Genomic DNA, 56,563 nt, shown 5'->3' with positions numbered 1-56,563 from the left:
GCCGTGCCGAGGAAGGCCACGCTGCCCCGGGTCCGCGCGGCAAGCCGGCTGACCAGCAGCAACGGCCAGGGGTACGCCCGCAGCGCGAGCACCGCCGCCGCCACCGCGAGCAGCACCGGCACCGACACGAGCAGTGGGTCCACCTCGCCGAGGGTGAGGCCACGTCGGCGCAGCAGCACCGCGGCGAGCCCGGCCAGCAGCAGCAGGGAGACCTCGACGGTGAGCCGACGAGCCGAGGGGCGCACCCGGATCAGGTCACTGCGGGCCGCCCCACCGACCGGTACGGCCAGCGTCGCCAACGGCAGTGCCAGCGTGACCAGCACCGTCGCCGCGATGGCGTACGGCGTGGTCGGGTCCGGCGCGCCGGGCAACAGCGTGCCCAGCCACCAGCCCAGCGCGGCGGCGACCGGCACCACCAGCAGCGATTCGGCGAGGCTGCGCCGGGCACCGGCGGTGGCCGCGCCACCACGGGCGCGCAGCAGCGCGAACTCCGAGCGGCGCCGTCGGGTGGCGAGGCTGGCCGCGAGCACGATGAGCCCGGCCAGAGTGGCCAGCACCCCGGCGGCGATCACCGCCAGCAGGGTCCGGGCGGCATCGACCTGGGCGGCGAACGCGCGCAACGGGACGTCGACGCCCTGGGTCAACGTGAGGTCCTGCGGCCGGGTGCGCTGCATCGTCTGCAGACCGTCGATCATCTGGTCCAGCTCGCGGGCGTCGATCCGGTTGGCGCCCAGGCGGTATCGCCAGGTGGACTGGATCGGCCAGCCCGCCGCGGCCCGCTTGTTGAGGGCCGACTGGGCGACCACGCCGACGACGGTGAGCGGCTGGCCGTCCCCGAGCGGTTCGGTGATCCGCAACAGCGGCGGCAGACCGTCCCAGATGCCGTTCTCGCGGTCGGCGGGGCGGAACAGCCCGGACACCACCATCGGGGCGGCATCGGACAGCCTGCCCTTGTCGTCGGCGTTGCCGATCCGCAGGGCGCTGCCGGTACGCAGGTTGAGCTTGCCGGCCACCTCGACGTCGAGCGCCACCTCGATCGGTCGCTCGGGGACGTACGTCTCGCTCGGCCACGCCCCCTCGACGAGGGTGCTCTCGCGCTGGATGTCGGGCGTGGACCGCAGGCCCAGGTCGACCAGCAGGTTGCGGGCCGCGAGATCCGGTCCGACCACGCGGGCCGGCGCTGTTTCCACGGCGTACCACCGTTCGGCCACCGCTGACCGCACCTGCGGCGGCATGTCCGCGGCCAGGCTGTCGAACCGCTGGGCGGCACCGCCCATCGCCGTGTTCTTGGAGCTGGCGGCATCCACGGGGGTGGCATAGGAGATGTCCCGGCGGGCGGGTGCCTCACTGCTCAGCTGCGCCCGCAGGCCCTGTGCGGCGAGCCGGTTGACCAACCGGGGCACCCCACTGATGAGCAGCGTGACCACCAGGGTCAGCACCGCCAGGAGCAGAAACTGCCCGCCGTACGCCCGGACCCGCCGGACGGCAGCGCCGACGCTCATCGTTCTCCCCCGATTCGCAGCTGCACCGCCGCCACCCGCTGACGGATGCCGATGGCGATGAACGCGCTGAAGGCGAGCGCCGCCAGCAGCAGGCCGACCGCGGTGAGGCCGATCGGCACCCACGGCAGCGCGAACGTCGCCGGGGGGATCGGCCGGCCGGCGGCCGGGGTGAGGATGACCAGTGGGGCCATGGTGGCGCCGACGCCGGCACCGAGTAACAACCCCACCCCCACGCCGATGCCGGCGAGGAACGTCTGTTCGGCCAACAGCGCCCGGGCCAGCAGTCGAGGCGTGGCGCCGAGGGTGTGCAGCACCGCGAACTCGCCGAGACGGTGTCGCGCGGTGGCCCACACGTCCACCATCAGGCCGACGAGGGCGAGCAGCACCGCGCCGAGCGCGGCGGCGAGCATCCCGGTACGCGAACCCTGCCAGTACGGGTCCCCGGCGGCCGACTCGTACACCGCTTCCCGGTTGAGCACGGTGACGCCCGGCAGCTCGCCGGCCGCCCGGGAGGCGGCCGTCGCGTCGTCGGCGCCGATCCACCACTCCGGTACGGGCCGCACCGCGCCACTGCCCCGGACCAGCGTGTCGACCGCCGCGGGCAGGTCCAGCAGCACGCCTTCCCCGGTGGTGCTCGGCACGGCATTCAGCTCGCCGACCAGCTGCACCGGCAGCGTCGCCCCGGAGAGCGTCAGGGCGACGGTGTCGCCGACGCGCAGGCTCAGTGCGTCGCGGACCCCGGGGGTCATGAGCACCGCCACGGGCTTGCTCTCCCCGCCCGGCACGATCGTGAACCGGGTGGGTGGCTGGTACAGGAACTGCCCGCCGGGGATCACGTCCACCGGGTGGACCGCGGCGAACCCGGTGGGTGTGGTCTGCACCGGCGTGGGCTTCTCGCCGGGGGCCGTCATCGTCCAGTCACCGCTGAGCCCGGCGGGCCCGGTGGTGCCGTCGGCGTTGACCACCGTCAACCCGTCCAGCTGGAGTCGGTAGGCGTTGCCGGCAGCCAGCCCACCGTCGGCTTCGAACCCGGTCAGCCGCAGCCGCGCCCCGCGCACGTCGGGCAGCTCGACGGTGAACCGGGTGGCTCGACCGTCGCTGGCGGAGTTGGCGGCCGGCAGCCGCAGGGCGAGCCCGTCGGAGCTGGTGACCAACAGCGTCACCGCGACCTGAACGGGCCGGCTCGCGTTGCTCACCGGGGTACGGACCGTTCCGGTGATCGCGCGGGCGTCGGCGGGCAACTCGACGCCTGCGAAGGCTCCCCGTACCCTGACCATCCGCTCGTACTGCGCCGACGCGGGTCCGTCGCTCAGGCGGTCGGCGAGACGGACGACGCCGGCGGCGCTGGCCGCGTCGAGACCGATCACGGTCGCCTGCAGGTCCTCCCGGCCGACCCGGATCTCGTCCCGCCACGCCGGCAGCACCCGACTGACGCTCGGCAGCGCGGCGAGCTGACCAGCCCGGGTGGGCGGGGCGGTCCCGGTCCGTTCGGTGACCCGCAGGTCGGCGCCGACCGTGTGACCGGCCTGCTCGACCTGGGACCGCTCCCCGGTGCTGATCAGGGACCAGGCCAGGGTGCTGCCACCGACGGCGAGGGCCAGCAGCAGCACCGGGCCGGCGTGCGGACGCCGACCGGCCTGCCACATGCCGAACATGGTTGCCGTCCAGGGCCGTCGGTCGACGAACCGCTCGGCGAACCGGGTGAGCGGCGGGAGCACACGCAGCGCCAGCACGGCACCGGCCAGCACCCCGAGCGTCGGGGCGGCGACCAGCAGTGGGTCGAGCCCGAGTCGACCGCCGGACCCGGCCAGCGGGGAGGCGTACCGGCGTAGCTGCACCCAGGCGAGCACGGCGAGCGCCACGAGGACCAGGTCGACGCTGGCACGTTGGACGCTCGCCGCCCGGTTCGGTCGGGAGCGGGCGGCCATGTCGGCCACGTACGTGCCGGCGCTGCGCAGCGTCGGGAGGACCATGGCGACGAGGCAACCGGCCGCGGTGGCCGCCGCCGCCGCCCAGACCAGGGTGGTGTTGCCGCCGGCGGTGGAGAGGTCGGCCGAACCGCCGGGTCGGACGAACCGCAGCGCCTCGCCGGCGATCAGCGGACCGAGCACGGCGGCCGGGGCGACCACCAGGGTCGCCTCGCGAGCGGCCAGGCCGGCCAGTTGCCGACGGGCGGCGCCGCGGGCTCTCAGCAGCGCGGTCTGCGAACGGCGGTCCTCGTGCAGGAGTGCGGCGACCAGCACCAGCGCGTACCCACCGAGCACCAGGATCAGCAGCAGCGGGGTGGCCAGCGAGGAACGACCCACCAGGTCGGCGCGGGCGATCCGGTCCAGCAGCGTCTCCATCTTGGTCGCCGTCTGCCCGGAGCTGCCGAGCTGAGCGGCCTCGGGCACGGCCGAGGTCGCCTCGGTGAGGGCTTTGCGCACGGCGGGCAGATCCGCGGTGTCGACGCCCGCGAGGTCCGGCTCGGCCAGCCAGGACGCCGACACCGAGCCCGGCGAGGTGGCGACGAAGTCGGCCGGGTCGAGCGTGAACGGCCCGTACGAGGTGCCGGAACCGGCGCTGCCCGCCCCCACTCCGGGGGCCAGAAGCCAGTACGCGTCGGTCGGGTCGCGGGGCCGCCAGGTGCCGGCGAGGACCAGCTCACCGCGTCGTTCGGTGGCCCGGTCACGCACCGGGATGCGGTCGCCGACACTGAGGCCGAGCGTGCCGGCGACCCGCTCCGGCAGGCTCACCTGGACGGGGCTCGCCCCGGGGCTGGGCCAGGCTCCGCTGGTCAACTCCGCGTGGGCGGCGAGGTCGTCGAGCGTGGCCAGGTTCGCGAAGACCGGTTCGCCGTCCGGACGGGAGACCTGCCCGAGGTCGCCGGTCAGCTCCCGGCCGGTGCCGTAGCGGGCGGCGGCGACGCTGACCGGGGCACCGGCGAGCCCGTTGGCGAACTCGGCTCGGACCGCCCTGTCCCGGGTGGCGAACTCGGCCGCGTCACGCCCACCCGAGCCACTGACCAACAGGCCGCGCTCTTCGGCCGGCGAGGCGGCGACCAGGGCCCGCTGCCCGGCGTCCACCGCCCGGCGGTTGTAGTCGGACAGCCCGGTAACCAACGCGACGGCGACGAGGGCGGCGATCACCGCAGCAACCAGCAGCCCCCGCGCCTCGCGGGCCCGCCTCCACACCAGCTTCATCCGACGCCCTCCCCTGGCCCTGATGGGCCGACGACCATCAAGACAGGCCACCCACCGGGAAAGGTTCGCGCCCGTTACATGATCGTTATTACGGAAAGGGTCAGCTCAGGCCGGCCCGTGCGCCTGGACGGTCAGCTGCCGCCCCGTACGTTGCGGATGCCGAACGCCACCGCGCCGAGCACGAGGACGACGCCGAGGAGTTGGAGGCCCGGCGAGTCGTCGGCCTCCCCGTGCACGATGCCGGCGACACCGAGCGCGATGCCGAGGATGGCGACGACGGTCAGGACGTACTTCACGAAGTTTCCTCCTCAACCCACTCGAGCAGGTCTCCGGGCTGGCATTCGAGCACCCGGCACATCGCTTCCAGGGTGCTGAAGCGGACGGCCTTGGCGCGGCCGTTCTTCAGCACCGCCACATTGGCCGGCGTGAGCCCGACGCGTTCGGCGAACTCGCCGACGCTCATCTTGCGCTTGGCCAACTCGACGTCGATGCGGACGACGATGGGCATCAGATCACCGCTTCCATGTCGGTCCGCAGCGTGGTCGCCTGCCGCAGCAGGGCACGCATCACCACCATGAGGAGCCCGAGCACGCTCACGCCCACCGTCAGCAGGAACAGCAGGAGTGGCACTCCTGGGTCGTCCGCGTTGAAGCCGACGTAGAGGAAGACGCCCACGAGCACCACCCATCCCGCGCCGATGGCCCACACGATCAGGTCGACCCACTTCAGGGACGCCTCGGTGAAGATGCGGTCGTTCTTGACCAGGCTGAGCAACTTCCACGTCGCGACGATGACGACCTGGACGCAGAGCACCCAGAACACCGTCACGGCGGTCGCCGGCCAGCGCAGGTAGGCGTCCTCCGGCGACTCCTGGGCCATGTACGCGAACTGCCCGGGCAGCGAGAGGGTCTGGAACACGACCAGGACCCCGAACAGCACCACGAGAAAGACTCTGAGAGCGGCTACCGCTCGATGCTCCGTAACCATGCATCGAGTTTCGCTCGTTACCTATCGAAAGTCAATCGGTACAGCTTCACAGTCGACAACCGTGGATGCTGGTCGGCTCGTTCGCGGGCGACCTCACGCTGGAGCTGAGCCTTCACCACACGAGCTGATCAACCGAATGACCATTGACCCATTGACCGGTACGCACGGGCACCGTCTCGGCGACCGTGTTGTCGGGCATGGCGTGTTGTCGGGCATGGCGTGCAGGATCGGTCGCACGTTGAGCGGCGGAGGTGTACCGCATCTCAGTTGTCGGCTCGGCCAGACGCCTACGTTCGTCGGTGGTAGTGGTTGCGACGCGGGAGCCGGTCGGGGTCGAGCCAGGCCGGGGGCACGAACTCTGGCTGGCCGTCGTCGCCGAGCCGGACGACCCAGTCGGTCTGGTGCAGATGTCGGTGGTGGTGCCCGCAGAGCAGGACGGCGTTGTCCAGGCTGGTCGGGCCGCCGTCGGCCCAGTGTCGGATGTGGTGGGCGTCGCACCAGCGGGGTGGTCGGTCGCAGCCGGGGAAGGCGCAGCCGCCGTCGCGGAGCACGAGGGCGCGGCGCAGCGGGCCGGTGACGAGGCGGCGTTGTCGGCCGACGTCGAGGACCTGACCGGCGCCGCCGAGCACGGCGGGCAGGATCGCGGCGTCGCAGGCGAGCCGGCGCACCGTGCCGGGCGTGAGCCGCAGACCGAGGTCGAGAACGCCGGCGGAAAACTGCCGGGTCAGCCCCTCGTAGCTGGTGGTGACGACGACCTGAGCGGCATCACCGCCACTCTCGGGCAGCTCACCGGTGCGCAGAGCGAGGCGGCACACGTCGGCGAGGGCGTCGTGGCGGCGCTGCCCGGCGCAGCGGGTGTCGTCGGGCCCGGCGGGTGCGCTGAGGGGGTCGATGGCAGCGCGCAGCAGCGCGGCGGTTTCCGTGTCGAGGGTGCCGGTGAGCCGCAGGCGACCATCGGTCTGCTCGGAGAGGGTGAGGTGCCGGTCGCGGGTCGCCCGGGCGGCTTCGGCGTCGAGCGCGGCGCGGGCGGCGGCGTCGGCGAGGTCAGGCGCGACGTGGTCGAGGATGCGGGTGCCGAGTTTGCGCAGCAGGGTGGGGTCGAACTGCCCGGCCCACTCGACCAGCACACCGACGGCCTTGTCGGCGCCCTCCGGCCCCGCAACCGTCTGCACGGTGGCGACGGTGTCGGCGATGACCCGGACCTGCTCCACGTTGACCGCCCCGGCCGCCAGAGCATCCCGCACGCTTGTCGGGGCCGCGTCGACGCAGGCCGCGAGATCGACCAACCGGCGGGCCGCGGGAACGGTCAACCGCAGTCGCTCGCGCAACCAGACCGCGGTGCTGGAGGCGCCCTGCGCGACCGCGGTGCCCCGACCGTCCACCTCACGCACCAACGCCAGCTTGACGGCGCCGAGACGTTGCTCCAAGCGGTGCGCGGCGTCGAGGGCCGCGATCAGCTCAGGCTCGGAGAGAGGCCAGGCGGCCGCGTCGGCGCAGGTCGCCACCGCACTCTCCGCCCGCGCCAACTCATCGATCACACCCAAACTCTAGAACAGGTGTACGACAATCTCGGCCGCGCGAGAAGCCTCGGGCCAAACCGCCCGGAGGCCTTCTCTCAGCCGTCGGCCAACTCCGGGCTATGCGCCCGGATCCGCCGGTCAGGCCTCGTCGTCGGGGGTGCGCTTGGCGCGGCTGGGCTGCACCCGCTTGGGTTCACCGGGCATCTTCGGGTGGTCCGGCGGGTACGGCAAGTCGCCCTGACCGGCAGCGGCGTCGCGGTCGGCCCACTCCAACAGCGGGGTGATGTCCCACGGTGCGTCGTCGATGCCGGCGTGCGGGTCGCCGCGCTCGGCGAGCCGGGCCGGGACGGTGCGCAGGTCGAAGTCGTCCGGGTCGACGTCGGGCAGCTCGTCCCAGGTGACGGGGGTCGAGACGGTGGCCCGCGCGTTGGCCCGCAGCGAGTACGCGCAGGCGATCGTCCGGTCGCGGGCCATCTGGTTGAAGTCGACGAAGACGCGGCTGCCGCGTTCCTCCTTCCACCAGGCGGTGGTGACCAGGTCGGGGTGGCGGCGTTCCACCTCCCGGGCGAGCGCGATGGTGGCCCGGCGCACCTCGGTGAACGTCCAACGGGGTTGGATGCGCAGATAGACGTGCACGCCTCGGCCGCCGGAGGTCTTCGGCCAGCCGGCCACACCCAGCTCGTCGAGGAGCGCGCGGACCTCCCCGGCGGCCCGGGCCGCGTCGGCGAAGTCGGTGCCGGGCTGTGGGTCCAGGTCGATGCGCAGCTCGTCGGGTCGGTCGGCGTCGGCGGCACGCACGGGCCAGGGGTGGAACACGATGGTGCCCATCTGCGCCGCCCAGGCCACGTGTGCCAGGTCGACCGGGCACAGCTCCGACGCGCTCCGGCCGCTGGGGAAGGTGATCTGCGCGGTCGTCACCCAGGGGGGCACGCCTCGGGTGGGCACCCGCTTCTGGAAGAACGCCTCACCCTCGACGCCCTCGGGGAAGCGTTGCAGCGTGGTGGGCCGGTCCCGCAGGGCGCGCATGATCCCGTCGCCGACGGCGAGGTAGTAGTGGAAGACGTCCGCCTTGGTGAACCCCCGCTCAGGGAAGATCACCCGGTCCGGACTGCTCAGCCGTACGCTGTGCCCGGCCACCTCGACCTCGGTGACCGCCGCCTTGGTGCCAGCCATCCCGCGACCTTATGCCACGACCCCGACGTTCGACGTACGGTTGACGGGTGAGTCTTGACGACAACGAGCTGCCCCGCACCGACGACGAGTGGCGGGTCCGACTGACCCCCGAGGAGTTCCACGTCCTCCGGGAGGCCGGCACCGAGCGACCATGGACCGGCGAGTACGTGGACACCAAGACCCAGGGGGTCTACCACTGCCGCGCCTGCGGGCTGGAGCTCTTCTCCAGCGACACGAAGTTCGACTCGCACTGCGGCTGGCCGAGCTTCGACGACGCCATCCCGGGCCGGGTGAAGGAAATCGAGGACCGCACCCTCGGCATGGCGCGTACGGAGATCCGCTGCGCCCGCTGCGACAGTCACCTCGGGCACGTCTTCCACGGCGAGGGCTTCACCCCGAAGGACACCCGGCACTGCGTCAACTCGGTCTCCATCAAGCTGGAACCCCGCTGACGCAGACGCCCAGGACGTGACCGCGCTCAGGGCGTACCCCTGAGCAGCTCGACCTCGGCGGTCCGGGACTGCTCGATGCGCCGGGCCAGGTCGCGGACCTGATCGTTGCGGCCGACGTCGACCTGGGCTCGGGCCAGGTCGGCTGCCGACCGCTGGTGGTCGGCGAGCACCTCGCGCAGCACCCGGTCGACGTCCGCGTCCGGCGCGGTCCGCAGCCGGTCGAGCGCGGCGTCGTCGCCGTGGCCTTCGTGGTGGTGGGCGGCCGCGCTGGCCCCGGGCCCGGTCGTGGGCAACCAGCCGCGCATCGCGGCCAGCTCGTCGGCCTCGGTCGCCTCGATGGCGGCGGCCAGGGTGCGCAGCGCGTCGTCGCGCAGCCGGCCGGAGGCCAACCGGACGATCTGCAGGGTGCGTTCGCTGTGCCCGACCATCGTGCTGAGGAACACCACGTCGATCCCGCTCATCGTGGCGGCGTCGATCGCGGACCCGGCCGGGGCGGCGCCCGCGGCTCCGGCACCCACGGACCCGGCAGCCGCCGAGCCGGCCGGGGACGCGGGCGCCGGTTGTGGCCTGGCCGACGGGTTCGACGTGGGCGACCCGGCGCAGCCGCCGGTGAGCAGCAGAGCGGCGACCAGGGACGCCAGACGGGTACGGCGAGGCATGCCGGGTGCTCCGTTCACGCGAGGGCGGCGAACACGGGTGCGGCCACCGGCCGCACCCGTGCGGTCAGACCTGTTGCCAGAGCGCCGGTACGTTCGGCGGCTCCCAGCCGGGGATCGCGGTGTGCGCCTGCCGGCAGCGGTACGTCGCTCCGCCGTAGGTGACCTGGTCGCCGACCTGGTACGCCCGGCCCGTCGTCCAACTGCCGCCCGGCGCGGGCGGAGTGGTCGGCGTGGCGGTCGGGGTGGGCCGTGGGGTGGGTGAGGTGGTGGGGGTCGGGTTCGACCCGCCGCCGCCGATCTGCACGTCGATGCAGGAGTAGAAGGCGTTCGCCGTGTCGGAGATGTTCCACACCGCGAGGATCTTCTGCCGGCCGGAGAAGCCGCCGAGGTTGACGTTGTGCGAGACGGTGGCGCCCGGCTGCTGGTTGTTGCCGTTGACCACGCCGACGCGGGTGTTGCCGATCCAGTACTCCCAGTTGCTGGTGGAGTGCCGGGCGGTGTTCACCCAGGTGAAGGTCAGCGAGCTGCCCACCGAGGTGGCCGGCCAGCCCCGGCTGTCGTCGTTGAGGACGGCGAACTGGGAGATTCCGGCGTTGCAGCTGCGCAGGCCCTTGGGCCCCTCGACGCTCTGCGGCTCGTACTTGATCTGCCCGCAGTCGGGCACCCGGCCCTGCGCGCAGAGCGCCTGCCGGCTGGGCGGGGCGGAGACGTAGCCGTGCGCCTGCGCGGGGGCGGCGACGGTGAGGGTGGCGGCGACAGCACCCGCCGCCACCAGCGGAATGGTCATTCTTCGACGCATCGGGGCAGCTCCTTCTCCAGGTACGGTGGGTGCCCCTCAAGGTAATTTAAACATTGTTAACAGTAAAGACTCCCATCGATAAATCCATCGATGGCGGCAGTTTTGCATCAGAGCCGGAGCAGGCTGCCCCGGTCGTCGACCTGGTCGGCCGACTCGTCGTCCAGCCAGACGCCGCCGGTGGCCAGGTAGCGGAACCGGTACTCCCCGGGCGGAAGCTTCACGGTCACCGTCCGGGTGCCGTCGCGGCGGGTCACCAGCTCGTGCCGGCCCGGCTGCCAACCGTTGAAGCAGCCGACGACGCTCACCGGGCCGGGCGGGGCGTCCCGGGGGAGGCAGAAGGTGACCCGGGTCTGGTTGCCGAAGAGCTTGTTGCGCTTGATCACTGCGATCCTCCGGGGGTTGCGGCGGTTCACCCCCCATAACGGACAACACGCCGACGCCGACACGCCGCCAGAACCGCCGGACATCGACATTTCGCCACCCGAGCCGCCGGACGAGAGCAGTCTGTAGACACATGTCGTGATATGGGAGGTTTTCCGTGGCAACGTGCGAGGTCTGCGGCAACGACTACTGGATGGCGTTCGAGGTGCGCACCGTCAGCGGTGACGTGCACACCTTCGACTCGTTCGAGTGCGCGATCCACCGGATGGCACCGATCTGCGAGCACTGCCAGATCAAAATCGTCGGCCACGGTGTCGAGGTCAACGGCCGCTTCTTCTGCTGCGGCCACTGCGCCCGCGCCGTCGAGGGCGAGGTGGGCGCGGAGATCCGCGACGCCGTCGGCGCACGCCCGGCCTGACCGCGCCAGCCGGACCGAACCCGGCCCGGCCGCGATCCTGCGGTACGGTCGTCGCGCCGTGTCCACCTCCCGTACCGCGCAACCGGCCGCCCCGGCGCCGGCGGTCGAGCAGACCCGCACCGGCCTGATCCAGATCACCATCACCGGCGTGCTCTGGGGCACCACCGGCGTGGCGGTGCAACTCCTGCACGACAGCACCGGGCTCAGCCCGGTCAGCATCGGCTTCCACCGCCTCGCGATCGCCGCGCTCGTGCTGCTGGCGTGCACCGCCGGTCGGCTCGGCACGATCCTGGCCACCCTGCGCGCGGCACCCGTACCGCTGCTGCTCACCGGCGTCGGCCTCGGCCTCTACCAGGCGCTCTACTTCGCGGCCGTGGCCTGGGCCGGCGTCAGCGTGGCCACCGTCGTCAGCCTGGGCCTGGCCCCGGTGCTCGCCGCCGCCTGGGAGTCGGCGCGTGCCCGACGGATCCCCGGCCCGCTGCGCCTCGCCACGCTGGTCGCGGCCGTGGTCGGTCTCGCCCTGATCACCGGGGCGACGGCGGACCCCACCGCCGCGGCGCCCGCGCCACTGCTCGGCCTCCTCGCGGCGGCCGGCTCCGGCCTCGGGTACGCGGTCACCACCCTGATCAGCCGACAGGTGTCGCAGCGCGTCGCACCGATGACGCTGACCACCGTCTCCACCGTGGTCGGAGCGCTGACCCTGGCGCCGTTCGCCGTGGTCGCCGGGGTCACCGTGCCGGTACGCCCCGACACCGTGGCCCTGCTGCTGCACCTCGGCGTGATCACCACGGCGGTGGCGTACGCGCTGTTCTACGCCGGGCTGCGCACCACGCCGGGCAGCGTCGCCGCCGTCCTGACCCTGCTCGAACCGCTCACCGCCGCGGCGCTGGCGGTGGCGCTGCTGCACGAGCCGCTCCCACCGCCCGTCATCGGCGGCGGTGCCCTGCTGCTCACCGCCGTGGCAGCCACCTACCTGGCACCGCACCGGGCATCTCGATCTGGCACCCCGTGAGGAGGCCTACCATCGTCGGATGCCCTCGCAGACCACCGAGATCCGGACGGCCTCCTTCGCCGACCTGAACGCCCGCACCTTCCACGACCTGCTCAAGCTGCGCATCGACGTGTTCGTGGTCGAGCAGAACTGCCCGTACCCGGAACTCGACGGGCGCGACGTCGAGCCGGGCACCCGGCACATCTGGCTGACCGACGGCGGCGCGCCGCTGGCGTACCTGCGGATCCTGGCCGACCCGGACGGCACCGCCCGGATCGGTCGGGTGGTGGTGGCACCGGCGGCGCGCGGCGGCGGGCACGCGGGCCGGCTGATGGCCGCGGCGCTGGAGGTGGTGGGCCACCGGCCCTGCGTGCTGGACGCCCAGTCGCACCTGGTCGCGTTCTACACCCGGCACGGCTTCGCGGTCAGCGGCCCGGAGTACGTCGAGGACGGCATCCCGCACACGCCGATGCGGCGCGATGCCATTGACGTCTGACGATCGAGCTGGCATGGTGCCGGGTAGAGCCATCGCAGGAGCCAGCGAGTAGGCGCGGGAGTGGGCAACTCCCATCGGTCCGGGTGTCGTCGTCCGACTCTTCCCCCCGGGGGCTCCATGTCCACTTTCATCCGATCACGACGCGTGTTCTGGTTGTTCGCCATCGCGACGGCCGCCGCGCTCCTGTTGACCACCGCGCTGACCACGATCCAGGCCAGGCCCGCCTCCGCGCACGGCTCGGTCGTCGACCCGGCCTCGCGCAACTACAGCTGCTGGCAGCGCTGGGGTGGCGACTTCCAGAACCCTCGGATGGCCACCGAAGACCCGATGTGCTGGCAGGCCTGGCAGGCCGACCCGTCCGCCATGTGGAACTGGAACGGCCTGTTCCGTGAGGGCGTGGGCGGCAACCACCAGAGCGCCGTCCCCAACGGCCAACTGTGCAGCGGCGGTCGCACCCAGAGCCCTCGCTACAACTCGCTGGACACCATCGGCGCCTGGAAGACCACCTCGGTGTCGAACAACTTCCGGCTCCGCTTCTTCGACCAGGCCAGCCACGGCGCCGACTACATCCGGGTGTACGTGACCAGGCAGGGCTTCAACGCGCTCACCGAGCCGCTCGGCTGGGACGACCTGGAGCTGGCCGGCCAGATCGGCAACACCCCGGCCTCGCAGTGGAACCCGGACACCGGTGGCGTCTCCATCCAGGTCCCGGTCAACGCGTCGGGACGCACCGGACGGCACATCGTCTACACCGTCTGGCAGGCCAGCCACCTGGACCAGTCGTACTACCTGTGCAGCGACGTGGAGTTCGGCGGTGGAACGGGCACCCCGACGGACCCTCCGCCCACCACTCCCCCGCCCACGACTCCCCCGCCGACGACGCCGCCGCCGACCACCCCGCCGCCGGCGGGGGCATGCTCGGCGACGTACCAGGTCACCGGCCAGTGGGCCGGCGGCTTCCAGGCTGAGGTGAAGGTGACCGCCGGCGGCTCGCCCACCCGGGGCTGGTCGGTGAGCTGGAACTACAACAACGGCCAGCAGGTGACCTCGTCGTGGAACGCGACGGTCGGCACCAGCGGCGGCCTGGTCACCGCACGCAACGCCAACCACAACGGCACCCTCGCCGCCGGAGCGAGCACCACGTTCGGTTTCCTCGGCTCGTGGAACGGCAGCAACCCGGTTCCGCTGGTCTCCTGCACGACGACCAGTTGACCCCCGTCCGGTGCCGCACCCGGGCGGGGGTGCGGCACCGGCCGGCGGGACCGAATCGCGCCCGGCTCAGACCAGACAGCGGCCGGGCTCAGACCGGGCAGCGTCCCGGCTCAGACCAGGCAGTTGACGATCTCGGCGACCGAGCGGCGGCGGCCGGTGTAGAAGGGGACCTCTTCCCGGACGTGCCGGCGGGCGCCCGACGCGCGCAGGTCCCGCATCAGGTCCACGATCCGGTGCAGCTCGTCGGCCTCGAAGGCGAGCATCCACTCGTAGTCGCCGAGCGCGAACGAGGCCACCGTGTTGGCCCGGACGTCCGGGTAGCCGCGGGCCATCTTCCCGTGCTCGGCGAGCATCTCGCGCCGCTCGGCGTCCGGCAGCAGGTACCACTCGTAGGAGCGGACGAACGGGTACACGCAGATGTAGGGGCGGGCCTCCTCGCCGGCCAGGAACGCCGGGATGTGGCTCTTGTTGAACTCCGCCGGCCGGTGCAACGCCATCTGCGACCAGACCGGGGTCAGCGCCCGCCCCAGCGTGGTGCGGCGGAACCGCAGGTACGCGTCCTGGAGCGCGTCGGGGGACGCGGAGTGCCACCAGATCATGACGTCCGCGTCGGCGCGCAGACCGGCGACGTCGTACACGCCCCGGACCACCACGTCCTTGCCGGCCAGCTCGTCGAAGAGGGCCACGACCTCGCCGGTGACGTTGTCCCGCAGTGAGGGCAGCGGCGCGCTGGCCCGGAACACCGACCACATGGTGTAGCGGATGCTGTCGTTCAGCTCCCGCAGGCGGGCCGCGTTGGTCTGCTCGGTCATCTCGCCGATCCTCCCAGTGCTGTGACGATCTCCTCGGCCGCCGTCTCGCCGGAGCGGACGCAGACCGGGATGCCGACGCCGTCGTATCCGGCGCCGGCGAGGACCAGGGTGGGGTGCGCGGCCCGCAACGCCGTGCGCGCGGCGGCGACCCGGTCGGCGTGCCCGGGGGCGTACTGGGGCAGCGCCCCGCCCCACCGCTGCACGTGCCCGTCGACCGGGGCCGGCAGCGGGGTGCCGAGCACCACCGAGAGCTCTCGGTGCACGGTGGCCGCCAGGTCCGCGTCGGGGCGCTGGAGGTGCGCCTCCTCGCCGTACCGGCCCACCGAGGCGCGCACCAACGCCAACCCGTCCGGCCGGCGCAGGTGCCCCCACTTGGTGGTGAAGAAGGTGGCGGCCTTGATCAGCAGCCCCTCGGTGCTCGGCACGAGAAAGCCGGACAGCTCGGGCAGGCGCGGCTGCGGCACCGCCAGGGTGACCAGCGCGACGCTCGCGTAGTCCAACTCGCCGACACCCGCCGCGGCCACCGGGGCCGGACCCGCGAGGAGCCGGGCGGCCGGCCGCGCCGGCACCGCCAGCACCACGGCGTCCACGTCGACCATCTCCGGGTCACGCGTCGGGCCGACCGTGAGCCGCCAACCCGTGCCGGTCGGGGTCAACTCCCGGACGGCGGCGTCCCGCCGTACCGTCGCGCCGCTGGCCGTCACGGCGGCCTCGACCAGGGTGCTGAGCCCACCGACCAGGGTGCCGAACACCGGGGCGCCGGGCGCGCGCGGCGCGGCGGCCTGCGCGGCCCGGACCGCACCGGTCAGGGTGTGCTCCACCCGGGCCGTGCGGGCCAGCGCCGGCATCGTCGTGACCAGGGAGAGATCGTCGGCGCGGCCCGCGTACACGCCGCCCAGCATCGGGTCGACCAGCCGCTCGACCACCTCGTCACCGAAGCGGGACCGGACCAGCGCACCCACCGAGACGTCCGCGTCCGGCCCGACCAGTGGCCGACCACCGTCGGTGTCGGCGCCCGCGAGCGGGCGGGCGACCGACGTCACCCGGTCCAGATCCCCGGGTACGCCCACCAGGGTGCCGCCCGGGATGGGGCGCAGCCCCCCGTCGACGACCAGCGCGGCCTGCCCCACGGTGGGGTGCACGATCTTCTCGGCCAGACCGAGCCGGCGGGCCAACACCACCGCCGCGCTCTCGGCGCCCGTCGGGTCGCGCATCAGGAACGACTCCGCGCCGAACTCCACCGGCTGGCCGGCCAGTTCCCCGGTGCGCAGCTTGCCGCCCAGCGCGCCGGACTGCTCGTACACCGTGATCTCGGTGCCGGCCGGTGCGCGGTCGCGCAGGCGGACCGCGGCGGCCAGCCCGGCGATCCCGCCGCCGACCACCGCCACCCGCCAGGGCTGCCGCATCGCCGGTCAGCCCTGGTCGGCCCGGCGGGTGGACAGCTCGTGCACCAGCGCGACGACCCGGGTCAGCACCTCCGGGTCGGTCTCCGGCAGCACCCCGTGGCCCAGGTTGAACACGTGCCCGGGGGCCGCCCGGCCCTGCTCCAGGATCCGGCGCACCTCGGCCTCGACCACCGGCCACGGCGCGAGCAGCACGGTGGGGTCCAGGTTGCCCTGCACCGCCTTGTCCTCCCCGATCCGGCCGGTTGCCACGTCCAGCGGGGTACGCCAGTCGACACCGACGACGTCAGCGCCGGCCTCACCCATCGCGCCCAACAGCTCGGCGGTGCCCACCCCGAAGTGGATCCGCGGCACGCCGGCGTCAGCCAACCCGCTCAGCACGGCGGTCGAGTGCGGCAGCACGAAACGGCGGTAGTCGGCCTCGGAGAGCGCCCCGGCCCACGAGTCGAACAGCTGCACGGCGGACACTCCGGCGTCGATCTGCACCCGCAGGAAGGCCAGCGTCACCTCGGCCAGCCGGCCGCAGAGCGCGTGCCACAGCTTCTCATCGCCGTACATCAGGGCCTTGGTCTTCGCGTGGGTCCGCGACGGCCCGCCCTCGACCAGGTAGCTGGCCAGGGTGAACGGCGCACCGGCGAAACCGATCAGCGGGGTGTCGCCCAGCTCGACGACCAACTGCCGGACGGCCTCGTCGACGTACCAGACGTCGTCGCGGGTGATCGGGCGGATCCGGTCGGCGTCGGCGGCGGTGCGGATCGGCTCGGCGACGACCGGGCCGGTGCCCGGCACGATGTCCAGGTCGACGCCGGCCGCGGCAACGGGCACCACGATGTCGCTGAACAGGATGGCCGCGTCCACCCCGTGCCGGCGCACCGGCTGGAGGGTGATCTCGGTGACCAGCTCCGGGCGGCGGCAGGACTCCAGCATCGGCACGCTCGCCCGGATCTCCCGGTACTCCGGCAGCGAGCGGCCGGCCTGGCGCATGAACCAGACCGGGGTGTGCGGGCCGGGGCGGCGTCGGCAGGCCCGAATGAAGGGCGAGTCGGCCGGTCCGCCGGGGCGGGATTCTCCGTCTCGGGCGACAGTGCCCGTGGTGTCCGTGGTCATCGCCGCAATCGTGCCACGCCCACCACCCTCACCCGGGTGGGGGTGAGAGGAAGGGCACCGTTCCTTACGCCCACGACGGAGCCGGGGCCCCTCGATGAGCGTCGGCGCGCCGTCGAAGCGGGGGACGGGCGGCGGCATAGGCTGCCGACATGGCCCCCCCGATCGCGCTCCCGGAGACGTTCGCCCGCGCGGTCGCCGGGCTGCGGTCGGCGGCCCCCCGGCCGGAGATCACCCTGGAGGAGGTCGGGGCCCCCCAGCGGCTCGCCCCGTACGCGTTCGCGCTCTCCGCGGCGGTGCTGCGCGACGGCGACGAGGTGGCGACCGGTCGGCTGATCCTGCTGCACGACCCGGTCGGGCACGAGGCGTGGCAGGGCACCCTGCGGTTGGTCACCTACGTGACCGCCGAGTTGGAGGTCGACCTCGCCGCCGACCCGCTGCTACCCGGCGTCGGCTGGACGTGGCTGACCGACGCGTTGGACGCCCAGGACGCCGGCCACCGGGCGATCGGCGGGACGGTGACGCAGACCATGTCGACCCGGTTCGGTGACCTGGCCGGCCCACCGACCGTCGGTGACATCGAGATCCGCGCCTCCTGGACGCCCGTCGACGACGACCTCAGCGCACACCTGCTCGGCTGGTGCGCGCTGCTGGCCTCCACGGCCGGCCTCCCCCCACCCGGCGTGACGGCCCTGTCCGACCGCCGCCCCGCCGGCGCAGCCTGACCCCGGGCGCTGCGGGCTACAGGTAGTTCTCCGCCTCGTCGCAGACCTTGTCGAGGCCCTTCATCGCCGCGTCGTAGGCGGCCCTGTTGCCGGCCGACGCCGCTCCCAGCGCGGTCGTCAGCTTGTCCAGGCAGCTCGCGATGACCGTCTTCTGCCGGGCCTGCTCGTCACGGTCGTTGCGGGTGCCGGTCAGGTCCTGCTCGGTGTTGTCGAGCTTCGCCTGCATCGTCCGCAGGTCGGTCTTCAGCTTCGTGATCTCGGTGGCGTTGGCGGCGATGGTGCCGTCGCGCTGGCTGACCTGACCGGTGAGACGCTTCTCGGTGCGGTTCAGCTCGTTGTTCTTCGTCACGAACAGCCCGGTCATCACACCGCTGACGACGAAGAGCAGCGCGGCCACCAGGGCCAGCACGAGCACCGCGCGACCGCGTCCGCCCGCCGGCGCAACGGCCGGGCCGTAGGGCGGCCCGTACCCGGGACCGGAGACCGGCGGCGCCGACATCGGCTGGCCGTACGCGGGGCCGGAGACCGGGGGCGCCGACATCGGCTGGCCGTACGCGGGGCCGGAGACCGGGGGCGCCGACATCGGCTGGCCGGTGTACGGCGGGGCGCTGGCCGGGTAGCCGGGCGCGCCCTGCGGCACGCCGTACTGCGGTGGCGCCGGAGGGTTCGCGGGGTACTGCGGCGGGGCCTGCCCCGGCGCGTACGGCTGCGGGGCGGGCTGGGCGACCGGGTGTGGGACGGTGGGGTCGGCGCTGGTCGGCTGCGCGACGGCCTGGTGTGGGACGGCCTGGTGTGGGACGGCCTGGTGTGGGACGGTCGGTTCGCCGCCGGACGGGCCGGCCTGCGGACCTGCGGCGTGCGTCACGGTGCGGTCGGGGTCGGGGTCGGAGGACGTCGGGGAGGCCGGCGGGACAGCCTGCGGCTCGGGCGAGGGTTGGGACATGGTCGTTCCTCCAGATGGGCGGTGCCCGCGTCGGCAGACGCGGTGGCGTGCTGCGGAGAGACCGCCTCGGACCGGCTGGTCAGCCGGGTCGGCGATGGTCGGCAAGGGTCGGCGATGGTCGGCAAAGGCCGGCGAGGGCCGGCGAGGGCCCTGGGTGGTGCACGCGGCCGGCGGCGTCGCCGGTCACCGGTTCAGCAGATCTTGAAGCCGTCGCAGGCAACCTTGATGGGTACGGCGAGCCCGATGCCCTCGGCGTTGCGCGCCTTGGCGGTGGCGATGCCGACAACTTCCTTGCTGCCATTGATCACCGGGCCGCCGGAGTTGCCCGGGTTGATCGGGGCGTCGAACTGGATCGCCGGCCCGGACCCACCCTGCGCCGGGCGCAACGCGCTCACCACACCGGTGGTCACGCTGTCTTCCAGGCCGAGCGGCGCGCCGACGACGACGATCTGCTGGCCGGACTTCGCCGCGGCGGGTGCGGTGACCAGGCCGCTGAACTTGCCGCTGGCCCGCAGGTGGGCCACGTCGTTGGTCTTGTCGACCTTGACGATGGTCGCCGGGAAGCGCTGGCTGGTGCGTTCCAGGAACACCTCGCGGCCGCCGCCGTTCCAGACCGCCTCGACCACGTGGAAGTTGGTGAACAGGTTCGTCCCGCCGCCGCTCGCCGGCTTGCCCACCGCGAAGGCGGTGCCGGTGAACTCACCGGCCCGGACCCGGAACACGCTGGGCAGCACGGCGGTGGCCACCGCCTCCGGGTTGAACGCGGCACCCGCCTGCTTCTCCAACGTCTCCGCGCGCTTGTCCAGGCTGTCGAGGCGGGCGAGGTCGCCGTCCTGGGCCTGCGCCAGCCGGCGGTCGGTGTCGGCGAGCCGGTCGCCGAGCCGGTCGAGCTGGTACGCCTGGAGCCCGGCCACCGCCGCGAGCACGACCACGGCCAGGGTGGCGAGCACGGCCGGCCAACGACGGCGGGCGGGTCGGACGGCCGCCGGCTGCGGGGCGGGCCAGTGTGCGGGGTCGCCGGGGTGACCGGCGGTCGCGAAGGGCGCAGCGCTGGCCGGACCGGGCGGCGCATAGCCGGCGACCGGATATCCCGGTGCGGCCGGCGGTCGGTCGGCGGGGGCGGGGGTGGCCGTCGCAGCGCCCGGGCCGTAGGGCCCGGCGCCGCCGAACGGGGCCGGCGGAGGACCCCACTGCCCGGTGTTGGGCGGGACGGGCCACTCGGCGCGGGGTGCGGGGACGGGCCGGGTCGGGTCGGTGCCGCCCGAGGTTGGCGTGGACCAGGTCGAACCGGGCTGGGGCTCGATGCGCGGTGGCAGCGGCCCGGGCCGACCCGCATTCGACCCGTTCGCGTCGTCGGGTGCGGCACCCGCCGGTCGCCCGTCCCCCGAACCGTAGCCAGCCGTCATGATCGTCGTGCCTTTCCCCGTGGTCTTCCTGCCACCCTGGACTCGTTGTCCCGGGCGGCGGTTCGATGGAACGTACCTGCGCGATCGGGCTTTGTCTCCCCCGATGTCCGGCATCCGTTTGGACACCTTGTGGACACCTGACCACCACACGCCGGACCGGCTGCACCCGCCGGATCACCGCGCGCACTAGGGTTGGCAGGTGACCGACGAACCACCCCTGCGCCGTCGGCCCACCGAAGACCTTCCGGGAAACGCACCCCAGCACCCGCCGTCGGCCCAGCCGCAGCTGGCAGGCGAGGGAGCCGACCCGGCCGACGGTGGGCCCGTTCCGCTGATCGCCCCGCGTGACGGCACCCCTGATCCGGTGGCCGCTCCGGCCGAGCTTGCCGAGGTCGTGGCCCGTTTCGCGGCAGGCACCGGCCCCGTCGCCCTGGACGCCGAGCGGGCCTCCGGCTACCGCTACAGCCAGCGCGCGTACCTGGTGCAACTACGCCGGGCCGGCGCGGGTACGGCGCTGATCGACCCGCTGCCACTGCCGGACCTCAGCACGCTGGACGAGGCGATCGGCGAGGCCGAGTGGGTGCTGCACGCGGCCAGTCAGGATCTGCCCTGCCTGGCCGAGGTGGGGCTGCGCCCGCGCCGGTTGTTCGACACCGAACTGGCTGCTCGGCTGGCCGGATTCGAGCGGGTCGGGTTGGCCGCGCTGACCGAGCAGCTACTGGGGTTCACCCTGGAGAAGCACCACTCGGCGGCCGACTGGTCGAGCCGACCGTTGCCGGAGTCGTGGCTGACGTACGCCGCTCTCGACGTGGAGCTGCTCACCGACCTGCGCGACGCGCTCGACGCCGAGTTGGCCCGGCAGGGCAAGTCGGCCTGGGCCGCGGAGGAGTTCGCCGCGCTGGTCCGCACCGGGGCGCGCCCACCGCGGGTCCGCGCCGAGCCCTGGCGGCGTACGTCCGGCATCCACCGGCTGCGGGGAGCGCGGGCCCAGGCCCGGGTCCGCTCCATGTGGTACGCCCGGGACCAGATCGCCTCCCGGCGCGACGCCGCGCCCGGTCGGGTGTTGCCCGACTCGGCGATCATCGCGGCGGCCGAGTTGGACCCGAAGGACGAGAAGACGCTGCTGACCCTGCCCGGTTTCGGCGGTCGGTCGGTGCGGCGGCTGGCTCGCACCTGGCTCGCCGCGCTCGACGACGCCCGGCAGCTCCCGGAGGATTCCCTGCCGGTCTCGCCGACCGTGGAGGGCCCGCCTCCACCGCACCGCTGGGCCGAACGGGACCCGGTGGCGGCCGGTCGACTGGCCCGCTGCCGGGAGGTGGTCATCCGCATCGCCGGTGAGCACAACCTGCCGCCGGAGAACCTGATCACGCCGGACTCGGTACGCCGGTTGGCCTGGACCCCGCCGGAGGAGCTGACCGAGGAGTCGGTCGCGGAGACCCTGCGCGGCCTCAACGCCCGCGAGTGGCAGATCGCCCTCCTCACCCCCGATCTGACCGAAGCCCTGGACCCGACCCCCTGACCCCACGCCGCCCCGGGGCGCGGGTCGCGGGTCGCGGGGCAGTGTGGGGTGGGCCACAGCGGGGGTCGGGGACGGGTTTGGTTACTGGCGAGTAGCATTCGGGGGAACGTGCCCGTGTCGGCGACCCTTGTCCGGTCCGTAGCGCGCTCGGCGCGAAGGCCGGATCATGGTCGAATAGGAGGCTCAAGTGCCCCGTGAAGTCCGGGATGTCGTCTTCGTCGATGGCGTCCGTACCCCGTTCGGCAAGGCGGGTGGCATGTACGCCAACACCCGCGCCGACGACCTGGTGATCCGCTGCATCCGTGAGCTGCTGCGCCGCAACCCGCAGCTGCCTCCGGAGCGGGTCGAGGAGGTCGCCATCGCGGCCACCACCCAGATCGGCGACCAGGGCCTCACCATCGGCCGTACCGCCGCGCTGCTGGCGGGTCTGCCCAAGACCGTTCCCGGCTTCGCCATCGACCGGATGTGCGCCGGCGCGATGACCGCGGTCACCACCGTGGCCAGCGGCATCGCGATGGGCGCGTACGACATCGCCATCGCGGGTGGCGTCGAGCACATGGGCCGCCACCCGATGGGTGAGGGCGTCGACCCCAACCCGCGCATCATCGCGGAGAAGCTGGTCGACCCGTCCGCGCTGGTCATGGGCTCCACCGCGGAGAACCTGCACGACCTGGTCCCGCACATCACCAAGGCACGCACCGACGCGTTCGCGCTCGCCTCGCAGCAGAAGACCGCCAAGGCGTACGCCAACGGCAAGCTCCAGGACGACCTGGTGCCGATGTCGATCCGCGACGCGGAGGGTGGTTGGGGTCTGGCCACTGTGGACGAGGCCCCGCGGGACACCTCACTGGAGAAGCTCGCCACCCTGAAGACCCCGTTCCGCCCGCACGGCAAGGTCACCGCGGGCAACGCGGCCGGCCTGAACGACGGCGCCACCGCGAGCCTGCTGGCCGACGAGGCGACCGCCCGCGAGCTGGGCCTGCCGATCGCCATGCGGCTGGTGTCGTTCGGCTTCGTGGGTGTGGAGCCGGAGGTGATGGGCGTCGGCCCGATCCCGTCGACGGAGAAGGCGCTGCGCCTGGCCGGGCTCAGCATCGACGACATCGGCCTGTTCGAGCTGAACGAGGCGTTCGCCGTGCAGGTGCTCGCCTTCCTCGACCACTTCGGCATCGCCGACGACGACGCACGGGTCAACCCGTGGGGCGGCGCGATCGCCATCGGTCACCCGCTGGCCTCCTCCGGCGTACGGCTGATGACCCAGCTGGCTCGCCAGTTCGCCGAGCACCCCGAGGTCCGCTACGGCGTCACCGCCATGTGCATCGGCATCGGCATGGGCGGCACGGTCATCTGGGAGAACCCGCACTGGGAGGGTGGCAACAAGTGAAGGCACCGAACGAGGTCGTCACCAGGGCGCTGCTGCGTCAGGTGAACGTACCGGGGCTGGACCGCCCCGCCGCCCTCATCACGCTGGACAACGGCTTCGACCACACCAAGCCGAACACCTTCGGCCCGGGTGGCCTGGCCAGCCTGGACGAGGCGATCACCGCCGCGCTCGCCGCCGACCCGGCGTTCATCGCGGTCACCGGCAAGCCGTACATCTTCTGCGTGGGCGCGGACATCGTCGGCCTGCCGCAACTCGCCGACCGCGCGCAGGCACTGGAGATCGGCCGGCTGGGTCACCGGGTCTTCGCCCGGCTCAAGGACAGCTCCGTCCCCACCTTCGCGTTCGTCAACGGCGCGGCGATGGGCGGCGGCCTGGAGCTGGCGCTGCACTGCCACTACCGGACGCTCTCCGGTGGGGCGGCGGCTCTGGCCCTGCCCGAGGTCTCCCTCGGTCTGGTGCCGGGCTGGGGCGGCACCCAACTGCTGCCGAACCTGATCGGCATTCCCGCCGCCACCCAGGTGATCATCCAGAACCCGCTGATGCAGAACAAGATGCTCAAGCCGAAGCAGGCCGCCGAGCTGGGCATCGCGGACATCCTCCTGGAGCCGGCCGACTTCCTGGAGCGGTCCCTGGAGTGGGCCGCCGGGGTGGTGCGGGGTCAGGTCACCGTGACCCGGCCCGAGGTCGACAAGGACATGTGGGCGGGCGTGCTCTACTTCGCCCGGGAGACGCTGAACCAGCGGCTGCACGGCGCGGTCCCGGCCGCGTACAAGGCCCTCGACCTGCTGGAGACGGCGAAGGACGCCGACTTCGCCGCCGGCACCGCCGCCGAGGACGAGGCCCTCGCGGACCTGGTCTTCTCCGAGGAGCTGCGCAGCGGTCTGTACGCGTTCGACCTGGTGCAGCGGCGGGCCAAGCGGCCGGCCGGCGCACCGGACAAGGGCCTGGCCCGCACGATCACGAAGGTCGGCATCGTCGGCGCCGGCCTGATGGCCAGCCAGTTGGCGCTGCTGTTCGCCCGCCGCCTCCAGGTGCCGGTGGTGATGACCGACCTCGACCAGTCCCGGGTGGACAAGGGCGTCGGCTACGTGCACACCCAGATCGAGAAGGCCGTCATCAAGGGCCGGATGGACAAGAACACCGCCGCCAAGCTGTACGGCCTGGTCAGCGGCACGGTCGACAAGAGCGCCTTCGCGGACGCCGACTTCGTCATCGAGGCCGTCTTCGAGGACCTGGGTGTCAAGAAGCAGGTCTGGGCCGAGCTGGAGAAGATCGTCTCCCCGGAGGCGGTGCTCGCCACCAACACCAGTTCGCTGTCGATCACCGAGATGGCCGCCGAGCTGGCGCACCCGGAGCGGGTGGTCGGCTTCCACTTCTTCAACCCGGTGGCGGTGCTGCCGCTGCTGGAGATCGTCCGTGGTGAGCGCACCGACGACGTCACGCTCGCCACCGCGTTCGCGGTCGGCCAGCAGCTCAGGAAGTCGAGCGTGCTGGTCTCCGACGCCCCGGCGTTCGTGGTGAACCGGCTGCTCACCCGCTTCCTGGGCACCGTCTTCGCCGCCGTCGACCAGGGCACCCCACTGGACGTGGCCAACAGCGCACTGGACCCGCTGGGCCTGCCGATGCGTCCGCTCGCCCTGCTCCAGCTGGTCGGGCCGGCCGTCGCGTACCACGTGGGCGGCACCCTGCACGCCGCGTACCCGGACCGGTTCGGCGTCAGCGAGAACCTCAAGCGGATCGCCGACTCGGGCCAGCCGATCGTGGTCGACGACCAGGTCAACGACGAGGTGGCCAAGCTGCTCGTCGTCGGTGACCAGCCGCTGACCGCCGAGCAGGTACGCCAGAACGCGCTCGACGCGCTCGCGCAGGAGATCCGGCTGATGCTGGACGAGGGCGTGGTCGCCGAGGCGCAGGACATCGACCTGTGCATGATCCTGGGCGCCGGTTGGCCGTTCCACCTGGGCGGCGTGACGCCGTACCTGGACCGGACGGGCACGTCGGAGCGGGTCACCGGCACGCGTTTCCTGCCGCGCGGGGCGGCGAGTCTGCCGGCCTGACCGATCACAGCACCACCGTCGCGGTGGTCGGAGCGTCCCTGGTGGACGGCCGGCCACCGCGACCGTTTGTGATCAGATGGCGGTCGCAGGGAGCCTGTGCAGGGACAACGCTCGGGGTCTTCAGCGGGTTAAGATCACGCGCTTTGCACCCCCAACTTGGAGCTGACTGATGTCCCAGCCGCCGGCCAACCCCTACGGCCCGCCGCACGATTCCCCCACCCCGCCGCAGCAGCCCGGTCAGCCGGGCCAGCCGCAGCAGCCCGGTGGTTGGCCGCCGCCGCAGCAGCAGGGATTCCCGCCCGCGCAGCCGGGTCAGCCGTACGGCGATCCCAACCTGCTCGGCGCCCCGCAGCCGGTGAAGAAGAAGTCGAAGGTCGGCAAGATCGTGCTGATCGTGCTGGCCGTGGTGCTGGTGCTCTGCGTCGGCGGCGGGGTGATCACCTGGCTCACGGTCAAGGACGAGGTGGGCGACGTCGTCGACGCCAGCAAGACCCGGGTGGTCGCGCCGGCCACCCTCGCCGGCCGGCCGAAGGTCACCGACCCGCAGCTGCAGACGGCCGCCGACCAGATGGTCCGCGAGATGAAGTCGTCGGTGCAGAACGAGACCAGCGCGGTCGGCGCCTTCTACGGCGACCCGACCAAGCAGGACCTCGTCATGATCGCCGGCGCGTCCGGCCTGTTGAACGACCCGAAGAAGGAGATGGACGCCGCCATCAGCGGGCTCTCCGCCGAGCTGACGGTCACCAACCTGGCGGCCGTCGATCCCGGCCCGCTCGGCGGTGAGGCGAAGTGCGGCGACGGCAAGGCGGAGAGCGTGCCGCTGGGCGTCTGCGTCTGGGCCGACAAGGGCAGCCTGGGCATGGTGGTCATGTACTTCAAGTCCGCCGACCAGGCCAAGGCCGAGTTCGTCACGATCCGGGGTCAGGTCGAGCAGCGCTCCTGACCGTGATCGACCGGGGCCCTGGCCACCCTCGGGTGGCCGGGGCCCCGTGCCGTACCGCTCGGCGTCAGACCACCGGGAAGTACGCGTTCAGCTTGCTGCGCAGGTGGGCGGCGTAGATGATGCCGAGCACCGGGTTGCCCCGGTACGCGGCTGCCGTGCCGGTGTTGGCGTCCACCGCCACCGGGCGGCCCACCGCCGCGAACCTCACCTGCTGCCCCTGCTGCGCCCACGTGGAGGCCGCCGGGTCGATCTGGGTGCCGACCAGGGCGGGGAACACCGCCATGCCGTTCTGAAAGCCGCGCAGCTGCCCCTTGCGGGCCAGTACGTAGTCCATTGCCATGGCCGTGAAGCTCTGCAGGGCGTCCGCCGTGACCAGCGCGGCCGGCGCGGCGATCGTGAACAGGTGCATCTTCGTCGCCATCCACCGCAGCTTGAAATCACCCCGGTAGCCGATGAGCACCGGCGCGCCGCCCCAGTCCTCGATCCTCACCTCGCAGCCGTCGGCCCGAAGCCGTTCACCGGTCGCGCTGAGGTACGCCTGCACCGGCTCCGTCGCCGTCGTGTCCATCTGCCCCACGCCTTTCGCTGGCTCGCTGTGGGCGCTCATCTAACACCACCGCCGCCTGCCCCGCCGCCTCGTCGATCATGGAAAAATACTTTGCCCTTGCGCTAAGTGTCATCTCCCGCAACACTTAGCCGCATGGCACAGTATTCGGCGCAGCTCGACGGCGTGTTCGTCGCCCTCGCCGACCCGACCCGGCGCTGGGTCATCCGACGCCTCGGGCACGGCCCGACGAGCGTCGGCGATCTCGCCCGCGAGTTCCCGATGACCCTTCCCTCGTTCATGAAGCACGTGCAGACGCTCGAATCGAACGGGCTGATCCGCACGACCAAGTCCGGCCGGGTGCGCACCTGTGTGCTCAACCGCGAGCGACTCGCCGTCGTCGACGACTGGCTCGCGGAGCAGCGCCGGATCTGGGAGGAGCGCACGGATCGCCTCGAACGCCTCGTCACCGATCAGCAGGAGAATCAGCAATGAATCCCGATCTGGATTTGACCATGACGCGGGTCATCCGCGCCCCTCGCGCTGCCGTGTGGACCGCCTGGACCGACCCGTCCCGCTTCGAGAAGTGGTGGGTCCCGGCGCCGTCTCTGTGCCGCGTCGACCGCCTGGAGGTTCGGCCCGGCGGCGCGCTGGTGACCCGGATGAGCGACGACGGGGTGGAGTTCGTCCCGCACCTCGACGCGTGCTTCCTCGTCGTCGACGATCGTGAGCGGATCGTCTTCACGAACGTGATCGACAGCGCCTGGCGGCCCGCCAACCCCAGCCCAATCCCGATGACCGCGGAGATCACGATGAGGGATCACCCGGACGGCACGGAGTACCGGGTCGTCGTCCGCCACGGTGATCCCGCCGCTCGTGACCTGCACGAGAAGATCGGCTTCGCGGACGGCTGGGGTTCGGTCACCGCACAACTCGCCGAGGTCGCCGAGAGCCAGGGGGCCCCGGGCACCCGAAGGTGACCGGGACCCCTGGTCGTACGCCGGCGGTCAGGCCGGTTCGCCGTCTCCCGCCGCGGCCCGCGCCGCCGCTGCCGCCGCCCGCTCGTCAGCGTTGCCGAGCACGCAGAACTCGTTGCCCTCCGGGTCGGCGAGCACCACCCAACCCCCGCCGGTCGGGCCGACGTGGTCGGCGACGAGCGTCGCGCCGATGCCCAGCAGCCGCTCGACCTCCTCGGCCCGCGTGCGGTCGGTGGGTTGCAGGTCCAGGTGCAGTCGGTTCTTCACCGCCTTGCCCTCGGGCACGGCGAGGAAGAGCACCTCCGGGCCACCCGGCGGCAGGAGCATCGCCTCCGGGTCGCCGGGGAAGTCGTCGGGGTGCCGGGGGCAGTCGAAGACCTGCGCCCAGAAGCCGGCCAGCGCGTACGTGTCGTGGCAGTCGATGCTGATGTTGTGGATCGTCGAACTCACAGCTGGTCCTCCACAGTGGTGGTGTGGACACGTTCCCCGGCGCTGCGGACCACGCAGAACTCGTTCCCCTCCGGGTCGGCGAGCACCGCCCAACCCGTGCCGTCGGCCCGCCGTCGGTCGGTGACCACGGTGGCGCCGAGGCCGAGCACCCGCTCGATCTCCTCGTCCCGCGTCCGGTCGACCGGCTCCAGGCAGATGTGCAGCCGGTTCTTGGTCACCTTGTCCTCCGGCACCTCTTGGAAGAACAGGTTCGGGGTGGCGTCATCCTGCGGCAGCAGGGCCGCCTCCGGATCACCGGGGACGTCCTCACCGTGCCGGGCGTACCCGAGCACGGCGGCCCAGAAGCCCGCCAGGGCGTACGTGTCGTGACAGTCGAAACTGATGTTGCGGATCCGTGGATACACGGGTGTTCCCTCCGTACGGGATGGGACGCTCCGCTTCCGGGAGTCAGCCGGCGCACACCCGGGGTGCGGAGTCATGATCGGTGGACATCGACGCACCCCCCTTCGCTTGTTGGGCTGACGCCGTGATCTTTCCACCGGCGGGACGCCGCGCGCAACCCCCGTCAGCCGTGGCTGGGCACCGACCCGTTCAGCGCCGGGGCGTCCGCCGACGGGAGGGTGACGGTCACCTCCAGACCACCACCCGACTGCGCGATCACCCGTACCGTGCCGCCGTGCGCCGTGCAGACCGCCCGGACGATGGACAACCCCAGGCCGGAGCCGCGAGCACCGGTCCGTTCGCGGCCACCACGCCGGAACGGCTCGAACAGCCCCGGCACGTCGGCCTGGTCCACCTCGAAGCCGGTGTTGCCCACCACCAGCCAGGACCGGTCGCCGTCGGTGCCGGTGCGCACCCAGAGCCGGCCGTGCAGGTGGTTGTAGCGGACCGCGTTCTCGATGAGGTTGCCGGCCAGCCGGTCGAGCAGCCCCGGGTCACCGACGACCGGCGCGGACTCCAGTGACGTCTGGACCTTCAGGCCGATCCGTTCCACCTCCCGACGCATCGCGGACAGCGCGTTGGCGGTGCCGGCGGCGAGGTCACACTCGGTACGCCGGCCCAACTGCCGCCCGGCCTGGGCCTCGCTGCGGGCCAGCACCAGCAGCGCGTCCACCAGGCCGTTGGCCCGCTCCGAGGCGTCGCGGACCACTGTCGCCATCCGGCGGTACTCGGCGGCGTCCGCGTCGTCGTCGCTGAGCGTCACGTCGATCTCGGTGCGCATCACGGCGAGCGGGGTACGCAGCTCGTGCGAGGCGTTCGCCACGAAGCGTTTCTGCGCCTCGAAGGCGGACGCGATCCGGTCCAGCATGGCGTCGAACGTCTTGGCCAGCTCGGCCACCTCGTCGTCGGCGCCCGAGTAGCCGATCCGCTGGTCCAGGGTCGCCTCGCCGAGCCGCTGGGCGGTCGCGGTGACCTGGTGCAGTGGGCGCAGCGCCCGCCCGGCCACCGCGTACGCCCCGGCCACCCCGACGACGCTGATCGCCAGCAGCGCGACGAGACCCTTGGCCAGCAGCTCCCCGGAGGCGGCGTCGACGAGTTGCCGCTGCCACTGGGCGGCGTCCATCGACTCGCCGTCGGCCAGCAGCACGACCGTGCCGGGCAGCAACTCGTCGGTGGGTCGCAGCGCGTCACGGACCAGCAGCCAGGCCAGCAGCACCAGGATCGCGCCGGCCCCGATCAGCAGCACCCCGTTGAGCAGGGTCAGCCGCAACCGCAGGGTGGGCCGCAACCGGCGGCTCACGCGTTCACCTCGGCGGTGCGGTAACCCGCGCCGACCACTGTCTCGATCAGCGGCGGGTCGCCGAGCTTCTTGCGCAGCGTCATCACGGTGACCCGGACGATGGTGGTGAACGGGTCGGTGTTCGCGTCCCACACGCGTTCCAGCAGCTCCTCGCTGGAGACCACCGCGCCACGAGCCTTGAGCAGCTCGCTCAGCACCCCGAACTCCTTGTTGGTGAGGTCGACCGGCACACCGGCGCGGGTGGCCACCCGACGGGCCGGGTCGAGCACCAGGTCGGCCAGTTCGAGCACCGGCGGCGCGGCCGGGGTGGCCCGCCGACCCAGCGCCTGCACCCGGGCGACCAGCTCGTCGAAGGCGAACGGTTTGGGCAGGTAGTCGTCCGCGCCGAGCTGCAACCCCTCCACCCGGTCGGCCACCGTGCCGCTCGCGGTGAGCATCAGCACCCGGGTCAACGCGCCGGAGGCGGCCAGGTCGGCGCAGATCTGGTCACCGTGCACGCCCGGCAGGTCCCGGTCGAGCACCACCACGTCGTACCGGGTGACGAACGCCGCCTCGTGGCCGGCGTCGCCGTCGTACGCCACGTCGACCGCCATCCCCCGCTTGCGCAACCCGCGCGCGATCGCGTCGGCGAGGTTGCGCTCGTCCTCCACCACCAGTACCCGCATCCCGGCCTCCTCGCTGCTGACCACCGACAACCTAGTGCCGGCGGGCAACCATCGTCCCTCGCCGCCCGCGCCGGTCGACGTTGCGGACTATCCCGGCGTACGCGATGCTGGCCGGCGGCACCGAACGACGGACGGACCTGGCATGACCATCGCGGCACCACCCACCCGGCGGGACATCGCCTACCGGGGCTTCCACCTGCCGGCCGACACGACGGCCGGCAGCGGCGACAGCCTGGTCGCCACCGGTCGCGGGCTGGCCCTCGACGGCGTGAACCAGCGGGGCAGTTGGACGTCGCCGCCGGTGCGGGCCGGCTTCGCCGTCAGCGAGGTGGTGCCGTCCTGGACCGCCGACACCCCGGCCGGCTGCTGGATCGAGGTCGAGCTGCGCGGGTGGCACGACGACGCGCCCAGCACCGGCTGGTACCGGTTGGCCCGCTGGGCGTCCGACGACCGGGCGGTACGACGCACCTCGGTGCCCGGGCAGCGCGACGGCGACGCCCGGGTCGACACCGACACCCTGATCGTGACCGGCGCGACGGTCACCGGCTGGCAGGCGCGGGTCACCGTGTGCCGGCCGGCGGAGAGCCCGACCGGCCCGGTGCTGCGCAGCGTCGGCGCGGTCGCCACCGGTCCCACGACCACCGACCAGGGGTACGCCCAGCCCACCTCGTCCGCCGCCTGGGGTCGGGTGCTGGACGTGCCCCGCTACTCGCAGCGGCTGCACGCCGGCCAGTACCCGCAGTGGGGAGGTGGCGGCGACTCCTGGTGCAGCCCAACCTGCACCTCGATGGTGCTCGCCCACTGGGGTGCCGAGCCGGCGCCGGAGCACTACGCCTGGGTGGAGCCGGCCGGCCCGCGTCCGGTGGTGGTGCACGCCGCCCGACACTGCTACGACCACGCGTACGCCGGGGCGGGCAACTGGTCGTTCAACACCGCGTACGCCGGCCGGTACGGGGTGGACGCGTTCGTCACCCGGCTGCGGTCGCTGGTCGAGGCGGAGGCGTTCGTCGCGGCCGGCATCCCCCTGATCGTCTCCGCCGCGTTCCGGGCCGACGAGGTGCCGGGGCTCGGGTACGACACCGGAGGGCACCTGATGGTGCTGGTCGGCTTCACCGCCGACGGCGACCCGGTGCTCAACGACCCGTACGCCCCGGACGACGACGCCGTCCGCCGTACCGTGCCCCGGCAGCGGTTCGAGGGGGTCTGGCAGCGCGGCAGCGGCGGTGTGGCGTACGTGCTGCGGCCCCCCTCGGTGCCGCTGCCCCCGCCGCCGGCCCAGCCGAACTGGTAGTCAGTCGGGCAACCGCCAGATCCGGTACGAGCCGACCGGGGCGGCACCGCACACCAGGTGACCGGTGATCGCCTGACACTCGCCGGCGGCCTGGGGCAGCACGTCCAGAACGCGTACCTTCCCGGCACGGACGTCCACCTCGCCGACGACCTTCCCTCCGTCGGGGTGCTGGCGCGTGCCGACCAGCCGGTCGCCGGCACTGAGTTGGTACAGGTCCCACCGGCCCAGGTCGGCCAGCTCCCAGCCGGTCAGCGGATCGAGCACGACGAAGTGCGACGGCCCGTCTTCGCTGGTCAACGCGTTGACGATCAGCCGACCGTCGTACGGCCAGGCCCATCCCCACCGGCTGTTGCTCCAGCGCAGCTCACCGGTCGCGGGGTCGACCGCCTGAAGTTCGTTGTTACCGGTACGCACACACAGGACGGCGCCACAGTCCAACGCGAAGTCCACGTGGACGCCCGTGCGGGTCCACCGTCGGTCGAGCTGGTCCAGCCCGTACGCGGTGACCGTGCCCGAGCCTCTGTCGATGGCCAGCAACAGGTCCCCCGTCAGGTCCACTCTGATCTGACCGCCGTCGGGCGGGCGCAGGTCGGCGCGGGCCAGCACCGCGCCGGTGATCGCGTCGCGGACCTCGACCGGCCCGTCGACCTGGTTGAGCACCACCCGGTCCACTCCCTGGCCGGTGTCCCGCACGTTGATCTCGGCGGTGGTGGCGGGCAGCTGCCAGCGCACGGTGCCGCAGCACGTGTCGACCGCGCGGAGACTGGACGGCAGGGTCTCGCCGCCGGTACGCAGCAGCAGGTTGCCGTCGGTCAGCTCGAAGGCGGTGCCCGGTTGCTGCCACCGGTACGCCCCGGTCGCCTGGTCCAGGGCGACGGTGCGTGTCTCCCGACCCTCGGGGCCGATCTCGTAGCCGGTGGCCAGCATCATCCCGGCCAGCGGGAACATCCCCCAGTACCGCGCCTCCGCCGACAGCGGCGCCTGCCAGACCGGCTCGCCGCCGGGCAGCCGGTACGCGGCCAGCTGCCCCTGCCCCGTCGGGCTCGCCGGCTCCATGACCAGGACGAGGTCACCGTCGACCAGGACGTCCGCCCCGGGCCGGGCCGGCAGCGTCAGCGGGGCCCGCCGGGGTGGCGACACGGCGGAGGCGGCGAGCGTGACCAGCGCGAGCAGCAGGACCAGCCCGCAGCGCACCTGCCGACCGTTGGCGCGGGGTGGACGGGGTAGGGGCTCCGGGTCCGTACCGTGCCGCAGCTCACCGAGGTCGATCACCGGGTCGCTCACCGCGTCAACCGCCACAACGCGGTCGTGCCGTCGAGACGCTGGCAGAGCAGGACCGGCAGGGACGCCTGGCAGCTGCCGGCGACGCCCCGCAGCACGTCGACGATCCGCGCTCGGCCGGCCACCAGGTCCAGCTCGGCGACGACCATCCGGCCGTCGGCCCCCTGGCGCAGGCCGACCAGCGGATCGTCCGCCCGGAGCACCGGCATCAGGCTCCACGCGCCCAGCTCGGCGCGTACCCGCCCGGTCGCCGCGTCCCGCACCGCGTAACCCTGGCCGGGCACGGCCATCAGCAACCGGCCGTGCCGGACGTCGGCCAGGACGTCCTGACCCGGTTCCGACCACCGCACCGCGCCGGTGGCCGGATCGAGCACCTGAAGGCCACCGGTCTGCGGCACCGCACAGAGCAGAACACCGCAGTCGAGCACATGCGACACCAGCGTCACCTCGGCCGTCCACCGCGGCTCCAACTCGGCCAGCCCGTAACCCACCAGCCGGGTGCTGCCGGGCGGGACGAGCAGCAGCAGGTCGCCGACGATCTGCACCCGCTGGTACGCCGAGCGGTCACCGGGCAAGGTGTCGACGCTGCGCAGCAGGTGACCGGTGCCGGCGTCGTACACCTGGATCTCGCCGGTCGGTTGCAGCAGCACGAACCGGTCGATCTGGCCCTCCGGGTCGAGGTGGTAGGTGGTGCCGGCGGCCGGCGGGGTCGGCACCGACCAGAGCACCCGGCCGGTGTCGGGCTCGACCCCGCTCATCGCGCCCGACCCGTCGCCCCGGACGTCCGTCACCAGCAGACCGCCGCCGACGGCCGGCTGAGGAGCCCCGGGATGCCGCCAGCGTTGCCGGCCGGTCGCGGCGTCGAAGGCGGTGGTCTGGAACACCCGGTTCGCGGCGATGACCGCCATCGCCAGCACCAACCCCCGCTCGACCCGGACGTCGAGGTAGTCGCCGGTGCGGGCCAGCGACGCCTGCCACCGCCGCCGCACCCCGGCTCCGGGCGGTGACGGCTGGGCGTACGCGGTCAGGTGCCGGTCCCCGTCGGGTGTCGGCGGGTCGACCACGAAGACGCCGTCCCCGGCCAGGTACGCCGTGGCCGTCCGCGACGCCGGCACCACGCTCACCGTCCGCTGCGGCGGGGGTGTCGCACCGGCCAGCACCACCAGGCTGAGCAACAGCACGGCGGCGCTGCGCTGCGGTCGACCGGTGGCGCGCGGTCGGTGAACCGCAGGCACCGACGCGGGCTCGTCCCGGATCTCGCCCAGCTCGATGATCGACAACGACCGTCCTTCCGTCACCACCCAAGGCTGGCCGACCGGTCACCGTCCGGCAAACCGACCGTGAGCGCACCGGGCCGGCAAAAGCGACGGAACCCCGCCTGTACGATGGCGCGTCGTGGCTGTGCCGGTGGTAGACCCTTCGCTGAATCCCCTGACCGACGCCGACCCGGCAGAGGCCGAGTCGACACGGCGGCCTCGACGCCGCCCGGCCCGAGCCGACCTGTTGGCCCTCGGAGCCTATGTGCTGCTGGGCGTCTTCGTCTGCCTCAACTACTGGGGTGACGTCACCGGTCGGGTCTCCTCGCACCTGCCCACCGACCACAGCTGGTTCGAGTGGCTGTTCGCGCACGGCGCGTACTCGGTGCGGCACCTGGAGAACCCGCTGTTCACGGCCCGGCAGAACGCCCCGGACGGGGTGAACATGATGGCCAACACCTCGCTGCTCGGGGTGACCCTGCCGCTGGCCCCGCTGACCATGCTGCTCGGCCCTCAGGTGATGTACGCGGTCTACCTCGGTGCGGCGCTGGCCGCCACCGCCGGCACCGGCTACTGGATGCTCTCCCGCCACCTGGTGCGCTCCCGGGCGGCGGCCTTCGTCGGCGGCGCGTTCCTCGGCTTCGCGCCGGGAATCATCCACCACGCCAACGGCCAGCCCAACTTCGTGTCCAACTTCCTGCTGCCGCTGATCGTGGTGCGGGTGCTGCGCCTCGGCGAGCCCGGCCGGTGGCGGCGCAACGGGCTGGTGCTCGGGGCGCTGGTGACGTACCAGATCTTCATCAACGAGGAGATGCTGCTCCTCACCGCGCTGGCCTGCCTGGTCGTCGTGCTGGCGTACGCCGTGCAGCGCCCGGCGGCCACCCGGGCCGTCGCCGGCACGTTCCTGGCCGGGCTCGGCGTCGCCGGTGGGCTGGCCCTGCTGCTCGCGGCGTACCCGATCTGGTTCCAGTTCAACGGCCCGCAGTCCTACCGGGGCCTGCAGGGTGGCGTCTTCCACAACTGGGGCGAGGACCTGGTCGCCTTCGTCACCTTCGCCCGGGACACCTGGGCCGGTGACCCGGCCGTGGAGAAGACGATCGGGCTGACCGAGCAGAACACCTGGTTCGGCTGGCCCCTGGTGCTGCTCTCGGTGGTCGCCCTGGTGCTGCTCGTGCGCCGGTCGTTGCCCGCCCGGATCGCCGCGGTGCTGATCGTCGTCTTCACCGTGGCGTCGATCGGGCCGCGGGTGCGGTTCGACGGGGTCGAGACCGGTGTGCGTGGCCCGTGGTCGTACGTGCCGGACGACCTGCCGCTGGTCGAGATGATGATGCCGACCCGGTTGACGCTGGTGGTGGCCGCCGCGGTCGGCGTACTCCTCGCGCTGACCTGGGACGCCGCGCACCGCCAGGGGCGCCCGGTGGCCGACCAGCCGCGGGTGCCGGCCCAGCGGGACGGAGAGGCCGCGACCTCCGACGGGCCCGCGCCGGTCCCGGCGAAGCGCCGCTGGCTGCGCCCGGTGGGGTACGCGGCGGTCGCCCTCGCCGTGTTGCCGCTCTTCCCCCGGCCGCTGCCCGCCCAGCAGATCGACCCGCCACCGCACTTCATCACCGCGGGCGGCTGGCGGCCGTACGTGCCGGCGGGTCGCACCCTGGTGCCGGTGCCGATCCCGAGCAACGTGCACGGCCTGCCGACGCTGCGGTGGAGTGCGCTGACCGGGCAGGAGTTCCCCGTCCCGGGCGGCTACTTCATCGGGCCGAACGAGCTGGGCGAGGGGGTCTTCGGCGCGCCGAACCGGCCCACCAGCACCCTCATCTACTCCACCATGGACAAGGACGCGGTCCCGGTGCTCACCGACGAGAACCGCCGCCAGGCCGTCGAGGACCTGCGGTTCTGGCGGGCGTCGGTGGTGGTGCTCGGGGCGCACCCCCGCGAGGCGGTGCTGCGTGATCTGGTCACCGGCCTGATCGGGCCGCCCCAGCGGGTCGACGACGTCTGGGTCTGGGACGTCCGCGCTCTGGTGGGTTGATCAGTCGACCTGCCGGACGTCCCACATCCACCCGCCGTCGACCGGGCGGCCCGGCCCGAGCAGGTCCTCGACGGTCCGCCGGACCGGGTCGCCGTTCGGCAGCTCGCCGAGCACCACCACGGCGGCCCGCCAGTGCCGTAGGTCCTCGACGGCCTGGCGGCGGTCGGCGTCGGTGAGCACCGGTGCCGCGCCGGTCTCGGCGACCCGCCGCAACAGCACCGACGTGGGCCGGTCCGGCGCGCCCCAACGGGCCGCCGGGTCGTCCGGGCCACTCGGGCCGATGAAGTAACCGCCCGGCGCGGGAAACGCCAGACCGGTACGGGCGGACCAGAGCATCGCCGGGCTCTGCGCCGCGCCGGTGACCGGGGGGACGGCGACCACCGTCCGGCCGGGCGGCACCAGGGGACGCCACCCGCCGTCGGCGACGAACGCCGGCACCGGCATGACCGGCACCACCCGGATCGGCGTCGGGACCAGCGGCAGCAGCGCGGCGGCCACCGCGCCCGCCCAGAGCAGCCGCACCGGCAGCCCGGGTGCGGCCGACAGCCGGCGCGCCGCCCGCACCCGGTCCAGGGACAGCGCCACCAGCACACCCAGCACCGGTACGCAGACCAGCGCGAAGCGGGCCGGCACCGCGAGATCGAGCAGGGGCAGTCCGGCGACCAGCCGGTAGGGCCCCGGAATGCCCGTGGCGGTGCCGTCGACGCGCAGCTCGGTGCCGAGGGAGAGCAGCGCGAAGAGCAGCCCACAGCCGGCCAGCGCGCGAACCAGCGGCCGTCGCCACAGCCAGATCACGATCACCACGGCGAGCACCAGCAGCCCCGGGCCGAAGAACGAGTTCTCCTCGGTGGGGTTCGGCGAGAGCAACCCCGGCAGCCAGTCGTCGCCGAGCACGGTCTGCCGGGCCGACGCGGTGAACGACGCCGCGTCCAACTGGAAGGCGTGCGTGGCGAACGCCATCCCGGAGTAGTGCTGCGGGCCGTGGAACTGGAACCACAGCGGGTACGCCAGCAGCACCGCCGCCACCCCGGCCGCGACCCCCAGCCGGCCCAGGAGGGCCGGCGCGAGCCTTCGCGCGGCCACCCGGTCGGCCAGCGCGTAGCCCAGCGCGAACACCCCCGCCGCGAGCGCCAGGAAGACCAGCACCTCCTCGCCGATGAAGACCTGCCAGACCAGCAGCAGCCCGAGGACGACGCCGGGACGCCACACGCCGGCCAGCCGGTGCGCCGCGTCCGGGGTGGGCCGGAACACCAGGGCGAGGATCGGGGGCACCAGGAACTGCGCGGCGATGTGCAGGTGCGCGCCCGCCTGGGCGATCATGCCCGGGGCGAAACCGCAGATCAGCCCGCCGACCGCAGCGGCGGAACGGGTGGTGACCAGCCGGCGGCGCAGCAGCGCGTACCAGGCGGCGGCCGTGCCGGCGAGGCAGCAGGCGACCGCCACGCAGAACGCGACCTGCGAGCCGAAGAGCAGCGTGACCGGTGCCAAGGGGACACCCAGGCCCAGCACCGAGGTGTTCGCCATCAGGTTGACCCCGTCCGGCGCGTTCAAGCCGGCACTGTGCAGCGGGTTCTCCCCCGCGACCACGGCGTGCGCCGCGTGGGCCAGCATCCACTCGAAGAGGATCTGGTCGCCCGCCTGGTGGAACAGCCGCCACGGGTGGCCCCACTGCGCGCTGGTCAGCACCGCGGCCAGGCCCAGATAGCCGGCCACCACCAGCAGGTCCCGCAGCCAGCCCGGACGGGACGGGCGGGCCACCACCGGGGGTGAGGTGGCCGGGGACGTCGTCCCGGTGGTCATCAGACCGAGCGGTCGGTCAGCGCCCGGACGTCCCACACCCAGACGTCCAGTTCCTGGCGGCCGGGGCCGACCAGGTCCTCGACGGTACGCCGCAGCGGCTCGGCGTTCTGCTGGCGGACCGGCAGCACCAGGATCGCGGCACGCCAGTGCCGCAACTCGTCGGTGAAGCGGCGGCGCTGCCGGTCGTCGAGCTTCGGCATACGCCCGGTGGTCGCCACCTCCTCCAGCATCTGACCCACCCCACTGGGTCGGCCGCCGAACCGGCCCGCGTCACCGGTGTTGCCGTTTCGCGGGGCGAGGAAGTAACCGCCGGGGATCTTGAAGTCGAGGTTGGTGGCCGCCGCCCAGCGCATGCCGTGCGTGTTACCCATGCTGGGCACCGGGATCGGCACCAGCGTCTGGTCCGGCCCGACGTACGTCCGCCAGCGGTCGGCCGTGATGAAGTCCGGCACCGGCGGGCGGGAGACCATCCGCAGTGGCATCGGAGCGATCGGCAGCAGCGCGAACGCCAGGCCCGCCGCGGTGAGCGTCCGCACGGTGCGCCGGTCGGCCGGTCGCAGCGCCCAGGCCCGCTCGACGGCGAGCGCCAGCAGCAGACCGACCACCACACTCGTGATCAGACCGAACCGGGTCGGCACGACCGCGTCCAGCAGCGGCAGGTGGACCAGCAACTGCCACGGCCCGGTGACCAGCTCACGGTCCCACCAGGAGACCCGCTCACCGAGCGACAGGAGGGCGAAGAACAGGCCGGTCACCGCGAGCGCCCGGACGATCAGCTCCCGGCGCAGCCAGACCACGATGCCGACGGCGAGCATGGACAGGCTCCAGCCGAAGAAGGCGTTCTCCTCCGAGTAGTTCGGCGCCAGGTTGATGTTGGCTCGCTGGTTGCCGCCGAGGGTGGGCGAGCCGGGGGCGAAGAAGGCGGCGATGTCGTTGCCGTAGTCCTTCACCGCGTCGCTGAGCCCGTGGTAGGCCATCGGCCCGGCGAACTGCACGTACAGGGGGTACGCCAGCAGCGCCCCGGCCAGCAGCGCGCAGGTCACCACGCCGACGCCGATCGGTCGCCAGGCCGCCGACCAGCGGGCGGGCTCCTGCGCGAGCACAGCCAGTAGGAACACCCCGCAGGCCAGCGCCGTGAAGAGCAGGATCTCCTCGTTGATGAACGCCTGCACGGTGACCAGCAGGGCGAGCAGCGCCCCGTCCCGGACCGGTCGGCGGGACCGGGTGAGCACCAGCACCCGCCAGACGATGAACGGCAGCAGGAACTGGCTGATGATGTTCGGGTGCCAACTGGCGTGCGACAGCATCGCGGGCGAGAACCCGCAGAACCAGCCGCCGACCGCCGCCGCCAGCGGCGTACGCACCAGGTGGCGGGAGAGCATGAGGTACCAGGCCATGGCGGTCCCGGCCAGGCCCAGCGTCACCAGCACCACGAAGGAGACCGCCGGCCCGAAGAGCAGCGTCACCGGGACCATCGGGATGCCCAGCGCCAGCACGGCCGTGTTGGCCATCAGGTTGACGCCGTCGGGGTAGTTGAACTGCTCGGTGTAGAACGGGTACTCGCCGTGCAGCACCACGCGCACCGAGTGGGCGAGGAAGAACTGCACCTGGGCCGGGTCACCGGTGTAGAGCGAGGCCACCCGTCCGGACGGGTCCAACCAGATCCGACTGGTCACCCAGAGCGCGGCGAGCAGGAACAGGCCGCCCACCGCGAGGTGCTGCCGTCGCCGGGTCCAGCGACGCCACCAGGGCCGCGTCGGTACGACCTCCGCACCGTCGGCCACCGCCACGTCCTCCGCCGGCGTTGCGGGCTCAGAGGGCGCTGCCGGCTCGGCCGGTGGGGTTGCGGGCTCGGCCGGCGGGGTTGCCGGCTCGGCCGGTGGGGTTGCGGGCTCCGCCGGCGCGTGCGGGTCCGTGGGTGTCTCGGGCTCGGCCGGTGCCTCGACGGGGGCGGGGGCGGCGAAGACGCCGACCGGTGTGCGGTAGCTCACCATCTCGTCGGGGCCGGCTGCGGCCTCCGGGTGCGGCGCGGGCAGGGCGCGGGACTCGGCAGGCGTCACAGTCGGCGGAGTCTACCGGAGCAACGAAAACGCACTAAAGCCCCGGTGGCGTCCATTGTGGTGGGTACGGCGGCGGCCACCTGGGGCCTCGCATCGGACATCTCGTACTATGGCGCTTTCCGACAGCGACGGCGAGGCGATCGGGGGCGGGCCAGGTGACTCCAGGCCGTCGGCACGGCAGGGCGCTTCCCGTCCTGCTCAGCGCACTGCTGGCCGCCACGGCCTGCGGTCCGGTGGCCGAGAGGAAGCCGCAGGATCTGCGGGTCGGTTTCGACAGCCTGGACGGCTCGTTGGCCGTGTGGCCGCCCCGGGGCGACCTCTCGGGTGACACCACGGCGACGGCAGCGGTCACCAGGACGGTTCGCGAGTGGCGGTCACCGGCCGACGACCGGGCCCACCTGCCCTCGTCCGGCATTCTCTTCTCCGGCCGGGTCGACGGCGCCCCGGTGGCACTCGTGGCCGCCGACGTGCCCGGCGAGAGCGCCTCCTGGCTGCTGCAACTCACCCGCGACGGCGACCGGTACGCGGTGACCCGCGCCACCGAGTACACCGACCCGGGCTACCTCGTCTACTCCGACGTGCTGCCGGTGCAGACCGCCGCCGGCCGGCGCTACCTGGTGTCGGCGCGGGTGCAGACGCTGGTCGGGCCGCAGGATCGGACGCTGACCGTCGCGGACGGCCTCAGCGCGCCGGTCGACGTGCCGTCCTGCACGGCGGTCGCCGTGACCGCGACCCTGCGGACCACCGAGTCGCTGCCCCGTGGGCGGGCCGCGGACCGGCTGCTCGACCTGGGCACCGGCACCGTCGACCCGCGCTATCCGCTGGTCCGCGACGAGTCCGGCACCGGCCGGAGGGCGCTCACCGGCCTGGACACCTGCGTGCTGGCCGGCGATCGGGGCCCGTTCGGCAGCATCCCGCGCCGGATCGGCGACCGGGACGCGCCGCGCTCGGTGCCGACGTCCTGGCCGATGGCGAAGCTCACCGTTCGCTCGCTCGGCGAGGTCGCCCTCGGCGGTGGCGAGGCAGCCGAGTTGCAGCAGCTCAGCTGGGACACCGACGCCGGCGCGATGACGGCGGTGGTCTACCGACCCGCCGACGGGACCGCACCCGTCGTCTCGCCCGCCGACCGGGCCACCCCGTTGCAGGCGTACCAGTTGCCGGTGCCCGGTCAGCCTCTGGTGGTGCTCAGCTGGCGCGCCACCCGGGACAGCTCCCTGTCCGTCCCACCGGGCACTCCCCTGCTGGTCGAACGCCCCGGCCTGGCGGTCATCCCCAGCCCGTCCCGCTCCCAGACCTACAGCCTCGCCAACACCGACAAAACCCACTACCGCTCAATAAAACCAACCAACTGACCCCGCCCACGGCCACGAGGACGGCGGGCGTCCCCTTCCCAGGGGGCGCCCGCCGTCGTCGTTGCCGTCAGTTCTGTGCGGCCGCGTCGCTGGGGGTGAGGCGGTCCGGGGTGGCGTCCAGGCCGGAGATCCAGCCGGTGACGTTGCGCGCCACGTCCTGGGCGGTCAGGCCGAGGTCCGACAGGATCTGCGCGCGGGTGCCGTGCGGGTGCCACTCGGCTGGTACGCCCAGGTCCTTGAGCGGCACCCGGACGTCGGCGTCGCGCATCGCCTGGGCGAGCGCGTCGCCCACCCCGCCGACCCGGACGCCGTCCTCGACGCTGACCACGAGCCGGTGGCGGGCGGCGAGGTCGACCAGCTCCGCCGGGACCGGACGCACCCAGCGGGGGTCGACGACGGTGACGCCGTAGCCCTGCTCCGCGACCCGGGCGGCCACCTCCATGCCCAGCTGGCCGAACGACCCGACGGCGACCAGCAGCACGTCGGTACGCGCCGACTCGGCCAACACGTCGACCGGGCCGACCCGGCGCAGCGCCGGCAGGTCCGCGGCGACCGCGCCGGTCGGGAAGCGCACCACGGTGGGGCCGTCGTCGACGGCCACCGCCTCGCGCAGCTCCTCGCGCAGCGTGGCGGCATCGCGGGGGGCGGCGATCCGCAGCCCGGGCACCACCCCGAAGACCGACATGTCCCAGATGCCGTAGTGGCTGGGGCCGTCCGGGCCGGTGATGCCCGCCCGGTCCAGCACGAAGGTCACCGGCAGCTTGTGCATCGCCACGTCCAGCAGAACCTGGTCGAAGGCGCGGTTGAGGAAGGTGGCGTAGACCGCGACCACCGGGTGCAGACCGCCGAGCGCCAGGCCGGCCGCCGAGGTGGCGGCGTGCTGCTCGGCGATGCCCACGTCGTACACCCGCTCGGGGTACTTGCGGGCCAGCTTGGCGATGCCGGTCGGCTCGGCCATCGCGGCGGTGATGCCCACCACGTCCGGCCGCTCGTCGGCGATGGCCAGCAGCTCGTCGGCGAAGACGTGCGTCCACTTCACCGACGGGGCGGCCAGCAGCGCGCCGGTCTCCACGTCGAAGGCGCTGCTCGGGCCGTGCAGGCAGTCCGCCTCGTCCTCCTCGGCCGGGCGGTAGCCGTAGCCCTTGCGGGTGACCGCGTGCACGATGACCGGGCCGCCGAAGTTCTTGGCCGCGCGCAGCGCCGCCTCGACCGCCGTCACGTCGTGCCCGTCCACCGGGCCCACGTACTTGATGCCGAGGTCCTCGAACATGGCCTGCGGGGCGACCGCGTCCTTGATGCCCTTCTTGACCGCGTGCAGCACCTCGTACATCGGCTTGCCGACCAGCGGCGTGGAGCCGAGGGCGTCCTTGACGGTGTCGAGGACCTTCTCGTAGCCGGGGTTGAGCCGCAGCGAGGAGAGGTGGTCGGCCAGCCCGCCGATGGTCGGCGAGTAGGACCGGCCGTTGTCGTTGACGACGATCACGAGGGAGTTGCCGGCGGTGGCGATGTTGTTCAGCGCCTCCCAGCACATGCCACCGGTGAGCGCGCCGTCGCCCACCACGGCCACGACGCTGCGGGCCTCACCACGCAGGGCGTACGCCTTGGCCAGGCCATCGGCGTAGGAGAGCGCGGTGGAGGCGTGCGAGTTCTCGATGAGGTCGTGCTCGCTCTCCGCCTGACTGGGATAGCCGGAGAGGCCACCACGCTGGCGGAGCTTGTCGAAGCCGGCCTGGCGCCCGGTGAGGATCTTGTGCACGTACGCCTGGTGGCCGGTGTCGAACAGGAGCCGGTCGCGGGGCGAGTCGAAGACGCGGTGCATGGCCAGCGTCAGCTCGACCACACCGAGGTTGGGCCCGACGTGCCCGCCGGTGCGGGAGACCTTGGCGATCAGGAAGTCCCGGATCTCGGCAGCGAGGACGTCCAGCTCCTCGCCGGACATCCGCTTGACGTCCTGCGGACCGCGTACCGTCCCCAGCAGCCGGCCGTGGTTGGCCGTGTCCTCTTCAACACTCATGACCGGAGAGTCTATCGGCCGCCCGGCACTCCGCAGCCCGGGCCGAGCTGCCCGGGCCGTACGGGTCGGCTGAGCGCCTGGTCAGAGCACCATCCGCGGCGGCCGGGCCGGGGTACGAGGGTCCGCGGTCAACGCCCGGCCGGCGGGAGCAGCAGCCCCACCTGCTCGACGTGCTGTGTCATCGGGAACAGGTCGAAGCCCCGCAGCGCCGCCAGCCGCCAACCGAGGTCGGTGAAGGTGCGGACGTCCCGGGCGAAGGCCGCCGGGTCACAGGCCACGTACGCGACCGCTCGCGGGCCGGCGGCGACGATGTCGCGCACCACCTGGGCGCCCGCGCCGGAGCGCGGCGGGTCGAGCACCACCACGTCGACCGGGCCGGTGATCCGTCGGCGGGTGAGCGCGGTCTCGACCCGGGCGGCGACCACCTCGACCCGGGGCAGGTCGGCCAGGTTGGCCCGGGCCGCGTCCACCCCGTCCCGGCTCGATTCGACCAGGGTGATGCGGGCTTCGCCGACCCGGCCGGCGAGGGCGGCGGCGAACAGCCCAGCGCCGCCGTAGAGGTCCCACGCGGTCTCGCCCGGCTGGGGGTCCAGGAGGTCCAACACCGCCGCGCAGAGGGTGTCCGCGGCGGCCGGGTGCACCTGCCAGAACGCGGACGAGGGCAGCGTCCAGTCCCGTCCGGCGGCCACCTCGCGGACCTCGGCCGGCCCGCTCACCGGGGTGGGCACCCCGTCGCGGATCTCCGTGACGGTCACGTCCCCGCCGGTGCTGGCGATCGTCTCCACCGCCTCGGCGGCCGGCCAGCGCTCGGCGAGCACCGGCAGCTGCTGGATGGCCGGGTGGGCGATCCGGCAGCGGTCGATGGGCACCACCTCGTGCGACCGGTGCTTGAGCAGACCGGCCCGGTCCGCGCCGTCCACGGCGTACCGGACCCGGGAGCGCCAGCCGAGCAGGCCGCCGGGCAGCGCCTCGACCCGGACGCCGAGCTGGTCCAGCTCGGCGTCGGTCAGCCCGCCGAGGCGGATCAGCTGCTCGCGGACCACGGCGGTCTTCCAGGCCAGCTGCGCGGCCGGGGCGACGTGTTGCAGGTCGCAGCCACCGCACGCGCCGGGTCGGGCGTACGGGCAGGGCGGCTCGACCCGGTCCGGCGACGGGTCCAGCACGGTCACCGCGTCGGCCCGGACGAACCCCCGGTGCACCTCGGTGACCTCGGCGACGACCCGTTCACCGGGCAGCGCGTGCCGGACGAAGACCACCTGTCCGTCCACCCGTGCCACGCAGTGCCCGCCGGGGGCGACCGCGTCGACGGTCAGCTCGACCCGTTCCGCCTCCGCCAGCCCACGCTCGGGTGCCGGTGGCACCGGGGTTGTCGCGGTTCGCTGCCCGCCCGACTCAGTCACGGCCGTTCCCTTCCGTAGCGCGGTCCGCCGGGCCGCCCTCGCCCGGCGGCGGGGTGGTGACCACCGGCGGGATGGAGACCACCGGCGGCAGGTTGCCGCGCGGCCCCCGCGCCGGTGTCCGGGACAGCGTGGCGTCCAGCCGGTCCAGGTTCTTGCTCGCCGTCGACGCGAGCTGCCACGGCACGCTGACCACCATCACCCCCGGTTCGAAGAGCAGCCGGCCCTTGAGACGCAGGGCGCTCTGGTTGTGCAGCAGGTTCTCCCACCAGCGGCCGACCACGTACTCCGGGATGAAGACGGTGACCACGTCGCGGGGTGACTTGCGGCGGGTGGAGGCGACGAAGTCCAGGATCGGCCGGGTGATCTCCCGGTACGGCGAGTCGATCACGGTGAGCGGGATGGCCATCTCCCGCCGCTCCCAGTCGGCCTGCAGATCCCGGGTGTCCTTGTCGTCCACGTTGACGGTCACGGCGGTCAGCGTGTCCGGCCGGGTGGCCCGGGCGTAGGCGATGGCCCGCAGTGTCGGCTGGTGCAGCTTGCTGACCAGCACGATCGCGTGGTTACGGGCGGGCAGCGTGGCCCGGCCCTCGTCCGGCGGGGTCAGCTCGACGGCGATCCGGTCGTAGTGCCGGCGGATGGCCAGCATCAGCGCGTAGATCACCGCCATCGCGGCGATCGCGATCCAGGCGCCGAGCAGGAACTTGGTAACCAGGACGATCACCAGCACCGCGCCGGTCAGGCCCGCGCCGAACGTGTTGATCGCCCGGGAGCGGACCATCCGGCGACGCGCCTCCGGGTCCCGCTCGGTGCGCAGGTGCCGGTTCCAGTGCCGGATCATGCCGACCTGGGAGACGGTGAACGAGACGAAGACCCCGACGATGTAGAGCTGGATCAGCTTCGTCACCTCGGCCTGGAAACCGACGATCAGCACGATCGCGAAGAGGGCCAGGAAGGTGATGCCGTTGGAGAACGCCAACCGGTCGCCCCGGGTGTGGAACTGACGGGGCAGGTAGCGGTCCTGCGCGAGGATCGAGCCGAGCACCGGGAAACCGTTGAACGCGGTGTTCGCGGCCAGGAACAGGATCAGGGCGGTCACCCCGGCCAGCACGTAGAGCAGGATCGACCCGGAACCGAAGACCGTCTCGCCGAGCTGGGTGGTGACCGTCTTCTGCACGTACCCCTCGGGGCCGGAGACGATCTGGAGCTTCGGGTCCTCGACGAACTGAAGGTGGGTCAGCCGGGCCAGCCAGATGATCCCGACCAGCATGCTCACCGAGATGGTGCCGAGCAGCAGCAGGGTGGTGGCGGCGTTGCGGCTCTTCGGCGCCTTGAACGCCGGCACACCGTTGGAGATCGCCTCCACGCCGGTGAGCGCGGCGGCGCCCGAACTGAACGTCCGCAGCAGCAGGAAGACCAACGCGAACCCGGTCACGCTGTGCTCGGCCTGGATCACCAGGTCGGCGCTCGGGGCACGGAGGTCGTCGCCCAGCACGAACACCCGGAACAGCCCGGTGAGCAGCATCCCGAGCATCACGATCACGAAACCGTAGGTGGGGATGGCGAACGCCGTGCCCGACTCGCGTAGCCCGCGCAGGTTGACCGCGGTCAGCACCACCACCGCGATCACCGCGATCAGGACCTTGTGGGTGGCCACGAACGGCACCACCGAGCCGAGGTTGGCCACCCCGGAGGAGACCGACACCGCCACCGTGAGCACGTAGTCGACCAGCAGCGCGCTGGCCACCCCGACGCCGAACTTCGGGCCCAGGTTGACCGTGGCCACCTCGTAGTCGCCGCCGCCGGAGGGGTAGGCGTGCACGTTCTGCCGGTAGCTGGCCACCACGGTGAGCATCACCACGACCACGGCCAGCGCGATCCACGGGGAGAACAGGAACGCCGAGGCGCCGGCGATGGAGAGGGTGAGCAGGATCTCGTCGGGCGCGTACGCGACGCTGGACAGCGCGTCGGAGGCGAACACGGGCAGCGCGATGCGCTTCGGCAGGAGGGTGTGCTGAAGCCGGTCGGACCGGAACGGTCGACCGAGGAGGAGCCGCTTCAGCAGCGAGGTGGGACTGGCCACGAACGCCAAGGGTACGACCACCACGGCGGGGGCGCGGGGGTGGGCGATCACCGCTGCTCACGACGACGGGGTACGGTCGGTCCCCGCTTCCCACCGGGACGTGGCAGGCTCGCACTCGGAGGCCACCGGAAGCGGGGGCGGTACGCACCTTGGGAGGGACAGCGTGCACGTCGTGATCATGGGATGTGGCCGGGTCGGGTCGACCCTCGCCCACAGCCTGGAGTCCCGAGGGCACTCGGTGGCGGTGATCGACCAGGACGCCGACGCGTTCCGCCGGCTCGGCCCCGACTTCGCCGGGATCACGGTGACCGGGGCCGGCTTCGACGGCGAGGTTCTCCGACAGGCCGGCATCGAGCGCGCGGACGCCTTCGCGGCGGTGTCGAGCGGCGACAACTCCAACATAATCTCGGCGCGGTTGGCCCGCGAGACGTTCGGCGTGTCCCGGGTCGCCGCCCGCATCTACGACCAGCGCCGCGCGCAGGTCTACGAGCGGCTGGGCATCCCCACCGTCGCCACCGTGCGCTGGACGGCCGACCGGATGCTGCGGCACCTGGTGCCGGAGGGCAACGTGGAGATCTTCCGCGACCCGACGAGCACCGTGTCGATCGTCGAGGTGCCGATCCACAAGGACTGGATCGGCCGGTCGGTGCGCACCCTGGAGGAGGCGTCCGGCGCCCGGGTGGCCTACCTGATCCGCTTCGGCATCGGCACGCTGCCCACCGGCTCCACCGTCGTACAGGAGGGTGACCAGGTGTTCATGCTGGTCAGCGATGACATCGTGGCGACGGTCACGTCGGTGGCGGCGGCGCCGCCGGAAGGGGGGCACTGAGCCATGCGGGTCGCCATCGCGGGCGCGGGCAACGTGGGCCGCTCGATCGCCCAGGAGCTGATCGACAACGGCCACCAGGTGATGCTGATCGAGCGCCAACCCAAGATGCTGCGCCCGGACCGGGTGCCGGCGGCCGAGTGGGTGCTGGCCGACGCGTGCGAGGTGGCCAGCCTGGAGGAGGCCAACATCGCCGGGTGCGACGTGGTGGTCGCGGCGACCGGCGACGACAAGACCAACCTGGTGCTGTCGCTGCTGGCCAAGACCGAGTTCGCGGTGCCACGGGTGGTGGCCCGGGTCAACCGGGCCGAGAACGAGTGGCTGTTCACCGAGCAGTGGGGCGTCGACGTCGCGGTGAGCAAGCCGCGGGTGATGGCCGCGCTGGTCGAGGAGGCGGTCACCGTCGGCGACCTGGTCCGGCTCATGACCTTCCGCCAGGGTGAGGCGAACCTGGTCGAGATCACCCTGCCGCCGACCGCGCCCTACGTCGGTCAGCCGATTCACGCCGTGCCGCTGCCCCGCGACTCCGCGCTGGTGGCGATCCTGCGCGGCAAGCGGGTCCTGGTGCCCAGCCCGGACGACCCGATCGAGGCCGGCGACGAGCTGATCTTCGTCTGCACGGCCGAGGTGGAGGACCAGGTCCGCGCGGTGATCCTCGGGCCGGACAGCGTCGAGCGGACCCGCGGCTCACGCTGAGCCGACGGCCGGCGCGGTCGGTCAGGCGCCGGGCAGCGGGGTCGGCGACGACTCCCGGGTGACCCGGCGCACCGTCCAGACCGTGATCAGCAGCAGCAGCGCGTACGGCGGGTAGCCCAGCGCCAGCCGGGCCACGCCCAGCAAGGTGTCCTGGTGGGCCAGGTAGAGCCCGGCCTGCACGCCCACCTTGGCCAGCCAGACCACGCCCCAGAGCACGGTGAGCTGGGTGAAGGTGCGCACCAGCTTCGGGTCGGTGCGCCAGTCCGAGCGGCCCTTGGCGACCAGCACCGACCAGATCCAGCCCACCAGCGGCTGCCGGATCGCCGCCGAGACCAGCAGGGCGACGCCGTACCCGATGCCGTAGAGGATGCCGGGAAGGTAGAAATCGCGCTCGTCGCCGGTGCGCCAGGCGATGGCAGCGCCGACACCGACACCGAACAGCCCGTTGATGGCATGTCGGATCGGCCGGCGCTGGGCCAGCCGCAGCCCGGCGATCAGCAGCGCGACGGAGACCGAGGCGATCACCGCCGGTCGCAGCTCGCCGATGATGTTGGCCAGCACGAAGACCACGACCGGAATGCTCGACTCGACCAGACCCCGCCAGCCGCCGAGCTGGTCGGCCATCTGCTCGGCGATCGTGGGCAGCGGCTCCTCGTCCGGAGGGCCGGTCTCCGGCTGCGCCGCCCGGTGCTGTCCCGTCGTCATCGCCGGCCTTCCGTCCGCAACGCCGTCACTTCGGCGAGTCCAGCTCGTAGTAGGGGTTGTAGATGACCTTGCGCTCGTCGCGCACCGCCACCCGGCCACGAGCGGTCAGGTGCCGGCCCGGCTCGATCCCGGCGATGTGCCGTCGACCCAACCAGACCAGGGTGACCACGTCGCTGCCGTCGTACAGGTCGGCCTCCAGGGTGGGCAGGTTGGTGCGCGGCGTGTAGACCACCGTGCGCAGCCGACCGGCGACCGACACCAGCTGACCCCGGGAGCACTGCTGGGCCGGGATCCCGCCGCACTCGGCGCTCTCCCGCCGCAGCTCCTGCGCGTCGATCTCGGCCTCGCTGGCGGTGAACCGTTGCAGGATGCGCCGCAGCGACACCCGGCCCTCGTCGGTCGTCATGACCTCCGCGTCACCCTCTCCACGCTCGCCGTCCCCGGCCGGCACCGGCGGCGCCGGAACCGTGCCGCCAGCGTACGCCGACGGGGCTGGTTCCGGCGGGCCGGTGCGCGCGGGTCAGACCTGGCGCGGCTCGGCGGCGGCGTCGCCCGCCTCGGCGTCGCCCTGGTCGGCGATCTCGCGGGGCAGCCGCAGCGGCAGCGGCTCACGGACCGGCTTGGCCTCCTGGCCACGGTCGACCACCAGGCCGTCCAGGCACTCCACCAGCGGCCCGGCCACGGCCGGGTTGGTGGCCACCGGCCCCTGGAACACGCCGCGGACCATCCAGCGCGGCCCGTCGATGCCCACGAACCGCAGGTTCGTCGGGCCGTCCGGGGTGTTCACCTGGGCGTGCAGCTCCGGGCCGTACTCGCCGTCGACCTCCTGCGCGCTCGCGCCGTCGCGCAGCAGCGACTGCCGGATCTCCTCGCGCACCTCGCCCCAGATCCCCTCCGAGCGGGGGGCGGCGAAGACGCCCAGCTGGAGCGCGTTGTCGCCGTGCACCAGCACCACCTGCTGGATCACACCCTGCGGGTCGGCCTGCACCCGCACCTCGACGTCGGCGATCGCCGGGATGTGCAGGCTGCCCAGGTCGAGTCGCTGCACGTCGTCGTAGCTCTCGGAGATGTCGTACGGGCCGCGCTCCAACGTCGGCGCCGCATCGCCCTGGTCCGGGACCTGGACGGCCCGCTCGTCACGGGTCTGCCGCTCGGCGTCGGCCCGCTTTCGGGAGAAGATCACTGCGCCTGCCCTCCGCTGTTCACACTCACCCTGCCACCTCTTCCGTCTGCCCGCGGCCCGGCTCGTCTGGCCGCCGCTCGACCCGGTCCTGGCCCGTCGGCGACGGCACCAGCCCGGCGTGCCCGCCGGTCGACCCGTGCCCGCCGACCCCACGCCGGGACGTGGGCAGCTCGACCACCGGCTCGAACCGCGCCCGTGCGACCTGCTGGACCACGAGCTGCGCGATCCGGTCGCCGCGGGAGATCTTCGCCGGCACATCCCGATCATGGTTGATCAGGTTGACCAGGATCTCACCCCGGTAGCCGGCGTCGACCGTACCGGGAGCGTTGAGCACCGTCACGCCGAGCCTGGCCGCCAGACCGGAACGGGGGTGGACCAGACCCACGTACCCCTCCGGCAGCGCGATGGCCACGCCGGTGGGCACCAGGGCGCGGCCACCGGGCGGCAGTTCCACGTCCGCGGCCGCCACCAGGTCGGCCCCGGCGTCGCCGGGATGGGCGTACGTGGGCAACGGCAGCTCGGAGTCGAGCAGCTGCACGGGCACGGGTACGACGTCTGTCACGGGTCCCCTCTTCCGTCCGGTTCTCGGGGTGACCCTGCCATCCTGCCGGTTCGCCGAGCCGCCGTGCGCCGTACCCTCGCAGGAGTGAGCATGTCGCCCTCTCCGTCCGCCGATCAGCCGCCGGTCGACGCCCGCCCGGCGTACGCCGAACGGCTGGATCTGCCCTGGTGGCTGTGGTTGGCCGGGCTGGTGGCCGCCGCGCTGCTGGCCGTCGAGATCTGGATGGGCGCCGACGGCGTGCGGGCCTGGCTGCCGTTCGTCGTGCTGCTGCCCCTCACCGCGGCAGGGCTGTGGTGGCTGGGCCGGATCCGGGTCGGGGTCGCCGACTCCGAGCTGCGGGTGGACGACGCCCGCCTGCCGGTGCGATTCGTGGCCGACGTGGTGCCCCTGGACGTGGCCGGCCGCCGTGAGGTGCTCGGGGTCGGCGCGGACCCGCTCGCCTTCGTGGTGCAGCGGCCGTGGATCGGCGGCGCCGTGCAGGTGGTGCTCGACGACCCGGCCGACCCCACCCCGTTCTGGGTGGTGAGCACGCGGCACCCGGTCGAGCTGGCCGAGGCGGTGCTGGCCGCGAGGGACGCTCTGACGCTCTCCCGTCCCACCACGGGCGAGCAGGGCTGACCCGACGCCGTTGACCCGCTCAGGTGCCGGTGGGCGGGCCGGGCAGGGCTGCCGGTGGCGCGGGCCGGGCGATGCCCCGCCGACGCAGGTCCACCTGAAGCTGTTCGGCCATCTGCTGGGTGGCCCGGCGGTTGAGGAAGCTGGCCACCGCCGCTCCGGTCAGGAACGGCCCGAGCGTGGTGAGGTTGCGACCGAAACGCCGCAGCAGCATGTCCCGCAGTTCCTTGCGGGCCGCGGTGCCGAGCACCGCGCCCACCCCCACGCCGGGCACCATCGGGTTGACCCCCCGCTGGGTGGCCCAGGAGTGCACCAGGGCGACCGCCCGTTGGCTGCCGCCCTCCGGCAGCGCCACGCCGTGGACCTCGTGCAGCTCACCGACCAGCTTCAGCTCCACCGACACCACGGCGACGGTCTCGGCGGCGAGCAGCACCGGCGCGGAGAGCAGGGTCGGGGCGACCGTCCACTCGACGGCGGCGACTCCCCCGCCGGCCGCGCCGATCGCGGCGGTGGTCCGGGACGCGTTGCGGATGAGCCGGTCGGCCAGGGCGGCATCGTCCAGGCCGGGGAAGTGCCGACGCAGGGTTTCCAGGTCCCGTACCGGGATGTGCGGGGCGACCTCGGCGACGGCGTCGACCATCCAGCGCACGGCGGCACGGGGCTTGAACAGGTCGGAGATGCCCCGGGCGCGGGCCTGCCCGACCATCCGGGTCAGCAGTTGACGGCGACGGGCCGGAGCGATGTCGTCCGCGGTCAACGCCGCGACGGTGGCGCCCAGGTCGTCCGTGCCAGCAGTGGCGCCCAGGTCGTCCGTGCCAGCAGTGGCGCCCAGGTCGTCCGTGCCAGCAGCGGCACCGAGGTCGTCCGTGCCACTGGTGGCATCGAGGTTGCCCGTACCGCCGTCGGTGGTGCCGCCTCGATCGCTCATCGGACCTCCCGGTGCTGTGGCTACCCGCTACGAGTCAAGCAGGTACCCACCGGTGCCGCATGCCTACACCGGCTAGCGGCGGCCCCGTTCAGGAGGCCGCCGCCGGTGTCGTGGTTGTCAGACGCACTCGCGACAGATCAACTCGCCGTTACGCTCGACCGCCAGCTGGCTACGGTGGTGGACCAGGAAGCAGCGGGCGCACCGGAACTCGTCCTGCTGCATCGGAAGCACCTTGACCGTGAGCTCCTCGTCGGCCAGATCGGCACCGGGCAGCTCGAAGCTCTCGGCCACCTCGGCCTCGTCGACGTCCACCGCGCCCGACTGTGAGTCGACGCGCCGTGCCTTGAGCTCTTCCAGGCTGTCCTCGCCGAGGTCGACCTCGTCGCGACGCGGTGCGTCGTAGTCGGTGGCCATCGGTTTCACTCTCCCATATCGATGTTGTCGCTTCCGGTTGTAACGCCGGACGACGCTGTTTCGGTTCCGCTGGCCGGCCACCACTTGTGTCGGGCACCCGACCCGAGGACCGAACGGGTCGAGCTCGCCGGGGCGACTCCCCTGCGAGCGCGGAACCTTACCCCCCCTTGGGCGAGGCATGTATACCGCCCTTGCGGCTGAGATGTACGCCCCCGCACGCGAAGTTGTTCCCAATGTGATTCAGGCGACACGAAGATAGGGGTAGTAGTACCCGGTTCGCGGTCGGCGCGCCGGCATGTCGGGCTGTTTCCACGCGACGGCCGGACAACCGTTAACCTCAGCGGCGTATTCGACGGCCGGCGGCCAGTCTGATCGTCGCCGGCTGCCGCCACCCACCTGAGGTCCCGGGAGTGCCCAGATGAGTTTTGCGCGAGTGCGAGCACTCGTCGTCGTCGGCCTGCTCGGGGTGCTGGCCCTGGCGTTCGTGGTCACCGCGATCATCCGGGACAGCCAGGGAAAGGCGGGCACGGCCGAGGGCTGCCCGGAGGGTTGGCCGCTGGCCGACGTGACACTGCACGAGCCCAAGGACGTCAAGATCAACGTGTTCAACGCGACCGACGAGGCCGGTCGGGCCGGCAGCGTCGCGGACGACTTCCGCAACCGCAAGTTCCAGGTCAAGAAGGTCGGCAACGAGCGCAAGGGGATCGACGACGTGGCGGTGCTGCGGTACGGCCCGAAGGGCGTCGGCTCCGCGCACCTGCTGCAGGCGTACTTCCTCAACAACGCCGAGCCGGGCTACGACCCGAAGCGCACCGACGACGTCGTGGACGTGGTCCTGGGCAACGGCTTCCAGCAGCTCGCCACCACGACCGAGGTCAACCAGTCCCTCGGTGACATCGGCGCGCCACAGGCACCCAAGGGCTCCTGCCCGTCCCCGGTCGCCAAGTGACCGCCTGAGCGCTCTGACCGGTCGCTCAGCCGCCGGCCCGGTCGCTCAGGGCCCGCCGGCGGCGTCCAGCCCGGCCAGCCGGTCGTGCAGCGGCCCGAAGAGCGCGGGCGGGGCCGCGACCACCAGGTCGGGCCCCGGCGGCCCACCGGCCAGGCCGGCGACGCACACCCCCGCCTCGGCGGCCACCAGACCGCCGGCCGCCAGGTCCCAGGCCGCGAGGCCCTTCTCGAAGTACGCGTCGAGCCGGCCCTCCGCGACCAGGCAGAGATCCAGCGCGGCGGCACCGAGCCGCCGGATGTCCCGGACGTGTGCGATAAGACCGGCCACCACCTGGGCCTGGTGCGCGCGACGCCCGGCGTCGTAGCCGAAGCCGGTGCCGACCAGCGCCTGCCCCAGGTCCGTCTCGCCGGAGCAGCGCAACCGCACACCGTCGCGCCAGGCCCCGCCGCCGACCGTGGCCGTCCACTCCTCGCCGGTGCTCACGTTGCGCACCACGCCGGCGACCACCACCCCGTCGACCTCGGCGGCCAGCGACACCGCGCTGTACGGCAGCCCGTAGAGGTAGTTGACGGTGCCGTCGATCGGGTCGATGATCCAGCGCACCCCACCCGGCGCGACCGGCCCGGTGTCCCGGATGCCATATTCCTCGCCAAGCACCGCGTCGTCCGGCCGCAACTGCCTCAGCGCGTCGAGCACCTGCCGCTCGACCGCCCGGTCGGCGGCGGTGACCACGTCGGTGACCGTACTCTTGGTCGCAGCCACCGAGACACCCTCGACCCGCATCCGGTACGCGGTGGCCGCCGCATCCCGTGCGACGCCGAGCGCGACCGCCAAGAGTTCCCGAGGTGACGGCGCCGAACGGTCCATCCCAACGTCCCCTTCCCACGCGACCGGGGCGTTCCACGCCCCGCGCGAGTATCATCCTTACAAAGTCCACATCAGCGCCGAATCGGCGGTCCCACCGCCGTTAAGCAGTGCGGCGCAGGAAGATCGCGGCAGACGGCGTTACAATTCACCCCTGCCCACGCGCCACGGACCGCCGAACACCGGCCGGTCCGGGACACGCGGGTCCCTCAACCACATTGCCCGGCCCGGTTGCCCCACGCTGTGCCGGACAACCCGGCCGTGCCCGCTCTTCGCCTCCGGAAGGTCATTCGTGACAGAACCCCGCCAGACCGGCGCCGACGTTCGCTCGCTCACCGACACCCTGATCGCCCACGCGCAGAGCGCCGGTGGCCAGCTCACGTCGGCCCAGCTCGCGCGCACCGTCGAGTCCGCCGAGGTGACTCCGGCCCAGGCCAAGAAGATTCTGCGGGCGCTCTCCGAGGCGGGAGTGACCGTGGTGGTCGACGGCTCGGCGAGCACTCGCCGACGCGTCGCCGCGGCCCGTTCGACCACGCCGGCGTCCCGGGCCACCACCGCCAAGACCACCAAGAAGGCTGCCGCGCCCGCCCCGAAGCAGGCGCCCGCCTCCGACGACGCGCCGTCCGCGCCGGCCCCGCGCAAGGTGGCCGCCCGCAAGGCCACCTCCGCCGAGGGCGCTGCCACGACGGCGAAGGCCACCAAGTCGACCCGGGCCACCAAGGCGACGGTCGCCGCCGCTGGCGCCAAGGCCGGCACCAAGGCCAAGGGCGAGGGCGCCGAGGGCGAGATCGACCCGGAGGAGCTGGCCGCCGCCATCGAGGACGTGGTGGTCGAGGAGCCGGCCGAGCTGGCCCAGGCCGCCGAGACCGACGCCGCCGCCTCGGCGACCGACAACGACTTCGAGTGGGACGACGAGGAGTCCGAGGCTCTCAAGCAGGCCCGGCGGGACGCCGAGCTGACCGCCTCCGCCGACTCGGTCCGCGCGTACCTGAAGCAGATCGGCAAGGTTCCGCTGCTCAACGCCGAGCAGGAGGTGGAGCTGGCCAAGCGCATCGAGGCCGGGCTCTACGCCGCCGAGCGGCTGCGCGCGGCCGACGAGGGCGAGGAGAAGCTCGTCCGGGACATGGTCCGTGACCTGGGCTGGATCTCCCGTGACGGCGAGCGGGCCAAGAACCACCTCCTGGAGGCGAACCTCCGACTGGTGGTGTCGCTGGCCAAGAGGTACACGGGTCGTGGCATGGCCTTCCTCGACCTGATCCAGGAGGGCAACCTCGGCCTGATCCGCGCGGTGGAGAAGTTCGACTACACCAAGGGCTACAAGTTCTCCACGTACGCCACCTGGTGGATCCGGCAGGCGATCACCCGCGCGATGGCCGACCAGGCCCGCACCATCCGCATCCCGGTGCACATGGTCGAGGTCATCAACAAGCTTGGCCGCATACAGCGTGAGCTGCTCCAGGACCTGGGCCGCGAGCCCACTCCGGAGGAGCTGGCCAAGGAGATGGACATCACACCCGAAAAGGTGCTGGAAATCCAGCAGTACGCTCGGGAGCCCATCTCTCTGGACCAGACCATCGGCGACGAGGGCGACAGCCAGCTCGGTGACTTCATCGAAGACTCCGAGGCCGTGGTCGCGGTGGACGCGGTTTCGTTCTCGCTCCTGCAGGACCAGCTCCAGCAGGTGCTCCAGACGCTTTCCGAGCGTGAGGCGGGTGTGGTACGCCTGCGCTTCGGCCTGACCGACGGCCAGCCGCGGACTCTGGACGAGATCGGCCAGGTCTACGGGGTGACCCGGGAGCGGATCCGGCAGATCGAG

At 72.9% G+C, this 56,563-nt stretch carries 54 protein-coding genes (1 of these 54 cut by a window edge); 20 read left to right on the top strand and 34 right to left on the bottom strand.

The genetic code is table 11. From position 1 onward, the window contains the following. From LADH09A_RS29650 to ligD, 7 genes are all read right to left on the bottom strand, one after another. Positions 1-1,502, bottom strand: the 5' portion of a protein-coding gene (locus LADH09A_RS29650) for an FtsX-like permease family protein (protein ID WP_238648966.1). The gene continues 1,207 nt to the left of window position 1, outside the view; the window shows 1,502 of its 2,709 coding nt (coding positions 1-1,502); its start codon is at positions 1,500-1,502; its stop codon lies off the left edge, out of view. Next, complete coding sequence (locus LADH09A_RS29645) at positions 1,499-4,684, bottom strand: FtsX-like permease family protein (protein WP_238648965.1); 3,186 nt, start codon at positions 4,682-4,684, stop codon at positions 1,499-1,501. The genes LADH09A_RS29650 and LADH09A_RS29645 overlap by 4 nt, the downstream gene beginning before the upstream one ends. A 131-nt stretch (positions 4,685-4,815) precedes the next feature. After that, entirely contained in the window at positions 4,816-4,980 is a 165-nt protein-coding gene (locus LADH09A_RS29640; protein ID WP_238648964.1) for a hypothetical protein, read from the bottom strand. After that, a complete protein-coding gene (locus LADH09A_RS29635) occupies positions 4,977-5,192 on the bottom strand; it encodes a helix-turn-helix domain-containing protein (protein ID WP_238648963.1) in 216 nt (71 codons plus the stop codon). The genes LADH09A_RS29640 and LADH09A_RS29635 overlap by 4 nt, the downstream gene beginning before the upstream one ends. Beyond that, entirely contained in the window at positions 5,192-5,626 is a 435-nt protein-coding gene (locus LADH09A_RS29630) for a DUF2975 domain-containing protein (RefSeq protein WP_238648962.1), read from the bottom strand. Before LADH09A_RS29630 ends, LADH09A_RS29635 begins: the two co-directional genes overlap by 1 nt. A gap of 332 nt (positions 5,627-5,958) precedes the next feature. Next, positions 5,959-7,209 (bottom strand): HNH endonuclease signature motif containing protein, encoded by a 1,251-nt coding sequence (locus LADH09A_RS29625; protein ID WP_238648961.1) that lies wholly within the window; start codon positions 7,207-7,209, stop codon positions 5,959-5,961. Positions 7,210-7,329: 120 nt separating this feature from the next. Next, entirely contained in the window at positions 7,330-8,364 is a 1,035-nt protein-coding gene (gene ligD, locus LADH09A_RS29620) for a non-homologous end-joining DNA ligase (RefSeq protein WP_238648960.1), read from the bottom strand. A gap of 47 nt (positions 8,365-8,411) precedes the next feature. On the opposite strand from ligD, the gene msrB reads away from it, so the two are divergent. Next, positions 8,412-8,816, top strand: coding sequence for a peptide-methionine (R)-S-oxide reductase MsrB (gene msrB, locus LADH09A_RS29615; protein ID WP_088946842.1), 405 nt, complete (start codon positions 8,412-8,414; stop codon positions 8,814-8,816). Positions 8,817-8,842: 26 nt separating this feature from the next. Here the strand turns inward: msrB and LADH09A_RS29610 are convergent, their stop codons facing one another. The 3 genes from LADH09A_RS29610 to LADH09A_RS29600 all read right to left on the bottom strand — a co-directional run bounded on the left by LADH09A_RS29610 (position 8,843) and on the right by LADH09A_RS29600 (position 10,657). Continuing rightward, positions 8,843-9,475, bottom strand: coding sequence for a DUF305 domain-containing protein (locus LADH09A_RS29610; RefSeq protein WP_238648959.1), 633 nt, complete (start codon positions 9,473-9,475; stop codon positions 8,843-8,845). Between the two features lie 64 nt (positions 9,476-9,539). Beyond that, positions 9,540-10,274: a lytic polysaccharide monooxygenase gene (locus LADH09A_RS29605; protein ID WP_238648958.1), complete on the bottom strand. Its 735-nt coding sequence runs from the start codon at positions 10,272-10,274 to the stop codon at positions 9,540-9,542. A gap of 107 nt (positions 10,275-10,381) precedes the next feature. Then, positions 10,382-10,657: an isoamylase early set domain-containing protein gene (locus tag LADH09A_RS29600; protein WP_238648957.1), complete on the bottom strand. Its 276-nt coding sequence runs from the start codon at positions 10,655-10,657 to the stop codon at positions 10,382-10,384. Positions 10,658-10,812: 155 nt separating this feature from the next. Here LADH09A_RS29600 and LADH09A_RS29595 point away from each other — a divergent pair, with 155 nt between their 5' ends. From LADH09A_RS29595 to LADH09A_RS29580, 4 genes are all read left to right on the top strand, one after another. Then, positions 10,813-11,073, top strand: coding sequence for a metallothionein (locus LADH09A_RS29595; RefSeq protein ID WP_088990838.1), 261 nt, complete (start codon positions 10,813-10,815; stop codon positions 11,071-11,073). Between the two features lie 58 nt (positions 11,074-11,131). Next, complete coding sequence (locus tag LADH09A_RS29590) at positions 11,132-12,085, top strand: DMT family transporter (protein WP_238648956.1); 954 nt, start codon at positions 11,132-11,134, stop codon at positions 12,083-12,085. A 19-nt stretch (positions 12,086-12,104) separates the two neighbouring features. Continuing rightward, the gene (locus tag LADH09A_RS29585) at positions 12,105-12,560 is read left to right on the top strand and encodes a GNAT family N-acetyltransferase (protein WP_238648955.1); all 456 of its coding nucleotides are present in this window, start codon (positions 12,105-12,107) and stop codon (positions 12,558-12,560) included. A gap of 117 nt (positions 12,561-12,677) precedes the next feature. Further along, positions 12,678-13,772 (top strand): lytic polysaccharide monooxygenase auxiliary activity family 9 protein, encoded by a 1,095-nt coding sequence (locus tag LADH09A_RS29580; protein ID WP_238648954.1) that lies wholly within the window; start codon positions 12,678-12,680, stop codon positions 13,770-13,772. A 110-nt stretch (positions 13,773-13,882) separates the two neighbouring features. Here LADH09A_RS29580 and hemQ read toward each other — a convergent pair whose 3' ends face one another. The 3 genes from hemQ to hemE are packed head-to-tail and all read right to left on the bottom strand — an operon-like array spanning position 13,883 to position 17,094. Then, positions 13,883-14,584, bottom strand: a complete 702-nt coding sequence (gene hemQ, locus LADH09A_RS29575; RefSeq protein WP_238648953.1) for a hydrogen peroxide-dependent heme synthase — start codon at positions 14,582-14,584, stop codon at positions 13,883-13,885. Next, a complete protein-coding gene (gene hemG / locus LADH09A_RS29570) occupies positions 14,581-15,990 on the bottom strand; it encodes a protoporphyrinogen oxidase (RefSeq protein WP_238648952.1) in 1,410 nt (469 codons plus the stop codon). The genes hemQ and hemG overlap by 4 nt, the downstream gene beginning before the upstream one ends. A 6-nt stretch (positions 15,991-15,996) precedes the next feature. Then, the gene (gene hemE / locus LADH09A_RS29565) at positions 15,997-17,094 is read right to left on the bottom strand and encodes a uroporphyrinogen decarboxylase (RefSeq protein WP_238648951.1); all 1,098 of its coding nucleotides are present in this window, start codon (positions 17,092-17,094) and stop codon (positions 15,997-15,999) included. A 149-nt stretch (positions 17,095-17,243) separates the two neighbouring features. Here hemE and LADH09A_RS29560 point away from each other — a divergent pair, with 149 nt between their 5' ends. Further along, positions 17,244-17,816, top strand: a complete 573-nt coding sequence (locus tag LADH09A_RS29560) for a DUF3000 domain-containing protein (RefSeq protein WP_088946832.1) — start codon at positions 17,244-17,246, stop codon at positions 17,814-17,816. Between the two features lie 16 nt (positions 17,817-17,832). On the opposite strand, the gene LADH09A_RS29555 is transcribed toward LADH09A_RS29560, so the two are convergent. Continuing rightward, complete coding sequence (locus tag LADH09A_RS29555; protein ID WP_238648950.1) at positions 17,833-18,759, bottom strand: hypothetical protein; 927 nt, start codon at positions 18,757-18,759, stop codon at positions 17,833-17,835. Positions 18,760-18,950: 191 nt separating this feature from the next. Next, the gene (locus tag LADH09A_RS29550; protein ID WP_238648949.1) at positions 18,951-20,165 is read right to left on the bottom strand and encodes a S1C family serine protease; all 1,215 of its coding nucleotides are present in this window, start codon (positions 20,163-20,165) and stop codon (positions 18,951-18,953) included. Between the two features lie 199 nt (positions 20,166-20,364). Here LADH09A_RS29550 and LADH09A_RS29545 point away from each other — a divergent pair, with 199 nt between their 5' ends. The 4 genes from LADH09A_RS29545 (at position 20,365) to LADH09A_RS29530 (ending at position 26,068) form a co-directional block, all read left to right on the top strand. Further along, entirely contained in the window at positions 20,365-21,684 is a 1,320-nt protein-coding gene (locus tag LADH09A_RS29545) for a ribonuclease D (RefSeq protein ID WP_238648948.1), read from the top strand. Between the two features lie 187 nt (positions 21,685-21,871). Next, the gene (locus LADH09A_RS29540) at positions 21,872-23,068 is read left to right on the top strand and encodes a thiolase family protein (RefSeq protein ID WP_238648947.1); all 1,197 of its coding nucleotides are present in this window, start codon (positions 21,872-21,874) and stop codon (positions 23,066-23,068) included. After that, positions 23,065-25,125: a 3-hydroxyacyl-CoA dehydrogenase NAD-binding domain-containing protein gene (locus LADH09A_RS29535; RefSeq protein WP_238648946.1), complete on the top strand. Its 2,061-nt coding sequence runs from the start codon at positions 23,065-23,067 to the stop codon at positions 25,123-25,125. Before LADH09A_RS29540 ends, LADH09A_RS29535 begins: the two co-directional genes overlap by 4 nt. 169 nt (positions 25,126-25,294) lie before the next feature. Then, entirely contained in the window at positions 25,295-26,068 is a 774-nt protein-coding gene (locus tag LADH09A_RS29530; protein WP_238648945.1) for a hypothetical protein, read from the top strand. A gap of 64 nt (positions 26,069-26,132) precedes the next feature. On the opposite strand, the gene LADH09A_RS29525 is transcribed toward LADH09A_RS29530, so the two are convergent. Beyond that, positions 26,133-26,675: a levansucrase gene (locus LADH09A_RS29525; protein ID WP_238648944.1), complete on the bottom strand. Its 543-nt coding sequence runs from the start codon at positions 26,673-26,675 to the stop codon at positions 26,133-26,135. A gap of 93 nt (positions 26,676-26,768) precedes the next feature. Here LADH09A_RS29525 and LADH09A_RS29520 point away from each other — a divergent pair, with 93 nt between their 5' ends. Together LADH09A_RS29520 and LADH09A_RS29515 are read left to right on the top strand one after the other, a co-directional pair. Next, the gene (locus LADH09A_RS29520; protein ID WP_238648943.1) at positions 26,769-27,107 is read left to right on the top strand and encodes an ArsR/SmtB family transcription factor; all 339 of its coding nucleotides are present in this window, start codon (positions 26,769-26,771) and stop codon (positions 27,105-27,107) included. Further along, positions 27,104-27,592: an SRPBCC domain-containing protein gene (locus tag LADH09A_RS29515; RefSeq protein ID WP_238648942.1), complete on the top strand. Its 489-nt coding sequence runs from the start codon at positions 27,104-27,106 to the stop codon at positions 27,590-27,592. The genes LADH09A_RS29520 and LADH09A_RS29515 overlap by 4 nt, the downstream gene beginning before the upstream one ends. 27 nt (positions 27,593-27,619) lie before the next feature. Here the strand turns inward: LADH09A_RS29515 and LADH09A_RS29510 are convergent, their stop codons facing one another. From LADH09A_RS29510 to LADH09A_RS29495, 4 genes are all read right to left on the bottom strand, one after another. Further along, on the bottom strand, positions 27,620-28,039 hold the full coding sequence (locus tag LADH09A_RS29510) for a VOC family protein (RefSeq protein WP_238648941.1): 420 nt from the start codon (positions 28,037-28,039) through the stop codon (positions 27,620-27,622). After that, a complete protein-coding gene (locus LADH09A_RS29505) occupies positions 28,036-28,443 on the bottom strand; it encodes a VOC family protein (RefSeq protein ID WP_238648940.1) in 408 nt (135 codons plus the stop codon). The genes LADH09A_RS29510 and LADH09A_RS29505 overlap by 4 nt, the downstream gene beginning before the upstream one ends. Before the next feature lie 161 nt (positions 28,444-28,604). Further along, positions 28,605-29,780 carry a sensor histidine kinase gene (locus tag LADH09A_RS29500; RefSeq protein WP_238648939.1) on the bottom strand — a complete coding sequence of 392 codons (1,176 nt, stop codon included), beginning with the start codon at positions 29,778-29,780 and terminating at the stop codon, positions 28,605-28,607. Next, positions 29,777-30,445, bottom strand: a complete 669-nt coding sequence (locus LADH09A_RS29495) for a response regulator transcription factor (RefSeq protein WP_238648938.1) — start codon at positions 30,443-30,445, stop codon at positions 29,777-29,779. The genes LADH09A_RS29500 and LADH09A_RS29495 overlap by 4 nt, the downstream gene beginning before the upstream one ends. A gap of 142 nt (positions 30,446-30,587) precedes the next feature. On the opposite strand from LADH09A_RS29495, the gene LADH09A_RS29490 reads away from it, so the two are divergent. Further along, entirely contained in the window at positions 30,588-31,736 is a 1,149-nt protein-coding gene (locus LADH09A_RS29490) for a C39 family peptidase (RefSeq protein ID WP_238648937.1), read from the top strand. Here LADH09A_RS29490 and LADH09A_RS29485 read toward each other — a convergent pair whose 3' ends face one another. Further along, positions 31,737-33,020, bottom strand: coding sequence for an outer membrane protein assembly factor BamB family protein (locus LADH09A_RS29485; protein ID WP_238648936.1), 1,284 nt, complete (start codon positions 33,018-33,020; stop codon positions 31,737-31,739). Beyond that, entirely contained in the window at positions 33,017-34,315 is a 1,299-nt protein-coding gene (locus LADH09A_RS29480; protein ID WP_238648935.1) for an outer membrane protein assembly factor BamB family protein, read from the bottom strand. The genes LADH09A_RS29485 and LADH09A_RS29480 overlap by 4 nt, the downstream gene beginning before the upstream one ends. Positions 34,316-34,424: 109 nt before the next feature. On the opposite strand from LADH09A_RS29480, the gene LADH09A_RS29475 reads away from it, so the two are divergent. Beyond that, on the top strand, positions 34,425-36,299 hold the full coding sequence (locus tag LADH09A_RS29475; protein ID WP_238648986.1) for a DUF6311 domain-containing protein: 1,875 nt from the start codon (positions 34,425-34,427) through the stop codon (positions 36,297-36,299). Here the strand turns inward: LADH09A_RS29475 and LADH09A_RS29470 are convergent, their stop codons facing one another. Together LADH09A_RS29470 and LADH09A_RS29465 are read right to left on the bottom strand one after the other, a co-directional pair. Then, a complete protein-coding gene (locus tag LADH09A_RS29470; protein ID WP_238648934.1) occupies positions 36,300-38,099 on the bottom strand; it encodes a DUF6311 domain-containing protein in 1,800 nt (599 codons plus the stop codon). After that, positions 38,099-40,159 (bottom strand): DUF6311 domain-containing protein, encoded by a 2,061-nt coding sequence (locus tag LADH09A_RS29465; RefSeq protein ID WP_308194712.1) that lies wholly within the window; start codon positions 40,157-40,159, stop codon positions 38,099-38,101. Before LADH09A_RS29465 ends, LADH09A_RS29470 begins: the two co-directional genes overlap by 1 nt. 155 nt (positions 40,160-40,314) lie before the next feature. Between LADH09A_RS29465 and LADH09A_RS29460 the strand changes: the two genes are divergently transcribed. After that, on the top strand, positions 40,315-41,511 hold the full coding sequence (locus LADH09A_RS29460; RefSeq protein ID WP_372492376.1) for a hypothetical protein: 1,197 nt from the start codon (positions 40,315-40,317) through the stop codon (positions 41,509-41,511). A 67-nt stretch (positions 41,512-41,578) separates the two neighbouring features. On the opposite strand, the gene dxs is transcribed toward LADH09A_RS29460, so the two are convergent. The 3 genes from dxs to LADH09A_RS29445 all read right to left on the bottom strand — a co-directional run bounded on the left by dxs (position 41,579) and on the right by LADH09A_RS29445 (position 47,005). Next, positions 41,579-43,525: a 1-deoxy-D-xylulose-5-phosphate synthase gene (dxs, locus tag LADH09A_RS29455; RefSeq protein WP_238648933.1), complete on the bottom strand. Its 1,947-nt coding sequence runs from the start codon at positions 43,523-43,525 to the stop codon at positions 41,579-41,581. Positions 43,526-43,653: 128 nt separating this feature from the next. Next, positions 43,654-44,886 carry a class I SAM-dependent RNA methyltransferase gene (locus LADH09A_RS29450; protein ID WP_238648983.1) on the bottom strand — a complete coding sequence of 411 codons (1,233 nt, stop codon included), beginning with the start codon at positions 44,884-44,886 and terminating at the stop codon, positions 43,654-43,656. A gap of 31 nt (positions 44,887-44,917) precedes the next feature. Then, on the bottom strand, positions 44,918-47,005 hold the full coding sequence (locus LADH09A_RS29445) for an APC family permease (protein WP_238648932.1): 2,088 nt from the start codon (positions 47,003-47,005) through the stop codon (positions 44,918-44,920). Between the two features lie 163 nt (positions 47,006-47,168). Between LADH09A_RS29445 and LADH09A_RS29440 the strand changes: the two genes are divergently transcribed. Together LADH09A_RS29440 and LADH09A_RS29435 are read left to right on the top strand one after the other, a co-directional pair. Beyond that, positions 47,169-47,834, top strand: a complete 666-nt coding sequence (locus LADH09A_RS29440; protein ID WP_238648931.1) for a potassium channel family protein — start codon at positions 47,169-47,171, stop codon at positions 47,832-47,834. A 3-nt stretch (positions 47,835-47,837) separates the two neighbouring features. Beyond that, entirely contained in the window at positions 47,838-48,527 is a 690-nt protein-coding gene (locus LADH09A_RS29435) for a potassium channel family protein (RefSeq protein ID WP_088946811.1), read from the top strand. Between the two features lie 21 nt (positions 48,528-48,548). Here the strand turns inward: LADH09A_RS29435 and LADH09A_RS29430 are convergent, their stop codons facing one another. The 4 genes from LADH09A_RS29430 to dut all read right to left on the bottom strand — a co-directional run bounded on the left by LADH09A_RS29430 (position 48,549) and on the right by dut (position 50,977). Continuing rightward, positions 48,549-49,232, bottom strand: coding sequence for a DUF3159 domain-containing protein (locus tag LADH09A_RS29430; RefSeq protein WP_238648930.1), 684 nt, complete (start codon positions 49,230-49,232; stop codon positions 48,549-48,551). Positions 49,233-49,257: 25 nt separating this feature from the next. Beyond that, entirely contained in the window at positions 49,258-49,638 is a 381-nt protein-coding gene (locus LADH09A_RS29425; protein WP_179782700.1) for an OB-fold nucleic acid binding domain-containing protein, read from the bottom strand. Positions 49,639-49,752: 114 nt separating this feature from the next. Then, positions 49,753-50,415 (bottom strand): DUF3710 domain-containing protein, encoded by a 663-nt coding sequence (locus LADH09A_RS29420; protein ID WP_238648929.1) that lies wholly within the window; start codon positions 50,413-50,415, stop codon positions 49,753-49,755. A gap of 25 nt (positions 50,416-50,440) precedes the next feature. Further along, entirely contained in the window at positions 50,441-50,977 is a 537-nt protein-coding gene (dut, locus tag LADH09A_RS29415) for a dUTP diphosphatase (RefSeq protein ID WP_088946808.1), read from the bottom strand. A gap of 90 nt (positions 50,978-51,067) precedes the next feature. Here dut and LADH09A_RS29410 point away from each other — a divergent pair, with 90 nt between their 5' ends. Continuing rightward, the gene (locus tag LADH09A_RS29410) at positions 51,068-51,595 is read left to right on the top strand and encodes a DUF3093 domain-containing protein (protein ID WP_238648928.1); all 528 of its coding nucleotides are present in this window, start codon (positions 51,068-51,070) and stop codon (positions 51,593-51,595) included. A gap of 19 nt (positions 51,596-51,614) precedes the next feature. On the opposite strand, the gene LADH09A_RS29405 is transcribed toward LADH09A_RS29410, so the two are convergent. Both LADH09A_RS29405 and LADH09A_RS29400 read right to left on the bottom strand, forming a co-directional pair. Continuing rightward, entirely contained in the window at positions 51,615-52,520 is a 906-nt protein-coding gene (locus LADH09A_RS29405) for a hypothetical protein (protein WP_238648927.1), read from the bottom strand. 117 nt (positions 52,521-52,637) lie between these two features. Next, positions 52,638-52,934 carry a DUF4193 domain-containing protein gene (locus tag LADH09A_RS29400; protein ID WP_007075406.1) on the bottom strand — a complete coding sequence of 99 codons (297 nt, stop codon included), beginning with the start codon at positions 52,932-52,934 and terminating at the stop codon, positions 52,638-52,640. A 433-nt stretch (positions 52,935-53,367) separates the two neighbouring features. Here LADH09A_RS29400 and LADH09A_RS29395 point away from each other — a divergent pair, with 433 nt between their 5' ends. Continuing rightward, positions 53,368-53,883, top strand: coding sequence for a LytR C-terminal domain-containing protein (locus LADH09A_RS29395; RefSeq protein ID WP_238648982.1), 516 nt, complete (start codon positions 53,368-53,370; stop codon positions 53,881-53,883). A 45-nt stretch (positions 53,884-53,928) separates the two neighbouring features. Here LADH09A_RS29395 and LADH09A_RS29390 read toward each other — a convergent pair whose 3' ends face one another. Continuing rightward, positions 53,929-54,750 (bottom strand): inositol monophosphatase family protein, encoded by an 822-nt coding sequence (locus tag LADH09A_RS29390; protein ID WP_238648926.1) that lies wholly within the window; start codon positions 54,748-54,750, stop codon positions 53,929-53,931. Positions 54,751-55,039: 289 nt separating this feature from the next. On the opposite strand from LADH09A_RS29390, the gene LADH09A_RS29385 reads away from it, so the two are divergent. Beyond that, the coding region (locus tag LADH09A_RS29385) for an RNA polymerase sigma factor (RefSeq protein WP_238648925.1) at positions 55,040-56,563 on the top strand (1,524 nt) is incomplete at its 3' end.

This window comes from Micromonospora cabrerizensis, from assembly GCF_022230955.1.
Classification (GTDB): Bacteria; Actinomycetota; Actinomycetes; order Mycobacteriales; family Micromonosporaceae; genus Micromonospora; species Micromonospora cabrerizensis.
The sequence above is the reverse complement of the archived record's forward strand: the minus strand, read 5'-3'. Positions and strand labels throughout refer to the sequence as shown.

Coding starts and splice junctions, on each gene's coding strand:
- LADH09A_RS29645 (WP_238648965.1), bottom strand. CDS start 4,684: ATGAAGCTGGTGTGGAGGCGGGCCCGCGAGGCGCGGGGGCTGCTGGTT.
- LADH09A_RS29635 (WP_238648963.1), bottom strand. CDS start 5,192: ATGCCCATCGTCGTCCGCATCGACGTCGAGTTGGCCAAGCGCAAGATG.
- ligD (WP_238648960.1), bottom strand. CDS start 8,364: ATGGCTGGCACCAAGGCGGCGGTCACCGAGGTCGAGGTGGCCGGGCAC.
- LADH09A_RS29610 (WP_238648959.1), bottom strand. CDS start 9,475: ATGCCTCGCCGTACCCGTCTGGCGTCCCTGGTCGCCGCTCTGCTGCTC.
- LADH09A_RS29605 (WP_238648958.1), bottom strand. CDS start 10,274: ATGCGTCGAAGAATGACCATTCCGCTGGTGGCGGCGGGTGCTGTCGCC.
- LADH09A_RS29585 (WP_238648955.1), top strand. CDS start 12,105: ATGCCCTCGCAGACCACCGAGATCCGGACGGCCTCCTTCGCCGACCTG.
- LADH09A_RS29580 (WP_238648954.1), top strand. CDS start 12,678: ATGTCCACTTTCATCCGATCACGACGCGTGTTCTGGTTGTTCGCCATC.
- hemQ (WP_238648953.1), bottom strand. CDS start 14,584: ATGACCGAGCAGACCAACGCGGCCCGCCTGCGGGAGCTGAACGACAGC.
- hemG (WP_238648952.1), bottom strand. CDS start 15,990: ATGCGGCAGCCCTGGCGGGTGGCGGTGGTCGGCGGCGGGATCGCCGGG.
- hemE (WP_238648951.1), bottom strand. CDS start 17,094: ATGACCACGGACACCACGGGCACTGTCGCCCGAGACGGAGAATCCCGC.
- LADH09A_RS29560 (WP_088946832.1), top strand. CDS start 17,244: ATGGCCCCCCCGATCGCGCTCCCGGAGACGTTCGCCCGCGCGGTCGCC.
- LADH09A_RS29555 (WP_238648950.1), bottom strand. CDS start 18,759: ATGTCCCAACCCTCGCCCGAGCCGCAGGCTGTCCCGCCGGCCTCCCCG.
- LADH09A_RS29550 (WP_238648949.1), bottom strand. CDS start 20,165: ATGACGGCTGGCTACGGTTCGGGGGACGGGCGACCGGCGGGTGCCGCA.
- LADH09A_RS29530 (WP_238648945.1), top strand. CDS start 25,295: ATGTCCCAGCCGCCGGCCAACCCCTACGGCCCGCCGCACGATTCCCCC.
- LADH09A_RS29525 (WP_238648944.1), bottom strand. CDS start 26,675: ATGAGCGCCCACAGCGAGCCAGCGAAAGGCGTGGGGCAGATGGACACG.
- LADH09A_RS29520 (WP_238648943.1), top strand. CDS start 26,769: ATGGCACAGTATTCGGCGCAGCTCGACGGCGTGTTCGTCGCCCTCGCC.
- LADH09A_RS29515 (WP_238648942.1), top strand. CDS start 27,104: ATGAATCCCGATCTGGATTTGACCATGACGCGGGTCATCCGCGCCCCT.
- LADH09A_RS29495 (WP_238648938.1), bottom strand. CDS start 30,445: ATGCGGGTACTGGTGGTGGAGGACGAGCGCAACCTCGCCGACGCGATC.
- LADH09A_RS29490 (WP_238648937.1), top strand. CDS start 30,588: ATGACCATCGCGGCACCACCCACCCGGCGGGACATCGCCTACCGGGGC.
- LADH09A_RS29470 (WP_238648934.1), bottom strand. CDS start 38,099: ATGACCACCGGGACGACGTCCCCGGCCACCTCACCCCCGGTGGTGGCC.
- dxs (WP_238648933.1), bottom strand. CDS start 43,525: ATGAGTGTTGAAGAGGACACGGCCAACCACGGCCGGCTGCTGGGGACG.
- LADH09A_RS29435 (WP_088946811.1), top strand. CDS start 47,838: ATGCGGGTCGCCATCGCGGGCGCGGGCAACGTGGGCCGCTCGATCGCC.
- LADH09A_RS29430 (WP_238648930.1), bottom strand. CDS start 49,232: ATGACGACGGGACAGCACCGGGCGGCGCAGCCGGAGACCGGCCCTCCG.
- LADH09A_RS29425 (WP_179782700.1), bottom strand. CDS start 49,638: ATGACGACCGACGAGGGCCGGGTGTCGCTGCGGCGCATCCTGCAACGG.
- LADH09A_RS29410 (WP_238648928.1), top strand. CDS start 51,068: ATGTCGCCCTCTCCGTCCGCCGATCAGCCGCCGGTCGACGCCCGCCCG.
- LADH09A_RS29405 (WP_238648927.1), bottom strand. CDS start 52,520: ATGAGCGATCGAGGCGGCACCACCGACGGCGGTACGGGCAACCTCGAT.
- LADH09A_RS29400 (WP_007075406.1), bottom strand. CDS start 52,934: ATGGCCACCGACTACGACGCACCGCGTCGCGACGAGGTCGACCTCGGC.
- LADH09A_RS29390 (WP_238648926.1), bottom strand. CDS start 54,750: ATGGACCGTTCGGCGCCGTCACCTCGGGAACTCTTGGCGGTCGCGCTC.